The sequence below is a fragment of the Actinobacillus porcinus genome (assembly GCF_901764995.1).
Lineage (GTDB): Bacteria > Pseudomonadota > Gammaproteobacteria > Enterobacterales > Pasteurellaceae > Exercitatus > Exercitatus porcinus.
In genome coordinates, this window is sequence record NZ_CABFKI010000004.1 from 1 (window position 1) to 57,671 (window position 57,671).

At 42.0% G+C, this 57,671-nt stretch carries 48 protein-coding genes (1 of these 48 running past the window's edge); 28 read left to right on the forward strand and 20 right to left on the reverse strand.

The genetic code is table 11. The features are described from left to right. Positions 1-203 precede the first annotated feature (203 nt). Entirely contained in the window at positions 204-4,853 is a 4,650-nt protein-coding gene (locus E7T07_RS03740) for a YadA-like family protein (RefSeq protein ID WP_135709583.1), read from the reverse strand. Positions 4,854-5,257: 404 nt separating this feature from the next. Between E7T07_RS03740 and E7T07_RS03745 the strand changes: the two genes are divergently transcribed. After that, on the forward strand, positions 5,258-5,605 hold the full coding sequence (locus E7T07_RS03745) for a helix-turn-helix domain-containing protein (protein WP_135709584.1): 348 nt from the start codon (positions 5,258-5,260) through the stop codon (positions 5,603-5,605). Between the two features lie 638 nt (positions 5,606-6,243). On the opposite strand, the gene E7T07_RS03755 is transcribed toward E7T07_RS03745, so the two are convergent. The 5 genes from E7T07_RS03755 to E7T07_RS03775 form a co-directional block, all read right to left on the reverse strand. Further along, positions 6,244-6,426, reverse strand: coding sequence for a hypothetical protein (locus E7T07_RS03755; protein WP_135709585.1), 183 nt, complete (start codon positions 6,424-6,426; stop codon positions 6,244-6,246). Positions 6,427-6,685: 259 nt separating this feature from the next. Next, positions 6,686-6,994: an addiction module antidote protein gene (locus E7T07_RS03760; RefSeq protein WP_135709586.1), complete on the reverse strand. Its 309-nt coding sequence runs from the start codon at positions 6,992-6,994 to the stop codon at positions 6,686-6,688. A gap of 572 nt (positions 6,995-7,566) precedes the next feature. Continuing rightward, the gene (locus tag E7T07_RS03765; protein WP_135709587.1) at positions 7,567-7,989 is read right to left on the reverse strand and encodes a protein-export chaperone SecB; all 423 of its coding nucleotides are present in this window, start codon (positions 7,987-7,989) and stop codon (positions 7,567-7,569) included. After that, positions 7,989-8,267, reverse strand: coding sequence for a hypothetical protein (locus E7T07_RS03770; protein WP_135709588.1), 279 nt, complete (start codon positions 8,265-8,267; stop codon positions 7,989-7,991). Before E7T07_RS03770 ends, E7T07_RS03765 begins: the two co-directional genes overlap by 1 nt. A 17-nt stretch (positions 8,268-8,284) precedes the next feature. Then, positions 8,285-8,839, reverse strand: coding sequence for a hypothetical protein (locus E7T07_RS03775; protein WP_135709589.1), 555 nt, complete (start codon positions 8,837-8,839; stop codon positions 8,285-8,287). Positions 8,840-9,009: 170 nt separating this feature from the next. On the opposite strand from E7T07_RS03775, the gene E7T07_RS03780 reads away from it, so the two are divergent. The 5 genes from E7T07_RS03780 to hypE all read left to right on the forward strand — a co-directional run bounded on the left by E7T07_RS03780 (position 9,010) and on the right by hypE (position 13,195). Further along, positions 9,010-9,900, forward strand: coding sequence for an IS3 family transposase (locus E7T07_RS03780; protein WP_135709590.1), 891 nt, complete (start codon positions 9,010-9,012; stop codon positions 9,898-9,900). A gap of 47 nt (positions 9,901-9,947) precedes the next feature. After that, positions 9,948-10,097, forward strand: coding sequence for a hypothetical protein (locus E7T07_RS10955; protein ID WP_167874928.1), 150 nt, complete (start codon positions 9,948-9,950; stop codon positions 10,095-10,097). 154 nt (positions 10,098-10,251) lie between these two features. Further along, complete coding sequence (gene hypB, locus E7T07_RS03785; protein ID WP_135709591.1) at positions 10,252-11,055, forward strand: hydrogenase nickel incorporation protein HypB; 804 nt, start codon at positions 10,252-10,254, stop codon at positions 11,053-11,055. Positions 11,056-11,064: 9 nt separating this feature from the next. Beyond that, a complete protein-coding gene (gene hypD / locus E7T07_RS03790) occupies positions 11,065-12,180 on the forward strand; it encodes a hydrogenase formation protein HypD (RefSeq protein ID WP_135709592.1) in 1,116 nt (371 codons plus the stop codon). Between the two features lies 1 nt (position 12,181). Further along, on the forward strand, positions 12,182-13,195 hold the full coding sequence (gene hypE, locus E7T07_RS03795) for a hydrogenase expression/formation protein HypE (RefSeq protein ID WP_135709593.1): 1,014 nt from the start codon (positions 12,182-12,184) through the stop codon (positions 13,193-13,195). A gap of 84 nt (positions 13,196-13,279) precedes the next feature. Here hypE and hypF read toward each other — a convergent pair whose 3' ends face one another. Next, positions 13,280-15,598: a carbamoyltransferase HypF gene (hypF, locus tag E7T07_RS03800; RefSeq protein WP_135709727.1), complete on the reverse strand. Its 2,319-nt coding sequence runs from the start codon at positions 15,596-15,598 to the stop codon at positions 13,280-13,282. A 271-nt stretch (positions 15,599-15,869) separates the two neighbouring features. Between hypF and hybO the strand changes: the two genes are divergently transcribed. Genes hybO through hybG form a run of 7 tightly spaced genes read left to right on the forward strand, consistent with a single transcriptional unit; the run spans position 15,870 to position 22,246 of the window. Continuing rightward, positions 15,870-17,009, forward strand: coding sequence for a hydrogenase 2 small subunit (hybO, locus tag E7T07_RS03805; RefSeq protein ID WP_135709594.1), 1,140 nt, complete (start codon positions 15,870-15,872; stop codon positions 17,007-17,009). A 4-nt stretch (positions 17,010-17,013) separates the two neighbouring features. Next, the gene (hybA, locus tag E7T07_RS03810) at positions 17,014-18,051 is read left to right on the forward strand and encodes a hydrogenase 2 operon protein HybA (RefSeq protein ID WP_135709595.1); all 1,038 of its coding nucleotides are present in this window, start codon (positions 17,014-17,016) and stop codon (positions 18,049-18,051) included. Next, positions 18,044-19,225: a Ni/Fe-hydrogenase cytochrome b subunit gene (gene hybB, locus E7T07_RS03815; RefSeq protein ID WP_115637926.1), complete on the forward strand. Its 1,182-nt coding sequence runs from the start codon at positions 18,044-18,046 to the stop codon at positions 19,223-19,225. The genes hybA and hybB overlap by 8 nt, the downstream gene beginning before the upstream one ends. Further along, the gene (gene hybC, locus E7T07_RS03820; protein ID WP_135709596.1) at positions 19,222-20,931 is read left to right on the forward strand and encodes a hydrogenase 2 large subunit; all 1,710 of its coding nucleotides are present in this window, start codon (positions 19,222-19,224) and stop codon (positions 20,929-20,931) included. The genes hybB and hybC overlap by 4 nt, the downstream gene beginning before the upstream one ends. Further along, positions 20,931-21,428 carry a HyaD/HybD family hydrogenase maturation endopeptidase gene (locus E7T07_RS03825; protein WP_135709597.1) on the forward strand — a complete coding sequence of 166 codons (498 nt, stop codon included), beginning with the start codon at positions 20,931-20,933 and terminating at the stop codon, positions 21,426-21,428. Before hybC ends, E7T07_RS03825 begins: the two co-directional genes overlap by 1 nt. Beyond that, positions 21,421-21,927 (forward strand): hydrogenase-2 assembly chaperone, encoded by a 507-nt coding sequence (hybE, locus tag E7T07_RS03830; RefSeq protein ID WP_135709598.1) that lies wholly within the window; start codon positions 21,421-21,423, stop codon positions 21,925-21,927. Before E7T07_RS03825 ends, hybE begins: the two co-directional genes overlap by 8 nt. 31 nt (positions 21,928-21,958) lie before the next feature. Continuing rightward, positions 21,959-22,246 carry a hydrogenase maturation factor HybG gene (hybG, locus tag E7T07_RS03835; RefSeq protein WP_135709599.1) on the forward strand — a complete coding sequence of 96 codons (288 nt, stop codon included), beginning with the start codon at positions 21,959-21,961 and terminating at the stop codon, positions 22,244-22,246. On the opposite strand, the gene E7T07_RS03840 is transcribed toward hybG, so the two are convergent. Continuing rightward, positions 22,230-22,643 (reverse strand): MerR family transcriptional regulator, encoded by a 414-nt coding sequence (locus E7T07_RS03840; RefSeq protein WP_135709600.1) that lies wholly within the window; start codon positions 22,641-22,643, stop codon positions 22,230-22,232. The two genes, hybG and E7T07_RS03840, sit on opposite strands and share 17 nt — an antisense overlap. A gap of 107 nt (positions 22,644-22,750) precedes the next feature. Here E7T07_RS03840 and E7T07_RS03845 point away from each other — a divergent pair, with 107 nt between their 5' ends. The 5 genes from E7T07_RS03845 to E7T07_RS03865 are packed head-to-tail and all read left to right on the forward strand — an operon-like array spanning position 22,751 to position 25,807. Further along, positions 22,751-23,440 carry a DUF4198 domain-containing protein gene (locus tag E7T07_RS03845; RefSeq protein WP_135709601.1) on the forward strand — a complete coding sequence of 230 codons (690 nt, stop codon included), beginning with the start codon at positions 22,751-22,753 and terminating at the stop codon, positions 23,438-23,440. A gap of 20 nt (positions 23,441-23,460) precedes the next feature. Then, positions 23,461-23,913 carry an HI_1622 family ECF transport-associated protein gene (locus E7T07_RS03850; RefSeq protein ID WP_167874929.1) on the forward strand — a complete coding sequence of 151 codons (453 nt, stop codon included), beginning with the start codon at positions 23,461-23,463 and terminating at the stop codon, positions 23,911-23,913. 12 nt (positions 23,914-23,925) lie between these two features. Then, positions 23,926-24,552 (forward strand): cobalt transporter CbiM, encoded by a 627-nt coding sequence (cbiM, locus tag E7T07_RS03855; protein WP_135709603.1) that lies wholly within the window; start codon positions 23,926-23,928, stop codon positions 24,550-24,552. After that, positions 24,549-25,172, forward strand: a complete 624-nt coding sequence (locus tag E7T07_RS03860; RefSeq protein ID WP_135709604.1) for an energy-coupling factor transporter transmembrane component T family protein — start codon at positions 24,549-24,551, stop codon at positions 25,170-25,172. Before cbiM ends, E7T07_RS03860 begins: the two co-directional genes overlap by 4 nt. After that, a complete protein-coding gene (locus tag E7T07_RS03865; RefSeq protein ID WP_135709605.1) occupies positions 25,169-25,807 on the forward strand; it encodes an energy-coupling factor ABC transporter ATP-binding protein in 639 nt (212 codons plus the stop codon). The genes E7T07_RS03860 and E7T07_RS03865 overlap by 4 nt, the downstream gene beginning before the upstream one ends. Here the strand turns inward: E7T07_RS03865 and hypA are convergent. From hypA to malQ, 8 genes are all read right to left on the reverse strand, one after another. Beyond that, positions 25,785-26,126 (reverse strand): hydrogenase maturation nickel metallochaperone HypA, encoded by a 342-nt coding sequence (gene hypA, locus E7T07_RS03870; RefSeq protein ID WP_135709606.1) that lies wholly within the window; start codon positions 26,124-26,126, stop codon positions 25,785-25,787. The two genes, E7T07_RS03865 and hypA, sit on opposite strands and share 23 nt — an antisense overlap. A 108-nt stretch (positions 26,127-26,234) precedes the next feature. After that, positions 26,235-28,166, reverse strand: a complete 1,932-nt coding sequence (thrS, locus tag E7T07_RS03875; RefSeq protein WP_135709607.1) for a threonine--tRNA ligase — start codon at positions 28,164-28,166, stop codon at positions 26,235-26,237. A gap of 552 nt (positions 28,167-28,718) precedes the next feature. Then, the gene (locus E7T07_RS03880; protein ID WP_135709608.1) at positions 28,719-31,181 is read right to left on the reverse strand and encodes a glycogen/starch/alpha-glucan phosphorylase; all 2,463 of its coding nucleotides are present in this window, start codon (positions 31,179-31,181) and stop codon (positions 28,719-28,721) included. 253 nt (positions 31,182-31,434) lie between these two features. Next, positions 31,435-32,877, reverse strand: coding sequence for a glycogen synthase GlgA (gene glgA, locus E7T07_RS03885; RefSeq protein ID WP_135709609.1), 1,443 nt, complete (start codon positions 32,875-32,877; stop codon positions 31,435-31,437). Between the two features lie 142 nt (positions 32,878-33,019). After that, on the reverse strand, positions 33,020-34,330 hold the full coding sequence (glgC, locus tag E7T07_RS03890; protein ID WP_135709610.1) for a glucose-1-phosphate adenylyltransferase: 1,311 nt from the start codon (positions 34,328-34,330) through the stop codon (positions 33,020-33,022). Between the two features lie 17 nt (positions 34,331-34,347). Continuing rightward, entirely contained in the window at positions 34,348-36,351 is a 2,004-nt protein-coding gene (glgX, locus tag E7T07_RS03895; protein ID WP_135709611.1) for a glycogen debranching protein GlgX, read from the reverse strand. Between the two features lie 183 nt (positions 36,352-36,534). Next, positions 36,535-38,946 (reverse strand): 1,4-alpha-glucan branching protein GlgB, encoded by a 2,412-nt coding sequence (glgB, locus tag E7T07_RS11075; protein ID WP_135709612.1) that lies wholly within the window; start codon positions 38,944-38,946, stop codon positions 36,535-36,537. 12 nt (positions 38,947-38,958) lie between these two features. Further along, positions 38,959-41,061, reverse strand: a complete 2,103-nt coding sequence (gene malQ, locus E7T07_RS11080; protein ID WP_135709613.1) for a 4-alpha-glucanotransferase — start codon at positions 41,059-41,061, stop codon at positions 38,959-38,961. Positions 41,062-41,351: 290 nt separating this feature from the next. Here malQ and E7T07_RS03910 point away from each other — a divergent pair, with 290 nt between their 5' ends. After that, positions 41,352-42,221 carry a fructosamine kinase family protein gene (locus E7T07_RS03910; protein ID WP_135709614.1) on the forward strand — a complete coding sequence of 290 codons (870 nt, stop codon included), beginning with the start codon at positions 41,352-41,354 and terminating at the stop codon, positions 42,219-42,221. A gap of 294 nt (positions 42,222-42,515) precedes the next feature. Here the strand turns inward: E7T07_RS03910 and E7T07_RS03915 are convergent, their stop codons facing one another. Both E7T07_RS03915 and sohB read right to left on the reverse strand, forming a co-directional pair. After that, positions 42,516-43,364 carry an OmpA family protein gene (locus tag E7T07_RS03915; protein WP_135709615.1) on the reverse strand — a complete coding sequence of 283 codons (849 nt, stop codon included), beginning with the start codon at positions 43,362-43,364 and terminating at the stop codon, positions 42,516-42,518. 185 nt (positions 43,365-43,549) lie between these two features. Beyond that, on the reverse strand, positions 43,550-44,611 hold the full coding sequence (gene sohB, locus E7T07_RS03920; RefSeq protein ID WP_135709616.1) for a protease SohB: 1,062 nt from the start codon (positions 44,609-44,611) through the stop codon (positions 43,550-43,552). Between the two features lie 170 nt (positions 44,612-44,781). On the opposite strand from sohB, the gene trpE reads away from it, so the two are divergent. From trpE to trpA, 6 genes are all read left to right on the forward strand, one after another. Next, complete coding sequence (gene trpE, locus E7T07_RS03925) at positions 44,782-46,326, forward strand: anthranilate synthase component I (protein WP_135709617.1); 1,545 nt, start codon at positions 44,782-44,784, stop codon at positions 46,324-46,326. Positions 46,327-46,335: 9 nt separating this feature from the next. Beyond that, positions 46,336-46,914: an aminodeoxychorismate/anthranilate synthase component II gene (locus tag E7T07_RS03930; protein WP_135709618.1), complete on the forward strand. Its 579-nt coding sequence runs from the start codon at positions 46,336-46,338 to the stop codon at positions 46,912-46,914. A 122-nt stretch (positions 46,915-47,036) separates the two neighbouring features. Next, a complete protein-coding gene (gene trpD / locus E7T07_RS03935) occupies positions 47,037-48,038 on the forward strand; it encodes an anthranilate phosphoribosyltransferase (RefSeq protein WP_135709619.1) in 1,002 nt (333 codons plus the stop codon). Positions 48,039-48,057: 19 nt separating this feature from the next. Beyond that, positions 48,058-49,491, forward strand: coding sequence for a bifunctional indole-3-glycerol-phosphate synthase TrpC/phosphoribosylanthranilate isomerase TrpF (gene trpCF, locus E7T07_RS03940; RefSeq protein WP_135709620.1), 1,434 nt, complete (start codon positions 48,058-48,060; stop codon positions 49,489-49,491). Between the two features lie 235 nt (positions 49,492-49,726). Beyond that, the gene (gene trpB / locus E7T07_RS03945; protein WP_135709621.1) at positions 49,727-50,923 is read left to right on the forward strand and encodes a tryptophan synthase subunit beta; all 1,197 of its coding nucleotides are present in this window, start codon (positions 49,727-49,729) and stop codon (positions 50,921-50,923) included. Continuing rightward, positions 50,923-51,729, forward strand: a complete 807-nt coding sequence (gene trpA / locus E7T07_RS03950; RefSeq protein WP_135709622.1) for a tryptophan synthase subunit alpha — start codon at positions 50,923-50,925, stop codon at positions 51,727-51,729. Before trpB ends, trpA begins: the two co-directional genes overlap by 1 nt. 231 nt (positions 51,730-51,960) lie before the next feature. On the opposite strand, the gene E7T07_RS03955 is transcribed toward trpA, so the two are convergent. Then, complete coding sequence (locus E7T07_RS03955) at positions 51,961-52,254, reverse strand: BrnA antitoxin family protein (RefSeq protein WP_135709623.1); 294 nt, start codon at positions 52,252-52,254, stop codon at positions 51,961-51,963. Next, positions 52,238-52,507: a BrnT family toxin gene (locus tag E7T07_RS03960; protein WP_135709624.1), complete on the reverse strand. Its 270-nt coding sequence runs from the start codon at positions 52,505-52,507 to the stop codon at positions 52,238-52,240. Before E7T07_RS03960 ends, E7T07_RS03955 begins: the two co-directional genes overlap by 17 nt. 173 nt (positions 52,508-52,680) lie before the next feature. On the opposite strand from E7T07_RS03960, the gene glnE reads away from it, so the two are divergent. The 3 genes from glnE to E7T07_RS03975 form a co-directional block, all read left to right on the forward strand. Then, complete coding sequence (gene glnE, locus E7T07_RS03965) at positions 52,681-55,596, forward strand: bifunctional [glutamate--ammonia ligase]-adenylyl-L-tyrosine phosphorylase/[glutamate--ammonia-ligase] adenylyltransferase (protein ID WP_135709625.1); 2,916 nt, start codon at positions 52,681-52,683, stop codon at positions 55,594-55,596. A gap of 418 nt (positions 55,597-56,014) precedes the next feature. Then, positions 56,015-57,283, forward strand: a complete 1,269-nt coding sequence (locus E7T07_RS03970) for a tetratricopeptide repeat protein (RefSeq protein ID WP_135709626.1) — start codon at positions 56,015-56,017, stop codon at positions 57,281-57,283. Position 57,284: 1 nt separating this feature from the next. Continuing rightward, positions 57,285-57,671: the start of a hypothetical protein gene (locus tag E7T07_RS03975; RefSeq protein ID WP_135709627.1), read on the forward strand. 807 nt of this gene lie beyond the right edge of the window; 387 of the gene's 1,194 nt are visible here — the first part of the coding sequence; it begins with the start codon at positions 57,285-57,287; its stop codon lies off the right edge, out of view.

Genomic DNA, 57,671 nt, shown 5'->3' on the forward strand with positions numbered 1-57,671 from the left:
CACCCAAGCTGTGGATAACGTTATGGTTTATGTTGCTAGTTTACTATAAATTTAATATACAAGGGACACACTGCGTGTGTCCATTATCAACATTGTTTCATACTATTGATTTTATTAATATTTTTGGACACACGGCATACAGCCCCAAAAACAAAAAGTGCGGTGAAAATTCACCGCACTTTGCCTTATGGGTTAAAGGAGAATTACCATTGGTAACCCACACCTACGCCGCCGCCTACATCACCGCGGCTGTTAGCGTTACCTTGAAGTTTCAAGATAAGTTTGCCGTTGTCTGAGGCTCTTGAGTAACCCACCGCCACGGCAGATTGACCTTTGAATGTCCCTGCGGACGCGGCTACCATTGAACGACCTGATTTAAACACTTGTGGTAAAGCTGCTGCTGCGTTTGCGCCAGCTACCCCTGCGCGTAAATCTTTGTTGTTACGATTGATTTTGTTATGAATATCGCCAAATTTATTGTCGATACCATTCGCCACCGCGTACAACTGGCTACCGTTTACGGCATCGGTACTTGTGCGAGACACTTCGCCCGGTGCAACGTTGGTGATTTTCGCTGCTGAGCCATCCGCTTTCGCGACTTTCACATCGCCATTTGCATCGCCACTCATCACAGGACCGCTATTACCGCCCACTTGAACCGTGGTGAAGGTTGGGGTCATTGACGTTGCAACGCTCACTTTATTACCGGATTGAGTAATATTGATATTGTTACCTGCATCAATCGTAATGGTTTCACCCGGGTTAATTAACTCGCTGGTTGTACCGCTGACCGCACCTGTTGATGAATTCGATGTCGTCAAGGTAAAGCCTGAGCCGTTAATCGCATCTCTCACATCTTTCGTGCTTGCCACTTTTTCTACGGTATCCGGTGTTGATACTACGCCTGTCGTGGTATTCGCACTGACTTCACCAAAGGCAACAGAAACTTGACCCGTTACATCTTTCGCATCAACCGCTGAACCATCCGCTTTGCTGTAAGTGCCGTCAGCATTTTTGGTTAAGCTATTACCGTCTTTATCAACATAAGTAATTTGTGTTGATGTACCGTCTACGTTAACGTTATAAGTCACATTTGTGCCATCAACGATAGCTGACGTACCCTCACCATTGTTAAAGCTTACCGTTGTTTGGTTGCCCACATTGGTCACATTCGCCGCATTGTTGTTGTCGGTGACTTTCCAAACTAATGAGCTGGTTGCATCGCCAATCGCATCGTGTAATTGTTTCACATTTACCGCATCGGTAGGTGCTACGCCACTTGATACGTTGCTGATGATATTACCGCCCATATCAATTTTTGAGTCCGGTGTCACGGTAAAGTTATTCACAGTCGTATCGCCGGCAACAGTTAAATTGTTGGTTACATCGGCATTTTTAAAGGTCACATTTTCAGTGGTAGAGAAGACAATGTCATTGCCCGTACCGCTAATTTTAATGTTTTGACCGGCGTTGTAGTTAACGGTATCGCCTGCTTTGATTTTTGAATCGCCATTCGCAACATAGTCGCTTTCACCGCCTACAGCAGTTGAACTCACGCTGTGGTAAACATTGTTAATGGTCTCCACAATATCGCCCACGGTTGCCACTTTCGCTGTGTCTGTAGGATTAGTTGGTTTTGCTTTACCATCTGCGACAGTGGATGTACCGGTTTTAACTTCAACTTTAATATTGCCATCGGTGTTTGTTACCGTTGTCGTATCGCCGTCAACAAAATTAATGTTATCCGCGACTTCCTTACCGTTCACTGTTGTCGTTGGTAAATCCACATCAAAGCTGACATCTACACCACCTTTTGAGTTAGCAGTGATATTCGCGGTAGTATTTTTACCGTTGACATAATTCACCACATCACCCGGGTTAATCACAACGGTATCACCCGTACTGGTTTGCGTTACCCAACCGGCATCGTTAATAGCGCTTGCTACATCGCTTACAGTCGCAATTGTGCCATTATCTTCATTCGCTTTTGCTTTACCTAATGTCGTACCAATATTGTTGACATCGGTATCGCTGCTCAAACCACCCGTTGCCACGGCATAGGTGAAGTTAGTGCCGTTTTGTTTAATGCTTAAGCCTTTACCTGCTTTAAAGGTTACCGTATTGCCGGCTTTCACTTCTGCATTAGATTTTGCATGACCCGCTGCTGCAGTTGCAAACGAACCGCCGTCTGTGTCTGATGTTGCAGTCCAATACACATTATTAATGGTGTCAATAACATCACCTGCGGTTACAAAGTTATCTCTATTTGTGGTTGTGCCTTCAAGTGCTGCTTTACCGCCATCCGCTTTGATATCTTGCGTCAATGCCGCTTTATTCACTTCAAATTTCACGTTCACATTGCCTGCCGCATCTTTGGTGACATCAGCAATCGTGGTTGTGCTGTTGACATAGTTAACTTTTTCGCCCGGGTTAATTGTCTCAACAGAACCATCTGTTAACGTGGTTTGCCAACCTGATTCATTAATTGCGTTAGCAACGGTTGTCGCATTAACTAATTTACCTGCATCAGCGGGTGCCGGGGTCTCCACTTTGCCGTTAGCAACACTTAAAGAGGTATTCGCTACCGCGGCGTTAACATTAGAAAGATCAACGTCGTATTTAATCGTTGTGGTATCACCATTATTTTCAACACTTACCGTTGTATTAGCACCTTTTGCAAACACAATATTATCGCCTGCAAGCACTAAATCTTTCTTGTTCGCAGCTGTCACGCTTTCTTGATAAAGGTTCCAACCTGCATTGCTGACTAAATCCACAACACTGCTGATATTGGCAATTTTGTTGTCATTGCCGTTGGTATTTACTTTGCCGTCCGGTGTGTACGCGCCTTTGCCTGTGTTAACATCCACTTTAATCGTACCACCATCGTTGGTAATCGTTGTGGTTTCAGTATTCGCCACAGGAAGTTTTGAGAAATCGGTGTCATAAGTGACATCAGTACGAGACTTACCATTTTTTGCCACAGTAACCGTTGTATTTGTGCCGTTTAAGAAGCGGACTTCATCACCAAAGCTGACCTGATCAACATTATCGGCATTATTGCCAATATTCCAATAACCGGAATTCACCGCATTGGCAACATCTGCCACCGTTGCCACACCGGTATCTGAGGTATTAGCAATCAATGCGCCTGTTTGAGTTGCGTTGAAAGTACCTTGATCCACGTCAAAGGTTACCGATGCGCCACCATTAGCTTGCGGAGTGACTTTAGCTGTAGTTAAAGTGCCATTTACAAATTGGACACCTTGACCCGGTAAGATATTCACATTGGTAGCGCCGTCCGGAGTGGTAACATTAAAGCCTTTACCTAACTCTGCAGCTACAGCATAAAGTTGAGAACCATTGATCGCATCTGTTGAGTCCTCTTTAATTTGACCTGCAGCAACATTTTTGATTTGGCGTTCATCTCCAGCAGCCCCCACGCTGACATATTCACCGGCGTCAACCGCATTACCTGCAAAGCCTGAGTAAGTAATAGGGCCCACAGTGGCATCATTCGTTGGCACAGCAGTTGCTCCTGCTGAATCATTCCCTAATACCACAGAATCTGATGTTGATACAGTGACATTGTTACCCAATACAAAGGTATTCGCACCACTAATAGTATTGTCGTTACCAAACGCATAAGAGCCATCTGCACCAGCTTGAATGGTATTTGGATCACCAAATGCGCCGGCATTATTTGCATACACTTGGTTGCCTACACCCACAGCGGTAGATGAGTTACCTGTTACATTAGAATCCGGACCAATACTGATTGAGTTTGAGCCTGAAACAACTGATGCGTTACCCATAGCAATTGAGTTAGTTGCAGTAGAAGTAGCATTTGTTCGATTACCAATAGCGATTGAATTATCAGCATTCGCGCGAGCTACTTGACCTAATCCCACAGCCATCGTTCCATTTGCATGAGTGGAACGACCAATTGCAATACTATAATCACCATTTACAATGGTTGTCCGACCAAGAGCAATACTGGAATCCACATTTGCTCGGCTTTGACTACCTATTGCAATACTATCAACCTGAGCAGCTTGAGCAAAAAAACCAAAAGACGCTGCACGCTCTCCAAGTGCTTTCGATTGATAACCAACTGTCAAAGCCCCCGCTGCCGTAGCACAAGAAATAGTACCGATCGCCATTGCTTTGGCTTCTGAAGCATTTGCGCTAGAACCAATTGCAACAGACTCGTCCTTTTGTGCCATGGAGTTATAACCAATAGCAGTCGCTTTGCTACCTGTAGCATTTGCAGAACCACCGATTGCCGTTGAAGAAGCATTATTAGAGAATGATTTATAACCAATTGCAACCGCAAATTGTCCATTTTCACCAACGATAGCCTCACGACCAATCGCTGTACTGTAAGACTCTGGATTCGTATTACGTTGTTCAGCACCCGCACCGATAACAACATCCTGTTGCCCTTCAGATTGAGCTTGTCGACCAATCACAACAGAGAGATTGTCGCCTTTAGCAGAGTCACCAATAATAACGGAACCGCCACCATTATTTTTATTTGAAACGTCCTTACCAATCAGAACGGCAGTACCATAAGTATTCCCTGCAGGCGTACTGATATATAAAGGATCATTATTAGTACCCGATGTCACACCTGAAGCACCTGCTTGGGGTTGAGCAACAGCCATTGCTGCCATCGCATCAGTCGTCCCCAATAACGCCGCACCCGCTACACCAAGTGCGAATAATGCCTTGCTTGGTTCAATGCGGTTGTCTGTTGTTGAAGATGATTTACCGTTTGATTTTGTTAATTCTGACGCAACCACAAAACGCTGCGCCGCGTGGTTCCAAATCACTTTGAAAATTTTATTCATATTTTAAATCCCCATTTTTAATGTTGAAAATTAATCCATTTACTGGATAACATCTGTCCTTAGGCATATTGGCTTTCACCAATAAATCACCTACCAAATAGCGTTAAGATACAGGTGGTTGGGGATTGTACCCCCCTTTAGCACGATAAGTCAATGAATTCAATTGATAATTTACATAAATTTACATTTCCCGTTTCAAGGCAATGGAAATCGGGCGGGAATAATGCGAATGTGCGGTGAAAAAATCGTGAATATGGCGTTTTTGTGATGATGGGTTGTTGGAGTTTGTGGACGGGGATACCCCTGTTCCTATGATTAGGAAAAAACCTTGCAAAAACTTATAAAGTATATATTATAAAACTTATAAAGAATTACCTTTATTACGTTATGAAAGAAATCAAAAAATGAACGCACTTACTAATATCCAATATATCAATGACGCACAAGGCACGCCTGCTTTTGCGGTTATTCCTTTGCCGACCTTTAATTGGCTAAAACAAAAAGCCAACATTGCCGATCCGCTTGAAACCGGCATACCGGAAGCCGTTGCTAAATTAGCCTTACTTAATGATTATTCTGCGCTAAGAGCTTGGCGCGAACATTTAGGCTTAACCCAAGCAGAAGTAGCCGGTCGATTAGGCATATCTCAAGCCGCTTATTCACAACACGAAAACTCTCAAACTTTGCGTAAAAGTACGCGTATAAAAGTCGCAAACGCATTAGGAGTTCGAGCGGAGCAACTTGATTTTTAATGCCGTGGGTTGACACCCACGGTTACCGCATGGTGCCGCCCCGCCGGGGCGGGCGTAGGGGTTAATCATATTTGCCCCGATGTTCCTGTGATTGATTTGGGGCTACCCCCTACCCCACAGCCCCTATGGGGCTGTCAGACCGATGACAAACATCAAATCATATTGTAGGGACACACTGCGTGTGTCCGAAAATGTTAATTCAATCAAAAGGCGTAAAAAATATTGATAACGGACACACGCAGTGTGTCCCTACAGTCATTTCATATTAAGATATTTTTGATTAGACTAGCTCAAAAAGGTACAAAACCGTTGGGGAAATAAAAATATAGGAACAATCAAAAAGGATTGTAAAACAATATAAATGGCTATATTATATAGTTACTGCAAGAGATAATAGAAATTGCAAGCGACTTAGATAAGCAATGTTCTATTTAAAAGCAGGGCGTTCTCGCTTGACGTTGAAGCCAGTGTTCGAATGAACCAACGTAAGGTTAAAACTGTGGTTTCTGCGGTTCTTACGGTAAAACCGTCTCAGCTGGCATTAACACTTTCATCTTGGCTATCGTGATAGATGTAATCTGCTTTATCTAATAACTTTGCTTCTGCAAGCTCAGACCAAAATACTTGGTAATCTTGTTTCATTTACGTTGTAACCCATTTTTTAAAACAAAATCCAGTTTTTGCATAACTTCATCGTGTGGAATTAACTTTATTTTTCCTGTCATAATATCTTGTAAAAAACGTTGTTCTTCCGTCAATGATTGCTCAAACATGGATGTAATTTTGTCTTTGAATATAGGTTGTGTTTGAACGTGTTGCATAAAATTCCCCTTAGTACGTAATACGATAAATTTGTTACATATTAAACCTTTTTCGTCAAAATTATAAGCAGTTCGTGAAGTGTTATTTGATTTGGGGGCGAAAAATATTTCGCCATTGAGAAAAAATGCACTTTCAAGCCGTGGGTTGACACCCACGGTTACTGCATGGTGCCGCCCCGCCGGGGCGGGCGTAGGGTTAATCATATTTGCCCCGATATTCCTGTGATTGATTTGGGGCTTCGTCAATTATTCTCGTTCATTATGCGGTTCTTGGAATAAAGGCGATATTTAAACCCAACGCAGATGATATTTTTGCAATGGTGTCAAAACGTGGTTTACTTGCGCCTGATAAGGTTTTGTATAAACTCTCGCGTGGTAACCCTGTATCTTTTGCAAGTTGGGTCATTCCCCTTGCTCTTGCTACGGTACTTAATGCTTGAATAAACTCTTCTTGAGTCCCTGTTGCAAAGGTTTCGGTTAGATAAGCCGCAATCGTTTCTTCATCTGTTAAAAATTCAGCAGGGTCAAAATCGCTTACGCTAAGATCGCTCATTGATAATGTTGTCATATTGTTTCTCCTAATCTGAACTTTTTACTAATCGCCATGCTTCTTTTGCTTTTGCAATATCTAAGGTAATAAAATTGTAATCTTTAGATTACAGTAAATCAAGCGTTTTCAATGATATTTGCCCCTGATATTCCCGTGATTGATTTGGGGCTAATGTGTTTAGCCCCTACGGTTCGTTCTTCCGTGATGATGGATTGTAGGGGCAAATTACATTTTGCCACTCTAATTCTCAGCCCCAAAGGGGCTGATTTATGAGTAACCCAGTATGGCTCTGCCATGCTGGGATATTAAATTTTTCATCAAAATGATAAACGGTTCGTGAAGTGTTATTGGATTTCAGGGCGAAAAATGTTTCGCCCGTACAGATGGTGTTATCCAATGTCCCACGCCGTATTTGCATTTTGGACAGGGATAAACCCTGTCCCTACAGGTGGTTCAGGTGCGTGAATGTAGGAATGGTTGTAGGGGCGAAACATCTTTCGCCCCTATTAGATAATGTTATATACCCCCATAAATTCGACCAAGTTAGGCTGTAATTAAGGGGATATAGTAAAAATAGTATGTGTTTCCCACTATTTTAATTCAGAATCACTAATTTTTTTCACTGAAGGTAAAGTAAATAGAGGAACAATAGTATTAACTTTTGCTCTACTTGCTAAAGAGTATATGTTCTCTCTAACAAATGGAATAAGTATCAATGGTGCATTTTTTTCAGCCCAATCATGAACAAATTGTTCTGGAAATGCTTCGTCTACGGAAAAAACACCATGTAATTTTACTTTTAAATATACAGGTGCAAATTCATCTTCAGAGTTAATTTCACCAATGACTCCAACATATAAAATCTCAGAGCTTGATGTATATTCTGAATGAGCTGTTTTAAGGGTAAAAACACTTTCTACATTTTCTTCCCTTGCTTTTGTTATGTCTCGAATTTTTAACTCTAATTCTTCAACTAAAATATCTTTTAATTGTATAGGATGTAATTTTGACATTATGCAGCAACCTCAAACATTTCATAAAAATCATCGTTAGAAGCAAATTTTGAATATGAATTTATTAAGTCATCTAATTGAGATATTGATAAATTTTGAATAATGGAACCGTTTGACATAAACGTATCGGTTAAATTATAAGACTCACCTCTTTCCTGAAAGAAAGATGTCCAAAAAGAATATTCGCTCTCAGAAACTATTTTTTCTAATTCTTCTTTAGAAGAAGATAAATACTTATCTAGCACTTTATCGACTACGTCTAAAACTCTAGGATCCATAAATTACTCCACTTACATCAAATTGCTAACAATTCATTGCTATCTTTAATTTCTATCAACTCTTCAAATCCATCTCTAACAACTAATATTTTTGCATCAGTTATTTGCATTGTTACAAAAGAATCAGGTATTTTAGGAATTGTTTCTATTGCTAAAACAATCTTAAATTTAAAGTTAATTTCATCAAATAATTTTGCAGACTCGAGTTCAATATCTTGTAAAAATTTAGCATAGACAATATGTTTTTTAGATATATCTTTTTCTTGCATAAGTTGAAATAATGCGATCAATGCCTTTCTCATTTTAGGTAAAGTTAAATCAATAATATATTTCTCATCACAAGAAACCATTGCATATATAATATCTTGTGCAGGGTAGCTAGCACTTTTAGCCCAATATTTTTTACACTTATACCAATGTTCAGCCAACAATTCTAAAAAGTCTAAATCATTCCAAAAGTAAGTACCCACACAGACTCTGTACGATTCTAGTGATGGCTTAAATCCAAACTTTCTTATTTTTTCCCCATCAAGTACTGTTGTTGCGTGAGAACACCAAAATTGTTGCATCATATCCAATCATACTAACTAATTATACTTTAATACTAACATAGAATTTCTAAGGATAGCTACTTTTTTGTAGGACTAATCACTTTCCGTGTTATAACGTGCAATTGTAGTGGTACACTAATCCCGCAGTCCTCAATAGGTGGTAAAATTAAACCCAAAATGAGGATATAAAAATGCGAAGACCTAGAAGAACCTTTAGTGCAGAATTTAAAGCTGAAGCAGTAAAATTGATTACCGATCGTAAATATTCTATTGCACAAGCTTGCAAAGAACTCGACATTGGTGAAACCGCGTTGCGTCGCTGGGTAAGTCAAGTTCAAGCGGACAAAAAACATACCGCACTTGCCATTGAAATCAAGGTCATTTTTGATGCAAGCCGTCAATCCGCTGGTAAGCGAACCGTTCAATCAGGTTTGATACAAAAGGGAATTCGAGCTAGTTTGCCGTTGATTCGCAACCTAATGATTCAACAGGGATTATTTAGCAAGCAGCCACAAAAATGGCATAACCGAAATAAAGAAACAAGGCAAGTTTTTGCTAATCATTTAAACCGAGCATTTACGCCTGATGCACAAACGACGGTGCTTTGTGGCGATACGACGTACGTCAAAGTAAATGGCATTTGGTGCTATTTAGCGGTGGCGATTAACCTGTTAAATCGCCAAGTGGTTGGCCGGAAACTGAGCCGACATCACGATGCACAATTGGTTGTCGATGCGTTAAATCATGCGATGTTGCAGACCAAACGTACGAAAACGATGCTGTTTCACTCAGACCAAGGCAGTATTTATGGGAGTAAGCAATTTACCCAGTGTGTGCAAAAACACAAGCTAACGCAAAGTATGAGCCGACGGGGCAACTGCTGGGATAATGCCCCGATGGAGCGTTGGTTTAGAAGTTTTAAATATGAGTGGATGGCATATGGTGGTTATGTTGATTTTGAAAGTGCGGTCAACGATGTAAAAGATTATGTGATGTACTACAATCACATTCGCCCACATAGCTATAATCAAGGTTTACCCCCGATTTTAGCTGAAAAAACTTATCGGGGACTGTTGAATTAGTTGATCACTACATCCGACATATTTTTTCAACCGCTAAATTAGCGGGATTGGCAAAAGAAACCGTTGAAGAAATTTTGCAAGAAATTTACATCAAACATTCACGGATAAATGAAATAAAAATCAATACGTTACCCTCATCTATCGCTGACCCGATTTTAACAGGATTGGAAAAGAAGTTAAGGAGAATGGATTTTTAATATTTTCGCATTATCTAATTAAATAACCTAACAAACATCTACCCAATTCTTACTATTTTGTAAAAATTCTGATCCTGATCAACGTCAATTTGTTGAAATTAGTGTTTAATTATTAGTGTTGAATTTTGCAGATTGAGTTGAAAGGAGAAAAATTATGTGTTCAACCTGCGGCTGTGGTAGTGCTCAAGTGAGAATCGGTGAATTACCGCATACTCATGATAACGATCCGAAAAAAATGTCTCAAAACCGACCGCACTTTACTATCAGCGGTTTTACCGCCGTGCAAGCGCAACATACTGACAACACCCAAGCCCGTTTGTTGAAAATCGAACAGGACGTGTTGGGGGAAAATAATCAATTTGCCCGTTTGAATCGGGATTTTTTTAAACAAAACCATATATTGGCGTTGAATTTAGTGTCCAGTCCCGGCTCCGGTAAAACCACGTTACTCACTTCAACCTTAATCCGATTGAAAGGACGCAAACAATGTTATGTCATTGAAGGAGATCAACAAACGGAAAATGATGCTCTTCGCATCCGCGCCACCGGTGTACCTGCGCTGCAAATTAATACCGGCAAGGGTTGTCATTTGGATGCCAAAATGGTGCTGGAAGCATTAGCCAAACTGCAACCGCAAACCAACAGCACGTTGTTTATTGAAAATGTAGGCAATTTGGTTTGTCCGGCGGAGTTCGATTTGGGCGAATTTGCTAAAGTTGCGATTCTATCGGTGACGGAAGGTGAAGATAAGCCGTTGAAATATCCGCACATGTTTATGGCGGCAAAACTGATGATTATCAATAAAATCGACTTATTGCCTTATTTGAATTTCAACTTGGAACAATGTATCGCTTACGCCAAACAAGTGAACCCGAATATTCAAATTCTCTGTCTTTCCGCCACTTCAGGCGAAGGGATGGATGAATGGTTGCAGTGGCTGGAAGCGCAAGCGGTTTAAGGATAAAAAATGCAGTTTGTTGATGAATTTCGTGATCCTGTTTTAGCGCGTAAATTGATTACCCGTTTGCAACAATTAATGGAAAAGTTGCCGCAATTTACCAAACAAAGACCGCTTTATTTAATGGAAGTTTGCGGCGGGCATACTCATACGATTTTTAAATTCGGGTTAGATCGTATTCTGCCGGAAACCATTGAATTTATTCATGGTCCCGGTTGCCCTGTGTGCGTACTGCCAATGGGGCGAATTGATGTGTGTATTGAAATTGCCCGCCGTCCGGAAGTGATTTTCTGCACGTTCGGCGATGCTATGCGGGTGAAAGGGCGACAAGGTTCTTTATTGGATGCCAAAGGTCAAGGTGCCGATGTGCGTATTGTATATTCTCCGTTGGATGCGTTAGATTTAGCGCAGAAAAATTCCGATAAAAAAATTGTCTTTTTTTCACTCGGATTTGAAACTACCATGCCGAGTGCCGCCGTCACGCTGCAACAAGCCAAACGTCAGCAAATCGATAACTTTTTTATTGTGTGCCAAAATATCACGATCATTCCGACTTTGCGTGAATTATTGCAGCAGGAGCAAGTCTTAATCGACGGTTTTATTGCCCCCGGTCACGTCAGTATGATTATCGGCACCACACCTTATCAAGCGCTCACCGACAAATATCACAAACCCTTTGTGATTACCGGCTTTGAACCTTTGGACTTGCTGCAAGCGATTGTAATGTTGGCGGAGCAGTTTGTTGACGGTCGCTGCGAAATTGAAAATCAATATAAACGCATCGTACAACAGGAAGGCAATCTGCTTGCCCAACAAGCCATGCAAGAGGTTTTCCGCTTGAAAAACAGTAGCGAATGGCGCGGGTTGGGAGAAATTGCCGAATCCGGCGTTGAATTAACTGAGGCTTATCAACAATTTGATGCGGAAAAACATTTCCACACCACGCCGCAAGCGGTAGCCGATGATCCTTTAGCCCGTTGTGGCGAAGTGTTAACCGGTAAATGCAAACCGAACGATTGCCAACTGTTCGGCACTAAATGCAATCCTGACAGTGCGTACGGCGCATTAATGGTGTCCTCCGAAGGGGCTTGTTCCGCCTATTATCAATATCGAAGAGAAGAATAAGATGAGTGATCTCATTACAATGGCGCACGGCAACGGTGGTTTGCTGATGCAGAAATTGATTCATGACTATTTTATGCGTTCCTTTGACAACCCGTTGCTTGCGCAGAATGAAGATCAGGCGCGTTTACCGCTGTCCTCCTTAGCAGCACAAGGTGATCAACTGGCTTTCAGCACGGACAGTTTCGTAATTGATCCGATTTTCTTTCCGGGCGGCAATATCGGCAAATTAGCCGTATGCGGCACAATCAATGATGTGGTGGTGAGCGGTGCGATTCCCCGTTATTTATCCTGCGGGTTTATTTTGGAAGAAGGTCTTCCGTTAAATCAGTTGCAACAAATCATCACCGCAATGGCGGAATGTGCCACACAAGCGGGCATTCAAATCGTCACCGGTGATACGAAAGTTGTACCGCGCGGTGCGGCGGATAAAATATTTATCAACACCAGCGGTATCGGTGTAATTCCGTCAACCGTCCACTGGGGAATGCAACATATTCAGGCCGGTGACAAAATCATTGTCAGCGGCACATTAGGCGATCACGGCGCCACTATTTTAAATTTACGGGAAAATTTAGGCATTCAAACGGATTTAATCAGCGATTGCGCCGTACTAACACCACTGGTGGCGCTGTTACGCCCGTTCAATGGCATTAGAACATTGCGCGACGCCACGAGAGGCGGTGTCAACGCCGTATTACACGAATTCTCCCACAGCAGCGGTTTGGGAATGCAAATTTATCAAGACAATTTACCGATTCGTACGGAAGTCAGAGGCATTTGCGAATTACTCGGTTTGGATGCGTTAAACTTCGCCAACGAAGGGAAACTCGTGATTATCGTCAGCCCCGAGGCGGAACAACAAATCTTATCCGCCTTACGGTCTCATCCGCTGGGCAAGAATGCAGCTGTGATCGGCGAAGTGATCACAGAGCAAAAAATTCGTTTAATCGGTTCTTTCGGTCAAAGCCGCTTATTAGATCTCCCTGTCACCGAACCGTTGCCGCGTATTTGCTAATAAAACAAAGGAAAAACCGACCGCACTTTTGAATAACTCGACCACACCTTGCACAAAGCGTGCAAGGTTATTGCAATGACCGTTTCACTCATTTTGACAGAGCAGACTTGCAATCACCGCTTGCCCCAATGCAATACCGCCATCACCTTGCGGGAATTGATGGGGCGTTAAAATTTCAAACTCCGTCAATTCCTTTCTGATTAAATAGCGCAATAGTCGGTTATGCCATACCCCGCCCGATAATACGATAGTTTTAACTTTATGTTGCCGTGCCTGTTGACGGGCTAAATCCGCCAGTCCTTTAGCCAAAGCGCAATGAAACAGCCAAGCTTTTTGTGCCGTCGGCAGTTGCAAAGGCAACCATTGCTGCCAAAACCACGCTAAATCCAACCGATTATCTGCGTTTAACGGCATAAAAACAGCCTGATTTTCGACCGCACTTTTATCCTTTACCGTTTGTTCGTATTGCCATGCAAGCGTTTCTAACTGACAGGCCGCTTCGCCTTCCCAAGTTAAACGTTCGGTGACAATATCTAAGGCGCAGGCAACCGCATCAAATAACCGCCCCGCAGAGGAAATCAACGGTGAATTCAGTTGATTTTCAATTGCTTTGGCTAACGGCTGCCAGTTTTTGCTCCGCACGGATTTTGTTGCTTCATAATCCTGCCAGTTCGGTACAAATGCCAAACAATGCGCCAGCAAGTTACGCCAAGGCTGCTTTGCCGCCATATCGCCACCGGCAAGGGCGACCGCCGGTAGTCCGCCTAAATGCTGCATTTTATCCTGCGTCACTAATAAACATTCGCCGCCCCAAAGCCGATTGTTTTCGCCCATACCGATACCGTCCAACGCCAAACCGATCACGGTTTCGTCAAGTCTGTGATGTTCCGCCTGCACACTGATAATATGGGCGTGATGGTGTAACACTTCAATCAACGGAATGCCATGTTCCGTCGCCAGTTTTTTCCCTAATTGACGGGTAAAATAACCGCCGTGCGCATCAACGGCGATCACTTCGGGTTTAAATTGATAAATTTGCTCGAACAGAGTGATGTTACGGATAAGTTGTCGTTGAATTTGTTCATTTTGCATATCGCCCAAATGTTGTGTCACCACGGCGTGATTGGTACGTAACAAACAAAATGTATTTTTCAGATCCGCTCCCAGCGCCAAAATATTTTTCGTATTGTTAATTTGCAATTCCGTTTCGTTCGGCACATAACCGCGTGCACGCCGCAACGTCTCTTTGCCGTCGAAAGCCACGCGGATAACCGAATCGTCCGCCCGTTGTAGAATATCCCGATTATGCAGCAACCAATAATCCGCCAAACCTTCCAGTTGGCTGAAGGCATCATTGTTGTCCAACACTGGCGGTAATCCGCTTTGATTGGCACTGGTCATCACTAAAGGCAGGTTGATTTCTTTCATTAACAGATGTTGTAACGGATTGCTCGGCAACATCACGCCGATTTCGTTTAAACTCGGCGCCACCGAATCATGTAGTCGTTTGGTTTTCTGTTTCGGCAATAACACTATGGGCGCAGCACTGCTTTGCAGTTGTGTTTTTTCTGCTTCGTTTAAACCTTGCAACCAAGTGAGATCGGGCACCATTACGGCAAAAGGTTTGCTCGGTCGTTGTTTACGTTGACGCAGTAAGTGGATCGCTTGTTCTCTTGTCGCATCGCAAGCCAAATGAAAACCGCCCAAGCCTTTCACCGCCACAATTTTCCCTTGTCGCAATTTTTCTACCGCCGCTAAAAGTGCGGTGTGATTTTGTGCTGTTTTTTGTTTGCCGTCACTCAGCCAAATTTCAGGACCGCAAACCGGGCAAGCATTGGGTTGAGCGTGAAAACGGCGATCGGCAGGATCTTTATACTCCCGCTCACAATCGGCGCAAAACGGAAAATTACGCATCGACGTATTTTTACGATCATAAGGCATGGCGCGAATAATGGTAAAACGCGGGCCGCAATGGGTACAATTGGTAAACGGATAGCGAAAACGGCGATTAGTTGAATCAAATAAATCTGCAATACAAGCGGGACAAGTGGCTGCATCTGGAATAATTTGCGTGTCCATTTGATTATTTTCACTTTCACGGATCATAAATTTATGAGGATCTAAAATGTTATCCCATTCTGTCTCTCGAATATGTAAATCGGTAATCTGTGCTAATGGCGGTAATTTATTCTGTAAGTCCGTTAAGAAGGTAGAAAGTGCGGTCGGTTTTTGCTTTGTTTTTGATTCAAATAAAATACGAATTAATACGCCCTGACCATCATTATTCACATCACCACATAAATGATATTGCTTGGCAAGTTGCCATACAAAAGGACGGAAACCCACACCTTGTACTTTTCCTTTAACGCGGATTTCAACTCCATAAAAATGCGCTGTTTTCATCATAATGCTTTCACATAAAGTAAAGAGAATCTAGTTCGCTTTATCTTCTCATTAAACACTAATAAATTAAACCTTAAATTTACATACAGATAATATTTAACAACAAAATAATTATTTTTAACAATCTACCTATTTCTATGTATTTTCTTGAAATGCCTACTTTTCATAAGGAAAATCTATTTTTTCATGAGATAAATCAATTTTTTTATGTTACAAAAGTGTTATCATTTTATATGTACCCACATATAAAATGCGTGTTTAGGAGTGAAATATGCAGCGATACGACGATTTGTTTTCGGCTCTTACCGATGTTTCCCGTCGAGATTTTATGAAACTTTGCACCGCAATGGCGGCGACGATGGGTTTGAGTGCCAACGCAAGCGCGGAAATGACCGATGCGCTAACTAGCCCACAGCGTCCACCTGTAATTTGGATTGGTGCACAAGAATGTACGGGTTGTACGGAGTCTTTATTACGTGCCACTCACCCAACAGTAGAAAATCTAGTATTAGATTTAATCTCTTTAGAATATCACGAAGTGCTTTCTGCCGCTTTTGGCGAACAGGCAGAAGAGAATAAGCACAACGCAATGCATAAATACAAAGGTCAATACATTTTAGTTGTCGATGGTTCAATTCCAGTAAAAGATGATGGTATCTATTGTATGATTGCTGGCAAGCCAGTTTTACAACATATCAAAGAAGCCGCTAAGGATGCATTAGCAATTATCGCCATTGGTTCTTGTGCTGCTTGGGGCGGAGTACCTTCGGTTGGTGGTAACCCAACTGGTGCGCGTAGTTTAGCTGAAATTTTACCTGGAATGCCTGTTATCAATATTCCTGGTTGCCCACCAAATCCCCATAACTTCTTGGCAACAGTCGCCTATATCATGACGTATAAAAAATTACCTGGTATGGATAAATTAAATCGACCACTCTTCGCTTATGATCGCTTAATTCACGAAAACTGTTATCGCCGACCGCACTTTGATGCAGGACGTTTTGCTCGTGAATATGGTGACTACGGTCATCGCCATGGTTGGTGTTTATATCACCTTGGCTGTAAAGGTCCTGAGACTTACGGTAACTGTTCTGTTCTCGAATTTTGTGATGTAGGTGGTAATAACTGGCCGGTGGGAATTGGTCATCCTTGCTATGGCTGTAATGAGAAAGGAATTGGTTTTACTAAAGGTATTTTCCAACTCGCTACTGTAGAAAATCCAACACCACGCGTAGATAAACCTAATGTCAATATGACAGAAGGTGGTGGAATTTCTAAAACCGCTGTTGGTTTGCTCGGTGGTGCGGCGGGTATCCTACTTGGGGTTAGTGTAATGACATTACGTAGTCTAAATACGCAACGTCAGACCCAACAAGTACAGTCAGATACACAAAACAAGACACAGGAATAGCATTATGGATAGACGTAAATTTCTCAAAGTAGGAATCTGCGGCGGACTCGCTTCAGGGCTTACGCCGATGACGGCGAACGCCTCGGCGGAAAACCGTCCGCGTATTCCGACTGCGGTGGGCATGCTGTACGACTCTACCCTTTGCGTCGGTTGTCAGGCCTGTGTCGCGGAATGCCAAAATTTAAACAAAACGGCGGTTAATCCGCAAGGCGAACAAACTTGGTCAAATAATGACAAATTATCGCCGTTTACCCGCAATATCATTCAGGTATGGTCTGACGGTGAAGGCAAATATAAAGATCAAACGCAAAACGGCTATGCCTACATTAAAAAACAATGTATGCACTGTGTGGAACCAAACTGCGTTACAGCTTGCCCTGTTCAAGCACTGACAAAAAATCCTAAGACTGGTATTGTGGGTTATGATCCCGATATTTGCACAGGTTGCCGTTATTGTATGGTCGCTTGTCCATTTAATGTGCCCAAATATGATTATAACAATCCATTTGGTGAAATTAGCAAATGTGAACTTTGTAATCAGAAAGGCTTGGAGCGTATTGATAAAGGCGAAAATCCAGGTTGTTGCCACGTTTGCCCAACGGGTGCAATTATTTACGGTAATTACAATGATTTACTCGCTGAGGCTAAACGTCGTTTAACCTTATTACGTGGTACAGACTATAATTATCCACGTCAAACTGTAGATAGCAAAGATACCTATAAAGCCAAAGTGCCACTATATTACCAACATATTTATGGTGAAACAGAAGGCGGTGGCACTCAGGTATTAGTTATCAGCGGTGTACCTCATGAAAATTTAGAATTACCTAAATTAGATGAATTAGCAACTGGAGCAAGAGCAGCAAATGTACAACATACGTTGTACAGAGGAATGATTTTGCCTTTAGCTGCCTTAGCGGGTTTAACTGCAATGACTTATCGTAGTTTACATGCTGATAAGATTGAAGCAGCTAAAAAAGAATGGAAATTAGCTCGAGAGCAAATGCGAGCAGAAGAAGAGAAGGAGGATCACCATGGCTAAAGCACGTCCTCTTGGTGGTCGTTTAATATCAATCCCGATATTAGTATTTGCACCACTTGCTGTTATCTGTGGTCTATTAATATTACGTCGCTTAGTTTTTGGTATCGGCTCAGTGACGGATCTAAATGGCGGTTATCCGTGGGGGTTATGGATCGGTTTTGACCTATTGGTTGGGACTGGATTAGCCTGTGGCGGTTGGGCATTGGCTTGGACAGTCTATATATTTAATAAAGGGAAATACCATCCACTAGTTCGTCCAGCTTTATTAGCAAGTCTGTTTGGTTATACTTTAGGCGGTCTTTCAATCACCATTGATATGGGTCGCTATTGGCATTTACCGTACTTCTTCCTACCAGGACAATTCAATACATCATCAGTTTTATTCGAAACTGCCGCTTGTATGACAGTGTATATTGGGGTCGTCACCTTAGAATTTGCACCTGTGATTTTAGGTTATTTTGGTTTGAAAAAATGGTTCGACAAAGTCAATAAAATTATGTTCTTCTTAGTGGCACTTGGCGCATTGTTACCAATGATGCACCAATCATCAATGGGTTCTTTGATGATTGTTGCAGGACACAAACTGCACCCAGTGTGGCAAAGCTATGAAATGTTGCCCGTATTCTCTCTGTTTACAGCCTTTATTATGGGATTTTCCATTGTCATATTTGAGGGGTCATTAGTAAAAGCAGGTTTAGCTGGCAAAGCCCCTGACGAACGTCACTTATTTACTCGCTTAGCGAGAATTGCTGCTGTTCTAATTGGTTTGTTTGTTTTACTTCGTTTCGGTGAATTGTATTACAACAACAAATTGCATTACATTATGCAAGGTGATTTCTATTCAGTAATGTTCTGGTTGGAAGTGGGTATTCTGTCTTTACCAACATTTACTTTATTTTTCGGACGTAAATTCTATGACAGTCGTTGGTTATTCGTATCCGCACTTTGTATGATTGGTGGTTCCGCATTATGGCGGCTAAATTATTCTATTGTTATGTTCGAGCCAGGTATGGGATATGATTATTTCCCATCAGCAGAAGAACTATTAATTTCCATTGGTTTTATTTCTATTGAAATTTGCGCTTATATTTTCATTGTTCGCTTGTTCCCGGTATTACCGGTATTTAAAGAAGTACAAGAAGAGAACAACATACAACACGGAGTGAAAGCATGACAAACAAACAACGTATTACTATCGACCCGATTACCCGCATTGAAGGGCATTTACGTATCGATTGCGAGATTGAAGACGGCAAAGTAACAAACGCTTGGTCATCTGGCACAATGTGGCGCGGTATGGAAAATATCGTACAAGGTAGCGACCCTCGTGATGCCTGGATGATTATGCAACGGATTTGTGGCGTGTGTACGACAGTACATGCCATCGCAAGCGTCCGAGCGGTGGAAGACGCAATAGGCGCCAAAGTGCCGCTGAACGCACAATATATCCGCAATATGATTCTGGCGGCGCATTCCATGCATGACCATATTGTACATTTCTATCAGCTTTCCGCGATGGACTGGGTGGACATTACTTCCGCCTTGGAAGCGGATCCGGAAAAAGCCGCAGAAATGTTAAAAGGCGTTTCTACTTGGTCGCTCAACAGCGCAAACGAATTCCGCAACGTGCAAAACAAATTGAAAGCCTTGGTTGCCAGCGGACAATTGGGCATTTTTGCCAACGGTTATTTCGGTCATCCGGCAATGAAACTACCGCCTGAAGTCAATTTAATCGCGGTCGCCCACTATTTACAGGCATTGGAATGTCAGCGTGATGCCAACCGCGTGGTTGCGTTGCTCGGCAGTAAAACGCCGCATATTCAAAATTTAGCCATCGGCGGCGTTGCTAACCCGATTAATTTGGATTCCCAAGCCGTGCTGAATTTAGAACGTTTAATGTTCGTAAAAAGCTGCATTGATAAATTGAACGATTTCGTCAATCAGGTCTATAAAGTAGATACTGCCGTTATCGCCGCCTATTATCCGGAATGGCTGCAGCTAGGAAAAACGTCACGTAATTATTTATCCGTACCTGAATACCCATTGAATGAAGATAATAGCGAATTTGTTTTATCTGGTGGCTATATTGAAAATGGAGATCTTTCTACTTTCCGTAATATCGCACATCATAAAGATGACTTTTTACGCAAAGGCATCAAAGAAAGTGGCAAACATGCTTGGTATGAAGACGATGAAGCTCTTGAACCTTGGGCTGGTTTAACCCGTCCGAAATATACCGGATGGCAAGAAGATGGGAAATATTCTTGGGTAAAAGCCCCTTCTTTCTACGGCAAAGTAGTAGAAGTGGGTCCATTAGCTTATCTCATGTGTGCATTGGCAAGTAAAGATAAATTGACATTGAAACATTTCAATGAAGTAGGCGGCTTATACCAAACCTTAACTGGCAAAGCGTTGAGTGTGGATGACTTACATTCTACTTTAGGACGTATTATCGGACGGACTGTACATTGTTGCGTATTAAACGATATTCTCGTCCAACAATGGCAATTGTTAATTGATAATATTGGACGAGGCGATACAGTTGCTTACTTAAAGGCGGATATTCCATCACAAGGTGAATTCAAAGGAGTCAGTTTCAGTGAAGTTCCACGCGGTATGTTATCGCACTGGGTAGTAATTAAAGACGGAAAAATTGCTAATTACCAAGCCGTTGTGCCATCCACTTGGAACTCTGGTCCACGTAACCAAGACGATGCATTAGGTCCTTATGAACTTTCATTAATCGGTACACCAGTTGCTGATCCTAAAAAACCATTGGAAGTTGTCCGCACTATTCACTCATTTGACCCTTGTATGTCTTGTGCGGTACATGTCATCAACACAGAAACTAATGAAGTGACTGAAGTGAAGGTATTATAATGAAGCCATTGATCTTAGGTGTTGGCAACATTTTATTGAGTGATGAAGGCATTGGTGTGCGTGTAGCGCAAGAATTGGAAAAACACCCAAATTTTGCACCGCACTTTGATGTTATTGATGGCGGCACTTGCGGTATGGAGTTATTGGATTCTATTGCTCATTGTAGCCATCTGATTATCATTGATGCTGTACTTGCGAATAAAGCGGCTGGGGAAATTATTGTTCTGTATGACGAACAAATTCCTACCTTTTTTTCGCGAAAGATTTCACCACACCAACTGGGTATTTGTGATGTGTTATCTGCATTAAAATTAACTGACGAACTCCCTAAACACGTCTGTTTAATTGGTGTTCAGCCTGAATCTTTAGAACCAGGGATCGGTTTGAGTGATAAAATTCAAGCCGTTTTTCCTACTATTTTTGCGAACTTAGCACAACAGCTAAGTAATTATGGTTTTACGGATCCTGCTATGTTAAAGGAATTGCAAGATGTATAGATATCCGGAAACAGAGTCAGAAAAAAACGCACTTTCTGTTATATCGGGTTTCATTGATAATCCGAGCGAATTATTCCGCTCGGAAATGGAAAAAATTGCCGAAAATATGCGCGACCTGCCCTTTTATCGTCACGATATTCCCTGTTTCACTCCGAACTTTGTGCTATTTGAAGGACAATGGATCGGCACCGTGCTGACGCCTTGGATGATGAGTATCGTCGTCCTGCCCGGTCCGCAACAACAGTGGGAAGAACGAGCGATCGGCGATAAACTGGGCTTGCAATTACCTTATAAAACTATTACGTTTACGGTGAGCGGTGTGGAATCCGTACCGCAATATTTAAGCAGTTCCCTACTCTCGCCGCTCGATCCTAATTTGACGGCGGAGCAAGCGATTCAGCTGACAAAAGATTGCTTAACGATGTTGTTATCCCTGCCGGTGCAACAACAAGCGCCGGATTTGAATAAACGCAACATTCTTCGTGCTATGCTTAAATAGCGGTGGTCAGTAATAAAAACAGGAAATTATTATGTGTTTGGGTGTACCGGGAAAAATCGTTAAAGTCGGTCAAAGCGGCTTAGAGCCTGCCACTATTGATGTCTGCGGCATACAGCGTGAAGTCAATATTGCGTTGGTTTGCGAGCAGGATCCGCAGGAATTACTCGGCAAATGGGTGTTAGTGCATGTGGGATTTGCGATGAGCATTATGGATGAAGAAGAAGCTAAAAACACCTTAGATGCGTTATTGGCAATCAGCCAACTGGATCACGAAGTAAGTGATTTTGAAGGCTTGCGCCAAACTAACGCAACGGCGTAATCTTTAATCCCTGATGTTTCAATAACATCTGCATCAAGCCGTCTTTTTGATCGCTTTGTTGATATTCCCTCTTTAATTTAATTAAACGCATCCGCAAATGATCCAATTCGTGGATGCGTTTTGCTATCTCTTTGATATGTCTATCCAACAATGCGTTCACTTCTTCCGACGGCGAAACCGCGGAGCGTTCTAAATTAAGTAATTGTTTGATTTCTTCCAACGACATATCCAGTGTCCGACAATAACGGATAAAACTCAAACATTCCAAATGTTCCGTGTTATAGCAACGAAAATTATTTGTTCCCCGTTCCACCGGCGGCAGCATACCCTGTTGTTCGTAAAAGCGAATGGTTTCTACCGTACAACCAAGCGCTTCGGCAAGTTGTCCTATTTTCATTGATCTATCTCACAATTTTAACTTTTTTTACTTGAGTCTGAAGTTACTTCATAGTTTATCATTTTAGCATATTAATAGCACTGTATTCATTCACAAAAAGAGACATTATGAAAACTATGCCAAAACTGACCGCACTTTTAACCGCCGTTTTCGCTTTTCCTGCCGTCGCACATAATGTGTGGCTGGAGAAAACCGCGAACGGTACGGAGTATGTTGTCAAGTTCGGACATAAAGAAACCGAAACCTATGCGGAACACAAACTGACTAAAGTTACCGCCGTCTTAAAGGATGACCGTCAACAACCTCTCAAAACTGTTTTTAATAACGGCGAAGCCTATATTAATTTACCGACCGACACCGGCTTGGTACTGATCGATTTTAATAACGGCACATGGTGTAAAATGCCGAACGGCAAATACGTTGAAGGCTCGAAAACGAATACAACCAATGCGGTAACTTGTCTTGCTGCACAAAAAATAGGCAAGGTGGTTATTAAAGTCGACGACAATCTGCTTAAAAGCCGACATGAGCGCTATGAACTTATCCCGCAAAGTCTGCCTGAAGCGGGTAAACCGTTGGCGATATTGGCATTGAAAAACGGCAAACCGGTGCAGGGAATCGGTGTCGGTGAAGGAGAAGACGCACCTTTGCAACAAACCAATGAACAAGGCATTGCCTATTATACGCCTAAGGCGGGATTGAATAAGGTGTGGGCGGAATTTACTGAAGATACGCCGAATAATCCGGACTATCATTCCGTCAGTATCGAATACTTATTAACTTTTGAACTGAAATAAGCATGAAAAAACGGATACTTATGCTGTGTACGCTGTTGCCGCTTTATGCGTCTGCGCACAACCTGCATTTAGTGGCGCAGCAACAAGGCGTGCAATTACAGGGCGATGCCTATTATTCGGATATGAAACCCGCCGTCGAACATTATGTCGGCGTGTTCAAGCACAACGACCGCGAAAATCCGATCATGGAAAGCATGACCGATAAAAACGGACATATCGCCCTGACCGTGCCTTCCGCCGATAAACACATTTTAGTGGTGGAAGGGGCGGAAGGGCATAAAGTATCACTGGAAGTACCGCACATTACCATAGCCGACAACAATTCAGTCAGCCAAAGCGAATTTCAACAGTTGCGCAAAGACATTGCGCAATTACAAGACAAAATGTATTGGCGCGATATTTTAGGCGGCATCGGTTATATTTTCGGAATTTTCGGCGCCGTTGTTTTATGGCGGCAGCGAAATAAAAACTAGTACGGATTAAATATGCATTTATCAGAAGGTATTTTACATCTTCCCACTTTAATCGGTTGCAGCGCCGTTGCCACAGCAGCCGTGGCATTCGGTATCAAACGGTTGGACGAACGCACAATACCGCTCAACGCATTGTTCGCCGCCGCTTTTTTTGTGGCTGGCACCATTCACATTCCGCTCGGTCTTGGCAGCGTACATTTAATTCTTAACGGCATGGCGGGGGTATTCCTCGGTTGGACGGTGTTTCCTGCATTTTTGATCGCCTTATTGCTGCAAACGGTTTTCTTCTCTTTCGGCGGTTTTGCCGTGTTAGGCGCCAATTTGTGCATTATGGGCTTTTCCGCATTGGCAGCACATTATTTATTCCGCCCGCTATTTTCTCCCGTCGTCTCGCGCACTAAGCTGATTTGCGCAGGAATCGGCAGTGCCATCGTCGGTGTCGGTGGTGCATTATGTATTGCTGCCTTCTTGCTGTTTTTAGACGGCGGTCGACAATATGCGGAATTAATCTATTTGTTATTTATCAGTCATTTGCCCGTTATGTTCGTGGATTCGATAATCAGTTGCGGCGTGATTTTATTGTTCACGCAAATGCAACCGAGCGCATTGAATTTCACCGCTAAAGAGGCGGATTCATGAGCATCGCGTTACGTTTCTCACTGGCGGTTTTCAGCGCTTTCGCACTCAGCGCCGTCGAAAATGTAAAAATCTTGACCGCACTTTTTATCTTTATCCTATTGTTTTTTCTAGGCTTATATTTTCGTCACCGACAGTTGCAACAGGCAATTAGGTTTTTACTGATATTCAATATTTTTACATTCTTTATTTGGCTCACCCTGCCTTGGAAATGGCAGGACGGTTGGCATTATTCTGCCGAAGGTCAGCAACTGGCATTGCTGCTCAGTTTGAAAATGAACCTGATCACCCTCTGTATTCGTTTATTATTACACCGCTTTAACGAACTGGATTTATTGACGCTGCTTCAGCATCCGTTTGTTCCGCCTAAATTTGTCCGTTTAGCCCTGCTCAGCGTTCGTTACATAAAAATCTTCGCCGAAACCGACCGCACTTTATCTACCGCCATGCGCGCCAGAGGCTTTCGCGCCGGTTTCAACCGTCGCACCTTTTACGTCACGGCACAACGGGTGGCGTTATTATTGATTCATGCAATGAATAAAGCGGAAATCGTCGATATGGCATTACGCGCCCGCGGGGTAAATTATCAAAAGATCAATGTGCATAAGGAACATCAAGGATGATTAACGTTCAAAACTTAACCGTTATCCGTCATCAACGCTCGGTATTAGACCGCTTCAATTTGCAACTAAATCCGCAACAACGCCTTGTGTTGCACGGTTCCGTCGGCTGCGGTAAAACAACCTTGCTGCACACTTTATTAGGCTTTTTACCCTTCAGCGGAGAAATTAAACTATTCGGGCAAACTTGTCGACATGAAAAAGATTTTGTTCCTTTCCGCGGCAAAATCGGGCTTCTGTTTCAACATCCCGACGACCAATTATTCGGTCCGAAAGTGATCGACGATGTGGCGTTCGGCCCGTTAAATCAAGGGTACAGTAAAGAACAGGCGTATGAATTGGCACACCGACAATTAGAAAAGTTAGAGATTTCTCATTTGGCGGAACGTGCAGTCAATCATCTGTCGGGCGGCGAAAAAAACTTCACCGCACTGGCGGGCGTATTAGCAATGCAACCGCAGGTTTTATTATTGGACGAACCAACCAACGGCTTGGATCCGAAAACGGTAAAAAAACTGACCGCACTTTTAGCGGAACTGCCGTTAACGATGATTATCGCCTCCCATCATCTTGAGTTTTCCGCCCGTATTGCCACCGATATATTGGATTTTGACGCTATTTCACCGCCATCTCTTTAATTCGTAATTCGTTGCCCTGCTGCATTTGAAAATGCGTGCCGCCGCAATACGGACAACTTGCCTGCGTCACCGCCAATTCCACCATTCGGCTGCACTGCCAACACCAAGCCTGCGCCGGCACATCAATAAAATGCAGTTTACAACCTGCCGCCACCGTCTCTCGGCAAACGACAGCAAAACAAAACTCAAGAGAAGATTTTTCCACGCAAGATAATGCGCCGATTTCCAACCATAAGTCCGTCACCTGCTTTACATTCTGTTTTTCACATTCTTTCTCAATAATCTTCATCATATTCTGACATAACGACATTTCGTGCATGGCGATTCCTTATTTAACGCATCAACTTTTTAGTTACAATTTCAGCATTATTTTAATAAAAAACACCGCTCTTTCGAACGGCGTTTTGACTATTTTAACAGTGAAGAACTACTCTTCCCCAAGTAACTTCAACTCACGTCCACGTACTTGTGATTTTAAGATTTCGACAAACTCTTCTACTTTGTAAGTGCCTAAGTCTGCACCTTTACGGGTACGCACAGAGACTTTGCCTTCAGCAATTTCTTTATCACCACAAACAAGCATATAAGGCACACGGCGTAAGGTGTGTTCACGCACTTTAAAGCCGACTTTTTCGTTGCGTAAATCTGCTTTCACACGCAAGCCCGCGTCAGAAAGTTGTTTCACTACTTTTTGCACGTATTCTGCTTGGCTGTCGGTAATGTTCATTACCACCGCTTGAACCGGTGCTAACCACGCTGGGAAGAAACCTGCGTATTCTTCGGTAATAATCCCGATGAAACGTTCGATTGAGCCTAAAATCGCACGGTGGATCATCACAGGCGTACGGCGACCATTGTCTTCTGCCACATAAGAGGCATCTAAACGACCCGGTAAAGCAAAGTCTAATTGCACCGTACCACATTGCCATTCACGATCTAAACAGTCACGTAATGCGAACTCAATTTTTGGACCGTAGAATGCGCCTTCGCCTTCTTGAATTTCATATTCCAAGCCGTTATTGCGTAATGCGTTTGCAAGCCCTTCTTCGGCACGATCCCACATAGCGTCATCGCCGATACGGTTTTCCGGACGAGTTGAAAGTTTTACGGCAATGTTTTCAAAACCGAAGGTGCTGTAAATATCGTAAACCATTTTGATACAGCTGGTTACTTCACTTTCAATTTGCTCTTCTGTACAGAAAATATGCGCATCATCTTGAGTAAAGCCACGCACACGCATTAAACCGTGTAATGAACCCGATGGTTCGTTACGGTGGCAAGAACCGAATTCTGCCATACGAATTGGTAAATCACGGTAAGATTTTAAGCCTTGATTGAAAATCTGAACGTGACCTGGACAGTTCATTGGTTTAATCGCATACTCACGGTTTTCTGATTGGGTAGTAAACATTAAATCCGCATAGTTTTGCCAGTGACCAGTACGCTCCCAAAGCACTCTGTCCATCATAAACGGACCTTTTACTTCTTGGTAATCGTATTCTTTTAATTTAGTACGCACGAAGGTTTCAAGCTCACGGAAAATCGTCCAACCGTCATTGTGCCAGAACACCATACCCGGTGCTTCTTCTTGCATATGGTATAAATCTAATGCTTTACCAATTTTACGGTGGTCACGTTTTGCCGCTTCTTCTAAGCGTTGTAAATAGTCGGCAAGTTGTTTTTTATCTGCCCACGCCGTACCGTAAATACGTTGCAACATTTTATTTTTGCTGTCGCCACGCCAGTATGCGCCCGCCACTTTTTGTAATTTGAAGTGATGGCAGAAACGCATATTCGGCACGTGCGGACCACGACACATATCAATATATTCTTCGTGATGATAAAGCGCCGGATGATCATCTTTACTGATATTCTCGTCCAAAATCGCCATTTTGTACGGCTCGCCACGGCTTTCAAACGTATCTCTTGCTTCCTGCCAGCTCACACGTTTTTTCACCACGTCGTAATTGGTTTTTGCCAGCTCTAACATACGTTTTTCTAACGCATCAATATCTTCTTGGGTTAAAGAGCGGTCTAAATCAATGTCATAATAGAAACCGTTGTCGATTGTTGGACCAATCGCCATTTTCACGTTCGGGAAAAGTTGTTTGATTGCGTGCCCCAGTAAGTGTGCCGTTGAGTGACGGATAATCTCTAAACCGTCTTCATCTTTTGCAGTAATAATTTCAAGGGTAGCATCTTCGCTGATAATGTCAGAAGCATCACGGCGTTCGCCGTTTACACGCCCTGCGATTGTTGCTTTCGCAAGACCTGCACCGATACTTTGAGCGACTTCCATCACAGAAACGGGGGTGTCGAATTGGCGTTGTGAGCCATCAGGTAAAGTAATAATTGGCATTGTTAATCCTTATACAGTGGTAACCCATACGAAAGGTTACTTGTTGGTTTATACGATGATGTAGGGGAATATAGTTCGCCTTATTTCCATTTTGTTATGGAATAGGAACAGGGCGAAAAATATTTCGCCCCTACAAATAAATAATCAAAATATATGTGTTAAAAAACACCGCACTTTTGACTAGTTCCTACAATGAACTATCAAAAAGTGCGGTGAATTCTAGCACAATTTCCCGGTATTATGTAGCGATTGTGCAAACATTAAATATTTTCGTAGGGGCGGGGTTTATCCCCGCCCGAATCTTATTCGAACATCAGGGCTTACGGGTGGGGATAAACCCCACCCCTACATAAATTTTCCTAAAATTGACTTTTGTGCAATTGCTACATAATACCGTATTACCGTAGGGACACACGCAGTGTGTCCGCTAAATATCATCAATATAAAATGAAACGGACACACGCAGTGTGTCCCTACTGATAAATAATTGAAATTTTTTGAATGGGTGTAAAAAACGCGGTGAATTTCACCGCGTTAGATGACAGCTTTAACTTATGCCAGATTTAATGGTTTAATTTTCCAAATTTTCTCTGCATATTCCGCGATGGTACGGTCTGATGAGAAGAAACTCATATTCACGATATTTTGCACCGCACTTTCTACCCAAGCGTCTTGGTTGCGATATTTTTCATCTACCGCTTTTTGCGCTTCTACATAGCTGCGGAAATCCGCAAAGGCTTGGTAGTAGTCGTGGGAACGTAAGCTATTGAGCAAATCTTGATAGCGGTTCGGATCTTTCGGCGAGAAACGTCCTGCACTGATTTGATCAATCACCGTGCGAAGTTGTTCATCTTGTTGGTAATAGTTAAACGGATAATAACCTTCGCGGCGTAAGGCTTCCACTTGTTCTACGGTATTACCGAAAATAAAGATGTTGTCTTCGCCTACGTTTTCTAAGATTTCTACGTTCGCACCGTCTAGCGTACCTAAGGTCAACGCGCCGTTAAGGGCAAATTTCATATTACTTGTCCCTGAGGCTTCCGTTCCTGCTAAGGAAATTTGCTCAGAAATATCTGCTGCAGGAATGATGATTTGCGCAAGGCTTACGCTGTAGTTCGGGATAAATACCACTTTCAAGCGACCTTTCAAGCGTTCATCGTGGTTAATAATATGCGCTACGTCATTAATTAAATTAATGGTTTGTTTTGCCGCATAATAAGCCGATGCTGCTTTCCCGGCTAAGATAAATACGCGTGGTGTCCAGTCTTTTTCAGGGTTCGCAATCATTTCGTTATAACGTGCTACGATGTGTAAGACGTTAAGAATTTGGCGTTTGTATTCGTGGATACGTTTAACTTGAACGTCAAATAAGGCGTCCGGATTTAATTCAATGCCTAGTTCACGTTTGACATAGTCCGCTAAACGCACTTTGTTTGCACGTTTAATTTGTGGAATTGCTGCTTTGAATTCAGGTGCTTGAATATGTGCTTTTAATTCTTGTAAACGGCTTAAATCGCGGCGCCATTCTGTGCCGATATAACGGTCAAATAAGGCAGATAAATCCGGGTTCGCTACGGCAATCCAACGGCGTGGTGTAATACCGTTTGTGACGTTAGTGAAACGTTCCGGATAAATACGGGCAAAATCTGCAAAGGTTGAAGTGACCATTAAGTCTGAGTGAATCGCCGCAACGCCGTTGACTTTATGTGACCCCACCACAGATAACCACCCCATACGCACTTTACGCGCATCGCCTTCTTCAATTAAAGACACACGGCGAATAAAGTGATCATCAGTGGTCACATAAGTGCGGACATATTCTAAGAAGTAATCATTGATTTCAAAGATAATTTGTAAATGACGCGGTAAAATTTTCGCCATCATTTCCACCGGCCATGTTTCTAAGGCTTCAGACATTAACGTATGGCAGGTGTAAGAGAAGATTTGACGGCACATATCCCAAGCGGTTTGCCATTCGTAACCTTCTTGATCCACTAAAATGTGCATTAACTCAGGAATTGCTAAAGCCGGGTGGGTATCGTTTAAATGAATTGCCACTTTGTCTGCAAGATTTTTTACCGTACCATGTGTGCGTTTATGACGGCGTACGATATCTTGTAACGAAGCAGAAACTAAGAAATATTCTTGGCGTAAACGTAACTCACGACCGGCTACCGTTGAATCATCAGGGTATAACACACGAGACACGTTTTCCGTTGACGCGCGATTTTCAATGGCACTGAAATAATCACCGCGGTTGAAGTCTTGTAGGTTAAACATATCGCCCGCGTGCGCGCTCCATAAACGCAAGGTCGCTGCGGAATCATTGTCATAACCCGGGATCATTTGGTCGTAAGCAAGTGCGGTGATTTCTTCGTCATTTTTCCACAGGCATTTTTTGCCTTCAAAATAAATATGACCGCCAAAACGAATGTTGAAACGTTTTGATGGACGAATAAATTCCCAGCAAGAGCCTTTTTCTAACCAAGCATCCGGTTTTTCCACTTGGCGACCGTCTTCGATATGTTGTTGGAACATACCGTATTCATAACGGATACCGTAACCCATAGCCGGAATCCCTAAAGTGGCAATTGAATCCATAAAGCAAGCGGCTAAACGACCTAAACCGCCGTTACCTAAACCGGGATCCACTTCTTTTTCTAAAACCTCTTCTAAATCGACATTTAATTCTTTTAAAGCTTCGCTCGCTAATTCGTACACGCCCTCTGCGATTAAGGCATTCGACAAGGTACGACCCATTAAGAATTCCATTGAAAGATAGTAAACACGGCGTGTTTTTTCATCACGTGATTGACGTGCTGTATTAATCCAGCCTTCTGTCACTAAATCGCGCACGGCATAAAGTGTCGCGTTTAACCAGTCGCGTTGACTCGCTTCTTGTGGTGAACGACCGATTAAGAAAATTAATTTATAAATAATAGTTTCTTTGAGTGATGCAGTCGTGTGCTCCGGCGCTCTATAAGGGAACGGCGCATCGATTTTATCAAATGTCATGATATGTTGAACTCCTCGTTGATTTTAAACGGCGCATTTTTACTCATCCTTAATTTAAAATACGCCAATAGTGGTGATTTTCATCACGAAAATATGAGCGCCTATCCTTAAACGCTAAAACTTATCGGTTTGCCACCTTGGTAAACACGAAAACGCTTATCTCGATAACAATGTTTTTAATGGTGGGCAGGGATGCCCACCCTACTTATTTCGATAACAAAGTTTTAATGGTGGGCAGGGATGCCCACCCTACTTATCTCGAGAACAAAGAACGATATAAATCTTGGTAATGTTCCGCAGAAATTCGCCAGCTGAAATCTTGTGTCATAGCTTGAGTGCGAACTTTTTGCCAAAGTTTTGGTTGTTGCCAAAGGGCGAAGGCATGTTGAATAGAGCCTTGTAAGCCGTGCGGCACGGCATCATAGAACACAAAACCGGTGGCGCAATTTTGTTCAATGTTTTCTGCGGTGCTATTCACAACGGTATCCGCTAAACCACCCGTTGAACGAACCAATGGCAATGTGCCGTATTTCAACCCGTATAATTGTGTTAAACCACAAGGCTCGAAACGGCTTGGGACTAAGATAACATCGCCGCCTGCAATGATTAAATGAGATAAGGCTTCATCATACCCAATGCGCACGCCAACATGTTGTGGGTAATAATGGGTTAACTGGCGTAAGCCTTCTTCAAAATGCGGTGCGCCTGAACCCAGTACGATTAATTGTCCGCCTTGCGCAACAATGTGCTGTGCGCACTCTAACAATAAATCGACCCCTTTTTGTTCCGTTAAACGTGTCACCATCACAAATAAAAGTGCGGTCGGATCTTGCGGTAAATTAAAGGCAGCTTGTAATGCAGCTTTGTTTTTCCCTTTGCCTGTGAGGTCTTTTTTGTCATAGTGATTTTCAATATAGCTATCACAAGTAGGGTTCCAAATCACATCATCTACACCATTTAAAATACCAAATAGGCGATTTTGTGCTTTTAAGGTGCCCAATAACCCTTGTAAGCCATAAGCAAACTCTGGGGTGGTAATTTCTTTCGCATAGGTTGGGCTTACTGCGGTGACGGCATCAGAATAATATAGCCCTGCTTTTAAATAGGAAATTTGACCATAAAACTCTAAGCCATTGACATTAAACATTGACGTTGGCAAGCCAATTTCAAATAAATGGTGATAAGAGAAAAAGCCGGCATAAGCAAGGTTATGTACGGTAAACACTGATTTGGCCGGACGCCCCTTGTTTTCCAAATAAGCGGCCGTTAAACCCGCGTGCCAGTCGTGAGCATGCACCACTTCTGCGTGCCACCAAGGATCTAAGCCGGTTGCCAATTCTGCCCCTACCCAGCTGAGTAAAGCGAAACGTTTGTAGTTATCGCCGTAATCGTTATACCAAGGATCGTGATACGGATTTCCCTCGCGGGCATAAAGTTGTGGCGCATCAATTAAATACACGCCAATGCCTTTATATTTGCCATAAAGCAATCGAATGTAGCCGGCAAAGAAGTGATGGAATTCATTCACCACTACCGTTTCAGGAATACCACGTAACATGGCCGGATAAGCCGGCACAACAATACGAACATCCATACCAATGTCTTTTTGAGCAAAAGGCAATGCACCCATTACATCCGCCAATCCACCGGTTTTTAATAACGGATATAACTCCGAACAAACATGTAATACTTTCATGAAATTTTCCTATAAAAAGAAGAAATACGGTGGAAATTACTATCAGTAACGTTGATAAACCCCATACAAGCTGTATAGGGTTCCTTTATCAGTGCTAAATATTAAATTTGATAACAAAAACCACCGCACTTTAGGCGTTATTTTAATCTAAATGTGCTTCAGATTCGACCGTTTCGCCATTTAATTTTTTAATCATAGCTTCGGTTACTAACACCACTTTGCCCGTGCTGCTGACACGGAAACGTCTGCGGTCTTCGTTAATATCCACACCGATTTGCATTCCGTCAGGAATAACAACGTGGCGATCAATAATACAGTTTCTTAACACACAGTTTTTACCTACGGTCACTTGTGGTAAGACAACGGAATAATCTACCGAAGATCCTTCATTGACTTTTACACGATCAAATAATACGGAATTGCTGATAGACGCATCGGTAATCACACAGCCACCGGAGATAAGCGAGTTATCCACCGGTTTCACATTGGAATTTTTATAAAAGAATTTTGACGGATAGGTTTGTACCGGGTTACCACGAATCGGCCAACGTTGATCGTAAATATCCAATTGCGGATTTTCTGACACTAAATCGATATTAGATTGCCAGAAACTATCCAATGTCCCCACATCACGCCAGTAGATTTCCCCTTCGGTGTTGCGTCCCATGCAAGAACGGCTAAATGGATGGGCATAAAGCACCCCTTCTTCAAGGGCTTTTGGCATAATGTCTTTACCAAAGTCATGTGATGTGCATGGCGTATTAACTTCACGCTCTAAGACATCATAGAGATAATCTGCATTGAAAATATAAATGCCCATGGATGCTAAAGACACTTCAGGTTTGCCTGTCATCGCTGGGGGATCTTTCGGTTTTTCAACGAAGGCTTTTACTTTTAAGTTTTCATCCACAGCCATTACACCAAAGGCTGAGGCTTCTTCTCGTGGTACTTCAATACAACCCACCGTACATTTTGCCCCACTTGAAACGTGGTCTAGCAACATTTGACTATAGTCCTGTTTATAAATATGGTCGCCGGCAAGAATAAGCACGTATTTCGGGCGATAATGATCGCGAATAATTGCCATATTTTGATACACCGCATCTGCTGTGCCACGATACCATGTAGAATCATCAATTTGTTGACGTGCCGGTAACATATCCACAAATTCACCACGTTCTTGTGGTAAGAATGACCAGCCTGTTTGTAAATGGCGCAACAATGAATGAGCCGCATATTGAGTGATCACACCAATTCGATTTAAGCCTGAGTTGATACAGTTCGATAAAGCGAAATCGATAATACGTCTATTCCCCCCAAAATATAAAGCCGGTTTTGCACGCTTATCCGTTAATTCGTGAAGTCGAGAGCCACGACCACCCGCGAGAATAAGTACAAGAGTTTCTTTCACCAACTCAAATTTGCTTGGTAATTGAGTAATGCGACTATTCATAGTATGCCTCCATGTGATTAATAAAATAACGCTCCTTGGTGCAAAATACAGAAATTCAGGTTTTCTGTATTTAACTGGGCATCTTGTAAAGAAATCTCAGCAGCACTGTAAGCAAGTTTCCAATTGCCTTGCGGCAAAGTAAAATGTTGTGATGCAGCTTTGGCGTTCAGCACCAACAGCCAATTTTTATCCAATACAATCTGCATTGCTTTCACCTCATGATTGTGCCAATCATCTAAGGACATCATGTTTCCTTGTGGGTTAAGCCATTGAACGTTATCGTTGTCCCACCAACGATCTGAACCTAAACTTGGAATCTGTTTGCGTAATCCAATAACGGTTTTCACCGCCTTAAATAAATGTTTATCGAAATCTGCCCATTTCAGCCAAGTGATTTCGTTATTTTGGCAATAGGCATTATTATTGCCAAATTGACTGTTACCAAACTCATCGCCGGCCAATAACATGGGCGTACCGTTAGATAACAGCAAGGAAAAAATCAAACCGCAGCGACTGAAAAAGCGTTGTTGTTCTACTTCGAGTATCATCGGTTCAATCCCTTCGATACCGTGGTTATAGCTGTAGTTTTCATTGCGCCCATCGCGATTTTCTTCGCCATTGGCTTCATTGTGTTTTTGGTTGTAACTCACCAAATCCCTTAAGGTAAAACCATCATGTGCAGTAATAAAATTCACCGAACGGTGGGGCAATTTATTGTCATCATTGTCGCCACGGAAAATATCATCAGAACCAGCAAAACGCTGGGCAAAAGCACCGCACTTTCCGTCTTTCCACAGCCAAAAACGGCACATATCATCGCGGAAACGATCATTCCATTCCGCAAAATCCGTAGGGAAATTTCCCACTTGATAACCAAAATCACCAATATCCCAAGGCTCTGCGATCATCTTGCACCGTTGCAAAGACGGCACACGGCGGATGTCTTCAAATAATAACGCTTGTGGGTTATAAGCAGGCGTTTCACGTCCTAATGCCGTAGCTAAATCAAAACGGAAGCCATCCACATGACATTCTTCTACCCAATAACGCAAGCAATCCACCACCCAACGGCGCGTTACATCATTGGCTAAATTCAAGGTGTTTCCACAACCTGTATAATTCACATACTCGCCATTGTCCCATTGCCAATAATAAGTCCGATCATCAATTCCTCGTTGGCTAAAAGTTGGGAAAGTTTTTTCCGATTCTGCCGAATGGTTAAACACCACGTCTAAAATCACTTCGATACCCGCTTGGTGCAAGGCTTTAACCATTGCCTTAAACTCACGCAAAGGCGCGCCACCTTCAGGGTTAGTGGCGTAACGTGGCTCAACGGCAAACATTGCTAACGGGTTGTAGCCCCAATAATTTTGCAAGCCTTTTTGTTGTAAGTGCGGTTCATCTAAAAAATAATTGACCGGCAACAACTCTACCGCCGTTACGCCCAATTCACGCAAATACGCCAAACTTTCAGGGTGCGCCAACGCGGCGTAAGTGCCACGAATGGATTCAGGCAAACGTTCATTTAATTGACTGAAACCTTTCACATGTAATTCGTAAAGAATAGTCTCCGCCCAAGGTGTTTGTAATGGCTTATCATCTTGCCAGTCAAAGGCGTCATCAATAATCACCGCTTTCGGCGCAAAAGCGGCGTTATCTTGTTCATTGTGTGGCAGAAAAATAGCCCATTTTTCCACCGCACTTAAATCAGGTTTGCCCACCACTGCTTTCGCATAAGGATCTAACATCAGCTTTTGTGGGTTAAGCAAACTGTCATCGGATTTAGGATAAAGGCGAAAACCGTATTGCATACCGACTTGCGCTTTTGTGGTCTGTACCGACCAAATATGATCTTGCACAATCATCGGAATACGTTGTTCATTTTGCCCCTGTTCATCAAACAAACACAACTCCACCGCAGCCGCTTGCGAAGAATACAGCGCAAACTGAAAGCCCCGTTTTCCTGAAATACGACAAGGCGTGCAGCCTAAAGAAAGTGGGATGGGTTGTTTTGTGATCATGGTTTTCCTTTTGTTTTTGAGATGACAATGCTATGTGATTATTTCGTCATTGTTTGTGATGTGCTGAAATACCGTTTGGTGAGCTTGTCGAACCATTAGGTATTTCAGCTGTTGCACAAGACTTACGTTTCGAGACATTCACCAAACGATATTTCAGCTTGTGCAGTCACCTATCACGACATTTTACGCTTTTTCTTTCACCACTTTCTCCGCACTTTTAGCGGTACGTTTGGTGGTGGTTTTCGCTGTCGCTTTCGTTGCTTTTTTAGTTGCTACTTTCGCCACAGTTTCTACGGTTTCAGCAACAATCTCAGCCTTTTTCGCTTTAGTTGTTGCTTTAGCTGTCGTTTTAGCAGTTGTTTTCACCGCAGTTTTAGTCGCTGCTTTACGCACTCTTGGCTTTTTTGCTTCTTTGACACGGAAGAAAACCGTTGCCAATGGTGGAATGACAATACTAATAGATTGCGCTTTGCCGTGGCTTTCTATCGCTTCGCTGACAACAACGGCTTTATTGCCAAGATCTGAGCCTTGATAAAGTGCGGTGTCGGAATTGAGAATTTCGGTATATTCGCCCGCTACATTCACACCAATACGATAGTCATAATGGGGAACCGGGGTAAAGTTGCTTACTACAACAATGCGCTCACCTTTACGGCTACGGCGTTCAAAGGCAAATACCGAGTTTTGATAATCGTCCACCACTAACCATTCAAAGCCTTGTGGATCATTATCTAATTCAAATAATGGAGCATTTTCGCGATAAGTGCGGTTCAAATCTTTCACAAAATTCTGCACGCCTTTATGCCAACCACCGCCAATGCCTTCATCCAATAAGAACCAATCTAGGCTTTCTTGGTAATTCCATTCGCGACCTTGGGCAAATTCGTTCCCCATGAAGAGCAATTTCTTACCCGGGTGTCCCCACATATAGCCATAATAAGCACGTAAGTTAGCAAATTTTTGCCATGTGTCGCCCGGCATTTTGTCTAACAACGAACATTTACCATGTACCACTTCATCATGAGATAGTGGCAAGACGAAATTTTCGCTATATTGGTACATCATGCCAAAAGTCATTTGGTTGTGATGATATTGGCGATAAATCGGATCTTTTTTCATATAAGACAGGGTGTCATTCATCCAGCCCATATTCCATTTGAAATTAAAGCCCAATCCGTTATTGTTTAAATCATGGGTTACGCCGGCAAAAGAGGTGGATTCTTCCGCAATAGAAATCGCCCCTGGGATTTCCTGTTGGATAATGTGGTTCGTTTGTTTAAGGAAATCGATGGCTTCTAAATTTTCACGTCCGCCGTATTGATTTGGAATCCATTGACCGTCTGCGCGGCTGTAATCACGATAAATCATTGATGCCACTGCATCCACACGAATACCGTCCACACCAAAATGCTCTAACCAGTAAAGCGCGTTGCTTGCCAAGAAGTTTTTCACTTCGTGACGACCATAGTTATAAATCAAGGTATTCCAGTCTTGATGATAGCCTTCGCGCGGATCCGCGTGTTCATACAACGCTGTGCCGTCAAAGGCGACTAAACCGTGGGTATCGCTTGGGAAATGACCGGGAACCCAGTCTAAAATCACGTTAATGCCTTCCGCATGAGCGCGTTCCACTAAGCGTTTAAAGGCTTCCGGTGAACCAAAACGACTGGTTGGGGAATACAAGCCAATAGGTTGATAACCCCAAGAGCCATCAAATGGGAATTCGGAAAGCGGTAAAAATTCAATATGAGTAAAGCCCATTTCTTTCACGTAAGGAATCAACTCATCGGCAATTTCGTCATAATTTAACCAGAAATTATTGGCTAAGTTACGGCGCCACGATCCCAAATGCACTTCATAAATAGAAATCGGTTGATCACTGCGATTTGCTTTACGGCGTTGCTCTGTCATTGGTACGGTCTCAGGCAAGGCACTCACTTGCGATGCCGTATCCGGGCGCAATTGAGAGCTAAACGCATAAGGGTCTGCTTTTAAACGCAGTTGACCATAACAATCGATTAATTCAAATTTATATAATTGCCCAAGGGAAACTTTGGGCAAAAATAATTCCCACACGCCACTGCTTACATGAAAACGCATTGGATGACGGCGACCATCCCAATAGTTAAAGTCGCCCACAACAGAAACGCGTTTCGCATTCGGTGCCCAAAGACGGAAATTTACGCCCGATACACCGTCACATTCCATAAAATGTGCGCCTAGCACTTCATAAGGACGTAAATGCGAACCTTCTGCTAACAACCAATTATCTAAATCACTGATCATGGGGTGAAAACGGTAAGGATCTTCAATGATTTGCGATTCATTTCCCCAGAAAACTTGTAATTGGTAAGCAAAAAAACTGCGGATTTGTGGTACTACCGCGGCAAAAAAACCACGCTCATCAATTTTTTCTAACTGACAGACCGCACTTTGTGTTTCTTTGTCTAATACCACAACCGTTGAAGCATCAGGAAGCAATGCTCGAATTTCAATACCGTTTTCGGTTTCATGCATCCCGAGAACAGAAAAAGGATCTGCATGTTGTCCATCAAAAAAGGCGTTGATAGTTCCTTGAGAAACGTATTTGCTCATAATCAATCCTTATTATTTTCTTGCGTGGTTAATGTGGTTCAAGAATGCTTGAATATGATCATTTTTGAACATTTCATCTAAATCCCAGGCTAATTTATGTTGCCAATTTGGGTATTCCTGCGAAGTGCCCGGTAAGTTGAAAGACACTTCTTGGCTTAATAAATTTTCTAACTGAACACCAATTAAACTGCTGTTGCTGTTTGCCAAATATTGATGTAATACCCAGTTTAGATGCCCATGCATCGCCATAGAAAGCGCATCACCCCAATAATCCGAAGGCAAATAATGATCGCGGTGCAAGGTATTTAATAATGCTTGTTTATCAATCACGCGTTGATCATATTTTGCTTTCAACGCATCACCTTGTAATACGCCCAATGCACCAAATAGTTCTAAGTCACGACAATGCCAGAAACTTTGTAGGGACGGCACATCATGCGTTCCAATGGTGGCAAAGGCTTTGCGCGGGAAGTCTTTACCTTGTGGGAATTGATGATGTTTTTGTTCAAAATACAACACAAAGTAAGAGAAAACAGAAAACTCGTCTAATTTCCACCGCACTTCATCCGGCACCGTGCCCAAATCTTCGCCGACCACTAAGCATTGATTACGTTGACTTTCAATGGCAAGAATACTCATTAATGCGTCAAATGGATAATGCACATAAACACCATCAGCGGCGGTTTTGCCTTCTGGAATTAACCATAAACGGAATAATCCCATGATGTGGTCAATGCGTAATACGCCGAAAAATTGCATATTGGCGCGAAGTAAATCAATAAATGGTTGGAAGCCGCGCGCTTTTAAGACAGACGGATTGTAAGGCGGAATATTCCAGTTTTGTCCGACAGGGCCTAATGGATCAGGTGGTGCGCCCACTGAAGCTTTAAGACAGAATAGCTCAGGATCTGTCCAAACATCGGCACTACCACGTGAGCTACTTACCGCTAAATCACCATAAATACCTAATTTCATCCCCGAATCGCGGCATAATTGTTGCAATTCGGCTAATTGCGTTTGTGCAACCCATTGCAACCAAGCATAGAAACTAATTTTGCTTTGGTATTTTTTGATCATGGCTTGGCGCGTTTTAGCCGTCATGCTTTGCCACTCTTCACACCAACCTAACCAACCCACTTTATTTTCATCAGGCGATTGTGTGTGTGCTTCTTGATCCAATACGCAGAATAAGCCCAATTGTTGTAAGGCTTCACCTTCTTTCTTCACAAAATCCGCAAATTCCTTACGGCGTTCTACAATTTGTGCCGACTTCGCACGTTGGAAATAAGCGAAAAGTTGTTCAAGTGCGGTGGTTTTGAGACGATTTACCGCAGGATAATCCACAAGATCGCCGGCACGTAAATGCGCAACTTCTTTTTGAATCTCATCTTGGTTGAACCAATTTTGAACACTTTTACAAAGGCTAAATTCAGGTAATTGCTCTACCGCAATATATAAGTAATTGAGCCAACGGCGAGAGGCTGAACTATATGGGCTGGCATATTGTGGCGCGGTTCCGTAATGTAAATGTAACGGATTAACTCCCACAAAATCCGCACCATAACGCACACCTTGTTCAATTAAAGTTCTTAAATCGGCAAAATCCCCCATACCCCAGTTTTTCTGAGAACGGACAGAATAAAGTTGTACATTTAATCCCCAAGCTTTTTTCTCATTGAATAATGGCGGCTGATAGGCGGTTTGTGGACGAACCAACAAACGAACGCGATAAGCTAAATTAGCAGATGAAAAATGCAAGGTGTAATAGCCGAAAGGCAAAGAAGGGAAAGAAAAAGGTTTATCAAAAGAAACTGTTTGCTCAGACAAGGACTGTCCGTTTTCATCGAAAAGTTGCGCTGAAAAGACCGCGCTTTGTGTGTCATTTGACACGGAATGAAGCGAATTTGGGAAATAAGAAATCGGTTCGCTTTCTTTGATCACTATCACATCATCAAATATGCCATCTTTATTCTCTAAGCTTGGCGGCTGTAATAGCTCAGTAAAATAGGCTAAGCTTTCATCGCTTGCATAAATAAGATGACCATCAATATCATAATGGGAGGGCGCAATGCCTACACGTTGGGCGGCTTGCTCTAAGACTTCTCTACTGCTCATTGTACATCCTAAACAACTAAATTAAACAAAATCCATGTCATATTTTACAAATGACCTAATTGGAGAAAAAAGTGCAACATCCTACTGCACTTTTTGCATGGTTCAAACAACAAACCATCGACAGGTGGATTGATTCTAGCATAGTTTTTTATATTTTCTAGCAGTTCTTGTGCCTAAACACCTTGTATTCCTATTTTTTCATTAAAAGTTTGAACTACGTCACAGATTATTGAAAAATTTTCTTTTATTATGGAAAAAAATTTCATTGCATGTAATTTCAGGAGGCGATTATGTGGAAATCAGTTTCTCAAGTATTGGCTGATCAATTCGGCGCTTATTACAACATTAAATCCAAAGAAAAAGTGCATACCGGTGAAATGCATGAAGCTTGGGTGATTGATGATGGTGTGCAACCTGTCTTTGCGAAAACCAATGAAAAATCTTATCGCTCGATGTTTCGTGCAGAAGCGGATCAATTGGCGTTAATTGCCAAAACCAATACGCTCTTTGTGCCTAGAGTGTACGGTGTAGGTTGCTCTTCCAGCCATAGTTTTTTATTGTTGGAATATCTTGCACTTCAAAAACCAACAAATGAAGAATTTTCAGCATTTGGGGTAAAACTGGCACAATTACATCAAATTCAAGGGCCTGAACGTTATGGTTTGGACTTTGATACTTGGTTAGGTCCTGTTTATCAACCGAATGAATGGCGTGATAATTGGGCAAAATTCTTTTCCGATCAGCGCATCGGTTGGCAATTAGAAATTTGCAAAGAGAAAGGCATTGATTTTGGTAACATCAAAACCATTGTAGAAAAATGTGCAGGGCGATTGCTCAAACACAAACCGCAACCTTCCCTATTGCATGGTAATCTTTGGATTGAAAATTGCGGTTCAGTCAATGGTAAAATCGCAACCTATGATCCGGCTGTTTATTGGGGAGACAGAGAATGCGATCTGGCTTTCACTGAGTTATTTGAACCATTCCCAATGGAATTCTATGAAAGTTATTGCCGCACTTTTCCATTAGACAAGGGTTATATTCAACGTAAACCGGTTTATCAGCTCTATTATTTATTAAATTTTAGTCATCGATTTAAAGAGCATTATGTTGCATTAACACGTAAATTAATCCAATTGATTTTAAATGATGAAATTTAAACTTGTATTTTTGATACAATGTTACTAAGGCTTGTTGATGTTTTGTGCTTATAAAATATACTATTTTATACCTAGCACGCAAAATGCGTACTAGGTTACGCATAGTTGAGTGGCTTTGCCACTCTAATTCTCAGCCCCAAAGGGGCTGATTTATGAGTAACCCAGTATGGCTCTGCCATGCCGGGATATTAAATAAACACTTATTGATGATCTTACAGCCTCAAAACATCAACAAGCCCTAGCAGATAAAAGAAAAGGGCTTCAATGAAGCCCTTTTAACTGAGATAAACTCAATTATTTTTGGTAAAGTGGTGTTGGACCTTCTAAGCCGCCCACTTTCACTTCTTTTTCATCTCGGATAGGTGTGCCATATGCACTAATTTCTACACGGCGATTTGGACGTAAGCAGTCTTTTAACTCTTGACCATGCGGAATACCGTCACAAGCTTTAACTTGTTGTGCCTTACCATAGCCTACCGCATTAATTTGCGCTACAACACCTTGTTGTGCTAAACGTGCTTTCACTGTATCTGCACGGCGTTGTGATAATTTTAAATTGTACTCTTCTGAACCTAAACGGTCTGTGAAACCAGCAACTTTAACTGATTTAGAACCTAATTTTTTAAGTTGAGCAGCAACATTATCAACGACCTCTTGACCTTTTGGTGTTAAGTTTGATTTATCAAAATCAAATAAGAAGTCACCACTTAAAGTGAAACCTGCATTACCGTTACAACCGTTTGGATACCAGAAGAAGCTTTGCGCTTGCATTTTTTTGTCAAACAATACTTTATATTGACAAATTTTATGTTCGCCATTTTCGCGATAATTGAATGTATAGTCCCACTCACGAACAAAGTATAAACCTTCAGCGTGTTGTGGATCGCCAATTAAATGACGAATTTGATCTTTCGCCATACCGCGTTCGATCATGCGAACGTTATCCCAGTTAGGCCACGTACCGTATTGTGTACCATCATGGTTATGGGTATTATCTTCAATTTTTGGCCACACTAAGTTTTTGATCGCTTCTTCAGGTGTATCACCTGCCGGCGTACCTTCATCTGTGACGTTGCTAATGTTGCCACATGCAGCAATAGTAAATGCTGCAGCAGCAGTGAATGCTAAACGTGATAGTTTCATGTTTGTTCCCTATTTGGAAATTAATTAATTACTGTAACTAGAAAAATCTAGTATCCCCAGAAACAATGAATCCTAATATTCATCAGGATGTTTATAATAATAGGAAGATTTCAAAAAGTAAAATAAAAATATATGCTTATCATCAAGAATTTTGTCAATTAATGTAAAGAAAGCACGTTAAATCTTTATAAATAGGTCTTCGGATGGCGTTTTACCCAGTTCAACAAAATATTATCCGCACTTTCTTCCGCTTGCTTTCCAAGCTTCTGCATGAAAGATTTCTTTTGTTTGTAATGTAAGCCAATCACAGACTTGCTCTCTAGTGCCTGTAAAATAAAATCATCACTGGTACGAATTTCATCCACTAAATTTAACCCTAAGGCTTGCGTACCAAACCAATGTTCACCGGTTGCAATTTTATCAATATCTAAGTGCGGTCGATTTTGCGAGACAAATTCCTTAAACAACTGATGGGTTTCTTCTAATTCTTGTTGGAATTTTTGTTTGCCTTTTTCCGTATTCTCGCCCAATACCGTCACCGTACGCTTAAACTCACCCGCCGTCATTACATCCACATCCACATCGTGTTTTTTCAACAAACGATGGATATTCGGCACTTGTGCCACCACACCTACAGAGCCAATAATCGCAAATGGCGCAGAAACAATCTTATCTGCCACACAAGCCATCATATAACCGCCACTTGCTGCCACTTTGTCCACGGCAACCGTAAGTTTAATCCCCTTTTGTTTCAAACGCATTAGTTGAGATGCCGCAAAACCATAACCATGAACCACACCACCCGGGCTTTCTAAACGCAATAACACTTCATCTTGCTCAGGCTTTGCCACCGCAAGAATCGCCGTAATTTCTTCACGCAAAGATCCCGTTGCAGACGCTTGAATATCCCCTTTGAAATCCAGCACATATAAAGTTGGTTTCACGTCTTTTGTCAGCACTTCCCCTTTTTTACGGCGCGCTTTTTCTTCTTTTGCTTTGGCTTTTTCTGCTTTTTTCGTTTGCTTTTCCTGTTCTTTTAACTCATCTTCCGTTAAATGAAAATCCTGTAACTTTTTACGATTTTCTTCAAATTCTTCCGATAAATCCGTAATGTCTAACTCGCCTTGTACACCATGCTTTTTCTGTTTTAAGGCAAAAATCACCACCACAATGCCCGCAATCACCAATAAAATGGTAAGAATTTCTAAAATAAAAATACCATATCCGACTAAAATTTCAGACCACATAATTGTTCCTTGTTCACAATAAAAAGAAAGCGAATAATACCGTTTTTATTGAATTCACGCATTAAATTTTCGCAAAACCTATTGCGGTAAATTTATTTATATTTCCTACTTGACAAACTCTTTTTGTACTAGTTTAATAGTACAAAATTCATTTGAGACAAGAGGTCCTTATGTTTCAACCTTATATTCAAGTATTTCATCAACCTGTCGATTATCACGCAGACTTAACGGAAGTGTTCCACACCCTTTGCGGTCAACGCGCCAATAGCCTGTTGCTCGAAAGTGCCGAAATTTCCAGTAAAAACAGCTTAAACAGCCTGCTTTTAATTAACGCGGCATTAAAAATCACCTGTTTAGGTAACCGCGTCACATTTAAAGCGTTAACAGAAAATGGCAGCACGGTTTTAAAGCATCTTGTAGGAAATCTATGGGGATTGCCTTGTCAGGTTCAACAACCGAAAGACGATGAATTGGTTGTCACATTTTCCGCGCCTGATCAAAACTTAGATGAAGACAGCAAATTACAAGCCTTAACCATTTTTGACGGTTTACGCCAAGTGAATAATCTGTATGCCCATAGTCAAACGCCAATTTTCTTAGGCGGATTATTTGCCTATGATTTAGTGGCAAATTTTATTCCAATGTCGAATATTGAGCTTAAAGATGATGGTTTAAGTTGTCCTGATTATGTTTTCTATTTAGCGGAAAATTTACTTCGATTAAATCATCAAACTCAGCAAGCAACGCTACAGACTTTCTGTTTTAGCAGTAAAGAAGCGGACAATTTACAACAAAGTGCGGCGAAAATTGCAGAAGATTTAAAAAATCTCAAACCGTTGCCACCAATCCAACGTGCCGGCACCGAAGTTGTTCCTAATCTTGATGACGATAAATTCAAACAAATTATCACCGCACTTAAACAGCATATTTATATGGGTGATGTGTTCCAAATTGTGCCGTCACGCCGCTTTAGTATTCCTTGCCCGAATTCTCTTGCAACCTATGGTCAACTCAAACAAAATAACCCAAGTCCATATATGTTTTATATGCAAGACGAGGATTTCACCCTATTCGGTGCGTCCCCTGAAAGTGCATTGAAATTCAGCACGCAAACCCGTCAATTAGAAATCTACCCTATTGCCGGCTCTCGTCCGCGCGGTTTTGATGCCAATGGTCAAATCGATCCTGAATTAGATGCGCGCTTAGAGTTAGAGTTACGCTTGGATCAAAAAGAATTGGCAGAGCATTTAATGTTAGTGGATTTAGCGCGCAATGACATTGCTCGCGTTTGTGACAGCGGCACGCGCCAAGTAAAAGACTTGATGCAAGTGGATCGGTATTCTCACATTATGCACCTAGTTTCTCGTGTGGTGGGCAAACTTCGTCCTGAATTAGACGCGCTACACGCTTATCAAGCTTGCATGAATATGGGCACGCTCACCGGCGCACCAAAAATCAAAGCCATGCAACTGATTTACCAATTTGAACAACAAAAACGACACAGCTACGGCGGCGCAGTCGGTTATTTATCTTCAGACGGTAATTTTGATACCTGTATCGTCATCCGCTCCGCCTTTGTACAAAACGGCATTGCCTATGTGCAAGCAGGCTGTGGCGAAGTATTAGATTCCGATCCGCAAATGGAAGCAGACGAAACACGTCACAAAGCACGCGCCGTGCTCAACGCCATTATGCAAATTAACAATTCAAAATAAGGTGAAAAAATGGCAACTATCGTATTCTTAGATAATTTTGACTCTTTCACTTATAATTTAGTGGATCAATTTCGTAGTCTGGGACATGAAGTAAAAATCTATCGCAATGATTGTGATGTGGATTTTTTGGAAAATCTTTGCAAACAACCAAACCATATCCTTGCGCTCTCCCCCGGCCCCGGCACGCCTGCCGAAGCAGGCAATATGCTTGCGCTCATTGAACGCGTTAAAAGCGCGGTGCCAATTTTAGGCATTTGTTTAGGTCATCAAGCGTTAATTGAAAGTTTTGGCGGCAAAGTCGTCCACGCAGGCGAAGTGTTACACGGCAAAGTGTCCAAAATCACCCATGATGAGCAAGCGATGTTCCAAGGTATTCAAAACCCAATGCCAGTGGCGCGTTATCATTCATTAATGGGAAAAAATTTGCCTGAAGAATTTATCGTCAACGCAGAATACAACCAAATTATTATGGCCATCCGCCACAAAACCTTGCCAATCTGCGCGTTCCAATTCCACCCGGAAAGTATTCTTACCGTGCAAGGCTCAAAATTGCTAGAACAATCCATAAATTGGTTGCTGGACAGGTAAGTACTCATTGCGGTTGTAGGGGCGAAACATTTTTCGCCCTTCCCCAAAAATATCATGAATTTTCAGGGCAAAAAATTTTTTGCCCCTACAAACACACAATAATAAGAAATAAGGAAATTATTATGCCAATCACCAACATCTTAACCGCACTTTTTGATAAAAAAACACTAACCCAAGCCCAATCCCAAACCCTATTCACCGCTATCGTAAAAGGTGAAATCTTGCCCGAACAACTGGCTGGCGCGTTGATTGCCTTAAAACTACGCGGTGAAACCATCGAAGAAATTACAGGCGCAGTGACCGCACTTTTAAGTGCAGCCGAGCCATTTCCCACCCCTGACTACCCTATTGCAGACATTGTGGGAACAGGGGGCGATGGTGCCAATACCATTAATATTTCAACAGCTTCGGCCATTGTTGGCGCCAGTATGGGATTAAAAATTGCGAAACACGGCAATCGCAGTGTGTCGAGCAAAACCGGCGCCAGTGATTTGCTTACCGCCTTAGGTGTAGACATTAATATGAGCACAGAAAATGCGCGAAAAGCCTTAGATGAAATCGGCTTAGCCTTTATCTTTGCCCAAAAATATCACACGGGATTTAAATATGCCGTTCCTGTGCGCCAAGCCCTAAAAACACGGACAATCTTTAACATCCTAGGTCCTTTAATTAACCCTGCGGATCCTAAGCGTCAATTATTGGGCGTTTACACTCCTGAGCTATTAAAACCTTACGCCGAAACCAACGCACGTTTAAACCATGAGCACAGCATTATTGTCCACGGTTGTGGTTTAGACGAAGTCGCCATTCATGGCAAAACTCAAGTGGCTGAACTACGTGATGGTCAAATTGAATACTATGATCTGTCACCAAAAGATTTCGGTTTCGAACCCAAACCACTCGAAAGCCTACGCGGTGGCGAACCCTTGGAAAATGCCCAAATTTTAACCGCACTTTTAAAAGGTCAAGGCAAAGCCGAACACAATCAAGCGGTCGCCATGAACACCGCACTCTTGATGAAACTATTCGGCTATGAGAATATTCGAGAAAACGCTCAAGAAGTGTTAGAACACCTCGCCACCGGCAAAGCATACAACACACTTGAAGCACTGACGAAATATTAATAACTAAATAAGAAAAAACATGAAACTAAACACCCCCACAATATTACAAAAAATTGTCGCTGACAAAATCGAATGGGTAAAAAACAAAAAATCAGAATTTCCCCTTACCGACTTTCAGCAAAACATTACAAAATCTGACCGCAGTTTTTATGTGGCCTTAGGGCAAGGCTCGCATCAACATCCTGCGTATATTTTGGAATGTAAAAAAGCCTCGCCGTCAAAAGGATTAATTCGTGGTGAATTCAACCCTGCGGAAATTGCCCATGTCTATAAACACTACGCTTCAGCGATTTCTGTATTGACGGATGAAAAATATTTCCAAGGGAATTTTGACTACATCAAAATCGTCCGCGATATTGTGACACAGCCTGTGCTTTGCAAAGATTTTATGGTTGATGAGTATCAGGTTTATCTCGCTCGTTATCACCAAGCTGATGCGATTTTGTTAATGCTATCTGTGGTGGATGATGAAACCTATCTAAAATTAGCCGCACTTGCGCACCAATTGGGTATGGGCGTTCTGACAGAAACCAGCAATGAAGCGGAATTTGAACGTGCGCTGGCGTTAAACGCTCAAATTATTGGGGTGAACAATCGTAATCTGCACGATTTAACGGTGGATTTAAACCGCGTAAAAACCTTGGTACACAAATACGCCGATCAGATTCCTGCGGATGTTCGGATTATTAGTGAATCGGGCATTTACACACATCAACAAGTGCAATCGCTAAAATCCGTGTCCCACGGTTTCTTAATCGGTTCCAGTTTAATGGGCAATGCGGATTTAAATAACGCCGTTCGTGCGGTGATTTTTGGCGAAAATAAAGTTTGTGGCTTAACGCGAGCGCAAGATGTTCAAGCGGTTTACCATCATGGTGCGCTTTACGGTGGATTAATTTTTGCCGAAGGTTCACCACGCCAAGTTTCATTGCGTCAGGCGCAAGAATTAGTGACAACGGCCCCGCTTCGTTTTGTAGGCGTATTTCAAAATCAACCTATTGAATTTATTGTAAAAATAGCGTCACAACTTAATCTATTTGCTGTTCAGTTACACGGTGACGAAAACGCAGAATTTATCACCGCACTTCGTGCCCAATTACCGGAACAAATCCAAATTTGGAAAGCGGTTTCCGTTGATGTTGAAACACAAGAAAGTGCGGTAGAAATTCCGCTATTTCCTGAAGTGAGCCGTTACCTTTTAGACAGCAAGATCGGCAACCAACAAGGCGGCACAGGCAAAACCTTTGATTGGTCAAAAATCCCAACGGAGTTAAAAGATAAAATTATCCTTGCCGGCGGAATCAGCCCTGATAATATCGATCTCGCCCTACAACAACATTGCTTAGGTGTCGATCTCAACTCAGGTGTAGAAAGCGGAAAAGGCATAAAAAACCCCGAAAAACTAACCGCAGTTTTTGACAAAATAAAATGTAACATCTCATCATCTAAATAATGGCGAATAGGATCCCCGTCTGAGCAGCCCGAGCGTTTTGAAATTTTTAGCAAAATTCAGTATGTTTGAGCGAAGCGAGTTCTGGAATTTTGCGTTAAAAAAATTTCAAATAAGCGAGGAAAAGCAGCGAAGTCGGGGTGTGCTTTCTTTTTGCTTACTTTTGCTTTGCACAAGCAAAGAAAAAGTAAGTCGCCATCGGCGAAATACGATTTTAATTTAAAAAAGGAAATAAATAATGACAAACACCCTTCTTAACCCCTATTTCGGAAAATTCGGCGGTATGTATGTCCCCGAAATTTTAGTTCCTGTGCTAAAACAACTGGAAAAAGCCTTTGTGGAAGCACAACAAGATCCGAGTTTCCAAGCAGAATTTGCGGATCTGTTAAAAAATTATGCCGGCCGTCCGACTGCCTTAACCCTTTGCCGTAATTTAACCAAAGGGACAAAAACCAAACTTTATCTTAAACGCGAAGATTTACTCCACGGTGGTGCGCATAAAACCAATCAAGTATTAGGTCAAATCTTGCTGGCAAAACGTATGGGCAAAACACGTATTATTGCGGAAACAGGTGCAGGACAACATGGCGTTGCCACGGCACTTGCTTGCGCGATGTTGGATATGCCTTGTCGCGTTTATATGGGCGCGAAAGACGTTGAACGCCAATCGCCGAATGTCTTCCGTATGCGTTTAATGGGGGCAGAAGTGGTTCCGGTGGAAAAAGGGTCTTGTTCTTTGAAAGATGCTTGCTGTGAAGCGATGCGTGATTGGTCAGCAAACTATGAAACCACCCACTATTTACTTGGAACAGCCGCAGGCCCACATCCATTTCCGACCATTGTGCGCGAATTTCAAAAAATGATTGGCATTGAAACTAAACGCCAAATTTTAGAAAAAGAAGGGCGTTTACCTGATGCGGTAATCGCTGCGGTTGGCGGTGGTTCTAACGCTATCGGCATGTTCGCCGATTTTATTGATGAAAAATCGATACGTTTAATTGGTGTTGAACCGGCAGGCAAAGGCATTGAAACAGGGCAACACGGTGCGCCGCTCGGTCATGGCAATCCCGGCATTTACTTTGGGATGTTATCGCCTATTATGCAAACAAAAGATGGTCAAATTGAAGAATCTTATAGTATTTCGGCAGGTCTTGACTTCCCTTCTGTGGGGCCGCAACACGCCTATTTAAATTCCATTGGGCGCGCAGAATATCCAAGCATTACGGACAATGAAGCCCTTGATGCTTTCCAAGCCTTAGCCAAACACGAAGGGATTATTCCGGCCCTTGAGAGTTCTCACGCGTTGGCGCAAGCCTTAAAAATGATTAAAGAAAATCCGGATAAAGAACAATTACTTGTCGTCAATTTATCCGGTCGTGGGGACAAAGATATTTTTACAGTGGACAGAATTTTAACAGAAAAAGGGGAAATCTAATGAGTCGTTTTGAACAGGCTTTTGCCAACTTAAAAGCTAAAAATGAAGGGGCATTTGTACCATTTGTTACCCTTTGCGATCCTGATTTTAACCGCAGTTTTGAGATTATCTGTACCCTAGTGGACAATGGTGCAGACGCATTGGAATTAGGTTTCCCATTTTCGGATCCATTATTAGACGGTCCTGTTATTCAAGCTGCCAATAATCGTGCGCTTGCTGCTCATTGTAGTACAGAAGAAAGTTTTCAGTTGCTCGCTAAAGTGCGGTCAAAATATCCTGAAATTCCTATTAGCTTGTTGCTTTGTGCCAATTTAATCTATGCCCAAACCCTTGATGGCTTCTATCAACGTTGCGCTGACGTAGGGGTTGATGCGGTGTTAGTAGCAGATATTCCATTACTTGCCTGTGAAGACTATGTACAAGCCGCAAAAAAATATGGCATCCAGCCTGTCTTTATCTGTCCACCTAATGCGGATGCACAAACCATTGCCGGCGTGGCAGAAAAAACCGAAGGCTATACGTATTTAGTTTCTCGCGCCGGGGTAACCAGTGCGGAAAACCAATCCCATGCGGCTAACTTGGATACCCTTGTAGAACAACTCAAAGCCAACCACAGTGCGCCTATTTTACAAGGCTTCGGTATCGCTAAACCTGAACAGGTCAAAGAAGCACTCGCACTAGGTGCCAGCGGTGCTATTTCAGGTTCCGCAACGGTAAAAATTATCGAGCGCAATCTCGATAATCACACGCAATGCTTAGCTGAATTAGCGGAATTTGTACGTGAAATGAAAGCGGCGACAAAATAATAAAGGCAGACTTTGTGCCTGTCTCAGATTACTGACAAAGTTCATCTTTGAGAAACCACCTAGCACGAGCCGTGCTAGGTTCATTAAGCCCAGCCCCGCTGGGGCTGACAGAAAGAGCCGCAGAGCGGCTCAGATTAAGTAACCCTATACGGCTCGTATAGGGTATGTCATTGGTCTGAGACAGGCTTTTGCCCTGTCTTTATTACTTGAAATGAGTAAGATGAACAGACGCTATAAATTCACGGAATATTGACGCAATACTTCGTTCATTTTAGCTTGCCAATTTTTTCCTGTAGATTTAAATTTTTCAACAACATCTAAGGGTAAATGAAGTGTTACAGTTTGTTTCGTGGATTTATAATGTGGCTTAATAACTCCCTTTTTTTCCATTTCAGCTTGATGAGTTAACAAAATGGAAAGCTTATCTGCAGGCAATACCTTTTCAATCGGTTGAAATTTATTGAGTTCTTGCTGAGTTAAAGGACGCTCAGCAATATTGAATTCTTCATCATTGCTGTAATTCATAAGTTTTAATCTCCCTTTTATTGGCTTTCCGAAAACTTATCACGCGAATGCCTTCATCAATAAAGGTAAATGCAACGAAATGCAAACGCCTATTTAAATAAGCCAATGCAGAAAAACGCTCTTCACCATATACAAATCGTTCATCTCGCCAAATCATTGCAGTTGACCATTCAAGTTTTCCGGCATCAATGAACGCTAATCCTCGTAACTCAATATTACGCTGATTTTTAGCATTATCAAATTCAATTTTCATTATCTAATTTGACTGTTCGTTATTATATGAAGAGATTATGCACTTGTAAATGAACGCTTCAAGCCAGCTTAATTCATTTTGGAATATACATCACAAAACAAAAACTCCAGTCGAATTTCACCGCACTTTTTTGTATCATAAGCGCATCAATTTTTCTCTTCCAAGGATGTAAAATGTTACTTTCCACTACCCCATTTGAAAGCACGTTAAATCAACTGGCGGATTTTCTTTGTGAACAATTTCCTGAGCAATTTACTTTTAATTTTCAGCACAATCACCCTAATCGCACGACACTTTTACAATGTATTGCCATGTCTGATTTTGTGGTAGAAGTATTCAAAAAACAACCGCACTTTTTAGCTCAATGCTGGCAGGCGATTCCACAACTTTGTGATTGCGACAATTACGATACGCGATTAGCACAATTGCTTGAACAGGTGGAAACGGAAGAACAACTTAACCGTATTTTGCGTCAATTTCGTAATCGCGAAATGGCGAAACTGAGCATGTGTCAAACGCTCAATTTAGGCACGGTGGAAGAGATTTTTATTCGGTTGTCGCAACTGGCAGAGAGTTTGATTATAGGGGCACGCGATTGGCTGTATCAACAAGCTTGTCAAGAAATGGGCACCCCGATGGACGCCAAGGGTAACGCGCAACAACTTTATATTCTGGGTATGGGGAAATTAGGCGGTTTTGAACTTAATTTCTCTTCCGATATTGATTTGATTTTTACTTATCCAAGCAATGGCGAAACCGTGGGCGCACGCCGCAGTGTGGATAACCAAAAATTCTTTACCCGTCTCGGTCAACGTTTGATCAACGCCTTGGATCAGTTTACACCGGATGGTTTTGTGTATCGCACAGATATGCGTTTACGTCCTTTTGGGGATAGCGGCGCACTTGCGCTAAGTTTTTCCGCCATGGAAACCTATTATCAAGAACAAGGGCGCGATTGGGAACGCTATGCCATGATCAAGGGACGGATTTTAGGGGCAAAATCGGATGATCCTAATGTAAACATCTTGCGCCAGCTACTGCGTCCGTTTATTTATCGCCGTTATATTGATTTTAGCGTCATTCAGTCTTTGCGCGATATGAAAAATAAAATTGAACGCGAAGTTCGCCGCCGTGGTTTAGTAGATAATATTAAACTGGGCGCGGGGGGGATTCGTGAAATTGAATTTATTGTGCAGGTGTTTCAGCTGATGCGCGGTGGGCGAGAAATCCGCTTACAGCAACACGAATTGTTGAAATTATTGCCTGAAATTGAGCGGTTACAGCTGTTAACCACGACACAACGTCAAGATCTACAAAATGCCTATCTCTTTTTGCGCCGTGTAGAAAATGTGCTACAAGCCACTGATGATAAACAAACTCAGCAATTGCCAACGGACGAGCTTAATCGCCAACGTATTGTGGCGGCAATGTCGGAATATACCCAATGGGATGCGGATCAAAAACCTGAAAAAATTCAACCGCACATTCAAAATTGGGATGAATTTTACGCCGTTTTACAGATGCATCACCAAAAAGTGCGGTCTGTTTTTCATTCATTAATTGGTGATGAAAATGAAAAAGAAGAAAGCGACAATGAAAGCGAATGGTCAGATTTTTTAGAAGCAGATTTCAATCACGATGATTTGTTAACCGTCTTGAGCAAAAAAGGGATTGCAGATGACATCATTGATGAAATTGACAATACTTTGGCGCAATTTCGAGCCAGCCTAGCGCGCCGTCCTATTGGCGTTCGTGGGCGCGAAGTGTTGGGCTTATTGATGCCAAACTTATTTGCGCAAGTGTTTGAACATTCGGAATATCGCGTTCTTTTACCGCGACTGTTAAATATTATTGAGAAAATTCTGTCGCGCACCACCTATTTAGAACTGTTGCAAGAAAATGCTCAAGCGTTAACCCAATTGATTGAGCTTTGTGCGCGATCACAAATGATTGCCGAGCAAGTGGCTCGTCATCCGATTTTGCTCGATGAGCTCATTTATAGCCAAACGTTGCTTAATCCGCCGCCATTTACCCAATACGCAGATGAATTGCACCAATATTTGTTGCGTTTGCCTGAAGATGATGAAGAGCAATATATCAACGCATTGCGTCAATTTAAGCAAACCATTTTATTACGTGTTGCGGCGGCGGATATTATGGGCGTGTTGCCTGTAATGAAAGTCAGCGATCATCTCACTTATTTGGCGGAAGCCATTATTGAAGCTGTGGTAAATCTTGCATGGCAACAAGTGACCGCGCGCTTTGGCACACCTGAACATTTACAACCAAATGATAAAGGCTTTTTGGTGATCGGGTATGGGAAATTAGGGGGCATTGAGTTGGGCTATAAATCCGACTTGGATTTGGTGTGTTTATATGATCGCCAAGACAGTTGGACGGTGGGCGGCAAAAAGCAAATCGACAGCAACCAGTTTTATCTTCGTTTGGTACAAAAAATTATCAGTATTTTTAGTATGAATACGAGTGCCGGCGTGCTTTACGAAGTAGATATGCGTTTGCGTCCATCGGGCGATGCTGGCGTGCTTTGTAGTTCACTCGCTGCCTTTGAAGATTACCAACGCAACGAAGCTTGGACTTGGGAAAAACAAGCCTTAGTCCGTAGCCGTGCAGTTTATGGTTCGGCAGAATTACGCCAACGTTATGAACAATTACGCCAACAATTACTCTCTGCACCACGGGATCTGAACCGGTTAAAAATTGATGTCCGTGAAATGCGTGAAAAAATGTATGAACATTTAGCAAACCACGATGAACATAAATTTAATATTAAAACTGACCGTGGAGGGATTACCGATATTGAATTCATTGCCCAATATCTGGTTTTGGCTAACGCCCCACAAAAGCCTGATTTGGCATATTGGTCAGACAATGTTCGGATTTTTGATATTATGGCTGAACATCAAATTATTTCCCTTGAAACCGCAGAAAAGTTAAAAGAGAGCTATACGTCTTTGCGTAACCGCATTCACCATCTCAATTTACTCGGTCAACCATCCATTGTTGCCGCAGAAGAATTTGCCCAAGTGCGGTTGTTTATTGGGGAGATTTGGAAAGGATATTTTCAATAAGGAAAAAATCAGGTGTATTATGCTCTGCTCTTAAAAGTTGGATTAAATAACCAAACTGCTCAAGGAGCAGATCAGACCACTGACAAATCTCTAGGCTTCTTGCTAGAGGATTGATCTAATAGGCGTATCAAAAAAAGGAAAACTTGAAGTATGTGTCAATCAGTACATTGATATACTTAACCAAGAGGTGGCAAAAGTGCGAGAAGAAAAAAGTTGTTAAAGCACTACAACAAGAAAAAGCTATCATACCTACAAATCTAACCCTAGCTATTTGCCAGGCTTACCCCTTTCGTTCACAGTGTACCCAAAATCAAAAAGCCGAAAGGCTGATAGCTCTTTACAATATACATAGCATAATGATACGATTAGTATATAATTTCATATTATAGTACACTCTCACCTCCCAAGGTAAATCAATATGATAAAAGCATTAAATACCATTCCTAACTACATTACTACCCCAATTAATTTACTCAGAAAAATCGCAGACTATGGCGATATTAATGCACAAAAAATGCTTGGTTGGCACTATCTCAATGGATTTGCTATTTCTCAAGATCTAAAACTCGCGTTTTACTGGAATAAAAAAGCCGCTTTACGGGGTGATCCTGCCGCAGAATTTATTGTTGGGTGGCATTATGAAAATAATATAGGTGTAGAGCTTAATTATAGAGAAGCTATTAAATGGTATGAACGTTCATCTGAACAAGGCTATCTTGATGCACAAATTAGATTAGCTGAGTTATATTTCAATGGCAAAAATGAACCAGATGATTACCAATTTACGCTTGCCAAAGAAATAAATAAAGCGACCAATTATGCCCAAATGGGTGCGGAAAAAGAAAATACGGTTGCTCAACGTATACTTGGGATGTGTTTATTGCAGAATGATAATTTTTCAGGCGTTTTACATCTTGCTCTTGCAAGTAAAAAAGGCGATGTATTAGCCTCTGAAACTTTAGCCATCACACTAGAACGATATAATCAAATTTGTCGGAATAATGAGTACATTATGCAGGTTGCATACCAACTTTTACTAGATTTTGAGTATGAAATAAAAAACAAACCAGCATCAGAGCTTAGCTATATTTCTGATGATTTAAAACCGCTGATTATTTATTTTTATCATCTTGCTATCAAGCAAGGTAGCCTTATTGCCCAAGATTATTTAGATCGTTTTTATAGAAGACATTCTGATAATGAATATATTCTACGTTTAAAAGAAAAAGACGATGAGCATAACATATCATCAGAACAAAAATGGGAGCAGTTCATTAAAAATAGTCTCACGGTAAATACCTATAAAAGTTTACAAAATGCAAAACAAGCTGCGCAAGATGGTGAAATTGAATGGCAAATCACCTTATCTGATTTCTATGAATATCGAGATGAGAATGAATATATAAAATGGCTTAAACTTCTTGCTGAATCAGGAGAAGAAACAAGCCGTTATTTATTGGCACTCACCTATGAAAAACAAAAAAATTATTCCGCTGCATTACATTGGTATAGAAAATCTATCGATAATCCTGAAGCTCAAGAACGTATTAGTTATTTCTATGAACATGGATTAGGTGTAGAACAAAACGAATATCTCGCATACCATTGGGCGAAAATGGCTGCGGACAATGGTAATGATGACGCTAAAGAAAGACTTCCTCAGTTAGTAATCTATTCGGAGATGTAAGATGAATAAGTTATTAGAAATAGACGGCTCAGATCTTAGTGATATTTTTCCTTATCTAAAAGATGAATATTGTCACTATAGTGAATTTTTACTTGTAGATAAGCCTTACAAAGAATTAGGATTAGATAAACCACCCGCTGAGTGGATAGCATATACTCATTATCAAGAATATCATAATGTGAAAATCCTTGAGCATAAATACGAAGAAAATGGAAAAGGAGAACAGTATGAATTCTATATTATCGAGCATAATACGAAAACTAGCTATAAAGATGAACTATATAATCAATATTCAGATAAAAAACAAAAAACGTTTGTTGATATCGTATTTAAAAATATTGATGAATTTACTCGATTCTTTAATTCACCACATAAAGATATTTTTAGT

Coding starts and splice junctions, on each gene's coding strand:
- E7T07_RS03740 (WP_135709583.1), bottom strand. CDS start 4,853: ATGAATAAAATTTTCAAAGTGATTTGGAACCACGCGGCGCAGCGTTTT.
- E7T07_RS03745 (WP_135709584.1), top strand. CDS start 5,258: ATGAACGCACTTACTAATATCCAATATATCAATGACGCACAAGGCACG.
- E7T07_RS03755 (WP_135709585.1), bottom strand. CDS start 6,426: ATGCAACACGTTCAAACACAACCTATATTCAAAGACAAAATTACATCC.
- E7T07_RS03760 (WP_135709586.1), bottom strand. CDS start 6,994: ATGACAACATTATCAATGAGCGATCTTAGCGTAAGCGATTTTGACCCT.
- E7T07_RS03765 (WP_135709587.1), bottom strand. CDS start 7,989: ATGTCAAAATTACATCCTATACAATTAAAAGATATTTTAGTTGAAGAA.
- E7T07_RS03770 (WP_135709588.1), bottom strand. CDS start 8,267: ATGGATCCTAGAGTTTTAGACGTAGTCGATAAAGTGCTAGATAAGTAT.
- E7T07_RS03775 (WP_135709589.1), bottom strand. CDS start 8,839: ATGATGCAACAATTTTGGTGTTCTCACGCAACAACAGTACTTGATGGG.
- E7T07_RS03780 (WP_135709590.1), top strand. CDS start 9,010: ATGCGAAGACCTAGAAGAACCTTTAGTGCAGAATTTAAAGCTGAAGCA.
- hypB (WP_135709591.1), top strand. CDS start 10,252: ATGTGTTCAACCTGCGGCTGTGGTAGTGCTCAAGTGAGAATCGGTGAA.
- hypD (WP_135709592.1), top strand. CDS start 11,065: ATGCAGTTTGTTGATGAATTTCGTGATCCTGTTTTAGCGCGTAAATTG.
- hypE (WP_135709593.1), top strand. CDS start 12,182: ATGAGTGATCTCATTACAATGGCGCACGGCAACGGTGGTTTGCTGATG.
- hypF (WP_135709727.1), bottom strand. CDS start 15,598: ATGAAAACAGCGCATTTTTATGGAGTTGAAATCCGCGTTAAAGGAAAA.
- hybO (WP_135709594.1), top strand. CDS start 15,870: ATGCAGCGATACGACGATTTGTTTTCGGCTCTTACCGATGTTTCCCGT.
- hybA (WP_135709595.1), top strand. CDS start 17,014: ATGGATAGACGTAAATTTCTCAAAGTAGGAATCTGCGGCGGACTCGCT.
- hybB (WP_115637926.1), top strand. CDS start 18,044: ATGGCTAAAGCACGTCCTCTTGGTGGTCGTTTAATATCAATCCCGATA.
- hybC (WP_135709596.1), top strand. CDS start 19,222: ATGACAAACAAACAACGTATTACTATCGACCCGATTACCCGCATTGAA.
- E7T07_RS03825 (WP_135709597.1), top strand. CDS start 20,931: ATGAAGCCATTGATCTTAGGTGTTGGCAACATTTTATTGAGTGATGAA.
- hybE (WP_135709598.1), top strand. CDS start 21,421: ATGTATAGATATCCGGAAACAGAGTCAGAAAAAAACGCACTTTCTGTT.
- hybG (WP_135709599.1), top strand. CDS start 21,959: ATGTGTTTGGGTGTACCGGGAAAAATCGTTAAAGTCGGTCAAAGCGGC.
- E7T07_RS03840 (WP_135709600.1), bottom strand. CDS start 22,643: ATGAAAATAGGACAACTTGCCGAAGCGCTTGGTTGTACGGTAGAAACC.
- E7T07_RS03845 (WP_135709601.1), top strand. CDS start 22,751: ATGAAAACTATGCCAAAACTGACCGCACTTTTAACCGCCGTTTTCGCT.
- E7T07_RS03850 (WP_167874929.1), top strand. CDS start 23,461: ATGCTGTGTACGCTGTTGCCGCTTTATGCGTCTGCGCACAACCTGCAT.
- cbiM (WP_135709603.1), top strand. CDS start 23,926: ATGCATTTATCAGAAGGTATTTTACATCTTCCCACTTTAATCGGTTGC.
- E7T07_RS03860 (WP_135709604.1), top strand. CDS start 24,549: ATGAGCATCGCGTTACGTTTCTCACTGGCGGTTTTCAGCGCTTTCGCA.
- E7T07_RS03865 (WP_135709605.1), top strand. CDS start 25,169: ATGATTAACGTTCAAAACTTAACCGTTATCCGTCATCAACGCTCGGTA.
- hypA (WP_135709606.1), bottom strand. CDS start 26,126: ATGCACGAAATGTCGTTATGTCAGAATATGATGAAGATTATTGAGAAA.
- thrS (WP_135709607.1), bottom strand. CDS start 28,166: ATGCCAATTATTACTTTACCTGATGGCTCACAACGCCAATTCGACACC.
- E7T07_RS03880 (WP_135709608.1), bottom strand. CDS start 31,181: ATGACATTTGATAAAATCGATGCGCCGTTCCCTTATAGAGCGCCGGAG.
- glgA (WP_135709609.1), bottom strand. CDS start 32,877: ATGAAAGTATTACATGTTTGTTCGGAGTTATATCCGTTATTAAAAACC.
- glgC (WP_135709610.1), bottom strand. CDS start 34,330: ATGAATAGTCGCATTACTCAATTACCAAGCAAATTTGAGTTGGTGAAA.
- glgX (WP_135709611.1), bottom strand. CDS start 36,351: ATGATCACAAAACAACCCATCCCACTTTCTTTAGGCTGCACGCCTTGT.
- glgB (WP_135709612.1), bottom strand. CDS start 38,946: ATGAGCAAATACGTTTCTCAAGGAACTATCAACGCCTTTTTTGATGGA.
- malQ (WP_135709613.1), bottom strand. CDS start 41,061: ATGAGCAGTAGAGAAGTCTTAGAGCAAGCCGCCCAACGTGTAGGCATT.
- E7T07_RS03910 (WP_135709614.1), top strand. CDS start 41,352: ATGTGGAAATCAGTTTCTCAAGTATTGGCTGATCAATTCGGCGCTTAT.
- E7T07_RS03915 (WP_135709615.1), bottom strand. CDS start 43,364: ATGAAACTATCACGTTTAGCATTCACTGCTGCTGCAGCATTTACTATT.
- sohB (WP_135709616.1), bottom strand. CDS start 44,611: ATGTGGTCTGAAATTTTAGTCGGATATGGTATTTTTATTTTAGAAATT.
- trpE (WP_135709617.1), top strand. CDS start 44,782: ATGTTTCAACCTTATATTCAAGTATTTCATCAACCTGTCGATTATCAC.
- E7T07_RS03930 (WP_135709618.1), top strand. CDS start 46,336: ATGGCAACTATCGTATTCTTAGATAATTTTGACTCTTTCACTTATAAT.
- trpD (WP_135709619.1), top strand. CDS start 47,037: ATGCCAATCACCAACATCTTAACCGCACTTTTTGATAAAAAAACACTA.
- trpCF (WP_135709620.1), top strand. CDS start 48,058: ATGAAACTAAACACCCCCACAATATTACAAAAAATTGTCGCTGACAAA.
- trpB (WP_135709621.1), top strand. CDS start 49,727: ATGACAAACACCCTTCTTAACCCCTATTTCGGAAAATTCGGCGGTATG.
- trpA (WP_135709622.1), top strand. CDS start 50,923: ATGAGTCGTTTTGAACAGGCTTTTGCCAACTTAAAAGCTAAAAATGAA.
- E7T07_RS03955 (WP_135709623.1), bottom strand. CDS start 52,254: ATGAATTACAGCAATGATGAAGAATTCAATATTGCTGAGCGTCCTTTA.
- E7T07_RS03960 (WP_135709624.1), bottom strand. CDS start 52,507: ATGAAAATTGAATTTGATAATGCTAAAAATCAGCGTAATATTGAGTTA.
- glnE (WP_135709625.1), top strand. CDS start 52,681: ATGTTACTTTCCACTACCCCATTTGAAAGCACGTTAAATCAACTGGCG.
- E7T07_RS03970 (WP_135709626.1), top strand. CDS start 56,015: ATGATAAAAGCATTAAATACCATTCCTAACTACATTACTACCCCAATT.